The following is a 57,671-nucleotide window of genomic DNA, read 5'->3' as shown; positions in this document are numbered from 1 at the left end:
TCCGCCCACAATTGAAAACAGATTAAAGTAATCCGTAAAAGAGGCCTGCATATTGCCGTTAGCGTCAAGCGGCATTCCTTGAATCATACTGATAAACAGCAAACCAAAGAAAAACGGTACCATGAAGCTGCCGACAGACAACGTCCAGTTCCAAATTCTGCGTCTTTTTCCATCGGGCATCCGATGACGGAATTCAAAAGAAACACCACGAATAATCAAGCCGACTAAAATCACAAATAAAATCAAGTAAAAACCACTAAACAACGATGCATACCAATAAGGAAAAGACGCAAACATCGCGCCACCTGCTGTTAACAGCCAAACTTCATTGCCGTCCCAGACAGGCCCAATTGTTTGAATAATTTGATCCTTTTCTTCTTCATCATGCGCTAAGGTTTGAATAGACATCCCCACGCCAAAGTCAAAGCCTTCTAAAAAGAAAAAGCCTGAGAATAATACACCGATCAAGACAAACCAAAGTAATTGTAATGTACTCACTGGCCGAATACCTCCTTATCAAATGGATCGACGTCCTTCGAGTTGGCCTCTGCCAATTTCTTTTCTGCATAGTCAGGACCTTTTTTAAGCTCAACGGTGATTAAGTACACCATAACCGAACCCAATCCAGCAAACAAAATAAAGTAAATAATATTTGATGTTAGTAATGAAGCGACGGATACATTCGGTGATACACTATCTTCTACAGTAAATAAGCCATAAACCGTCCAAGGATAACGTCCTAGCTCTGTAATCAGCCAGCCTGTAGTATTGGCCAAAAACGGCGCAAACGTACACATTGCCATAATCCAAAGCAGCCAGCGCTTTTCATAAAGAGAAGGTTTCTTCTTCCGAGTAAAGAATAATCCGATAACTGCTACCAGTAGCATTAACACGCCAAAACCGGCCATTACTCTAAAACTCCAGAATAAGGTATTTACCGGTGGAAAATAATTTCTGTCTCCATATTTTTCAACTAGCTCTTTATTTGCCGTTTCCATCCCATCTACGGAACCGGAAAGCTTGTTATACGATAAAATACTTAACACATAAGGAATTTGTACGCCAAAAACTTGTTTATGCTCTTTTTCATTTGCCCAGGCAATTAAAGTCCATGCAGCCGGATCCCCAGAATCTTCATAAGCACCTTCCATCGCCGCAAATTTCATTGGCTGACCTTCGATCAACGCCTTCATTTGTAAATCCCCGGCAAATAACACGCCAAGTGAACCAAATAAAGTAATCCACAACCCAATACGCATCGAAACCTTGTGGAAAGTCATATCTCGTTTTTTCAAAATCTGGAACGCTGCTAAACCCGCAACGATCATGCCACCCATCGTAATCGCACCCGCAATCACGTGAGAAAATTCGTACCAAACCTTTGGATTGGCAATAACAGCACTAAAATCAATTAATTCTGCCCGGCCGTTATTCAAGGTGTAGCCAACCGGATGCTGCATAAAACTATTCGCTGCTAAGATCCAAAAGGCTGACATTAAAGAGCCAAAGAAAACCAGCCAAAAGAAGGCTATGTGCAGTTTAGGACTCACTCTATCCCAAGTGAAAATCCACAAACCTAAAAAGGTTGATTCTAAAAAGAATGCCAGTAAAGCTTCGATTGCAAGCGGAGCCCCAAAAATATCTCCGACAAAGCGTGAATAATCAGACCAGTTCATTCCAAACTGAAACTCTTGAATAATACCTGTTACTACGCCTACTGCAAAACTTAATAGAAAAATGTTTCCCCAAAATTTGGCCATTTTACGATAACGCTCATCTTTTTTCACTACATACATGGTTTCCATAACCGCCACAACAAGAGCTAAGCCAATGGAAAATGGTACGAAGAAAAAGTGAAAGACGGTCGTCATTGCAAATTGGAACCTTGCTAATGTGACAATATCAAACATCAATAATCCCCCTTGTTCTTTTCCAGTCATCACAAAAAGAAAGAAGCTGATTTTATTCAATCAGCCTCCATTCATTTAACCCACTAGTCGGTGCTTACAAACGAATTCGGCGCGCGAATAAAACAAACCCAAAAGCTTCAATCCTTGTGAAAACTCTTTTTAATAATTTTAGAATGATTCCAATTTAGAGTATACTCCTTTATTCCTAAAAAACCAATGTTTCTGCTTTGTTTTCCTAAAGGAATTTCGGTAAAATTTACTGCCTTTTTTAATTACTTAATTCTGCGCCAAATAAACAGAAAAATCCAGCCGGACAAAAGAACACAAAGACCAATAATTTTAATCCAAGAATCACTGCCGTCGATATACGGAATCGCGATGTTCATCCCAAAATAGCCGGTGATAATTGCCGGTACCGTTAAAATAATTGACCACAGTGTCAAAACCTTCATTGTATCATTCAAATTATTGTTCAATAAATTATTATACGTATCCGATAATTGCTTTAAAACGTCTGACGCTAATTGAATCATGGCTACTGCTTGATTGGCTTCAATAATGGCATCTTCAAACTGTTCTTTTTCCTCTGCAGTCAAATTGCGGTAAAACTTTAACGCTTTTAACGAAGCCAGCAGCACACTGTTTTGACGAATAGCTGTTGATAAATAGACCAGACCGACTGACAAATCAGATAAGGCTAATAACTTTTTATTCGACACTTTTTGCTTAATGTCTTTGTTTAAACGATTTCTTTCATCGTTGACTTCTTCAATTAACGGAATAAACCGATCGGAAATTGCAAAAATCGTTTCAAATAATAAGCTAAACTGACTTAGATCAGGATCATTGCTAATAATTTTTTCGATCATGGATTCCAGATAATTGGTTGTAGCCGAAGTAAAGGTAAAAAAATGATTCTTTTGAATCATAAAAGTGACGGGACTGGTCACAAAATAATTATCTTCTTTTTCTTGAAGCGGCAGGTTATACACTACTAACAGGGTTTCTGTTAAAGGATCATATTCCACACGCGCACGCTCATTTTTATCCAGTGCATATTTAATAAATTCTTCGTCTAATCGGTATTTTTCCTTTACTTCTAAAACAGAAGCCGGCCTCTCTAGATCCACACTGACCCACGTAATGTTCTGATCGCTAAAAACCGCTTTGATCGTTTCCATTGTTTACCTCCGTTATTTTTCAGTGTCTAAAGTATACCATGAATGGTTATAAAATTAAGGCGCCAGCTTAAAAGGAAAGGATATCAAACAAAAGCTAGTAACTTCTGCTTCATATCCTTTCACAATCTACTATGCTAGTTCCTACTCGTCTTGTTTCATGGCTGCTTTTAAGGCTTGTGCCAAAGCACTTTCCTGTGGTTCTTCTTTTTGCGCATATTTTTTTAATAGCTTGCGTTCTTCATGCTTGGTTAATTTTTTGCTGCGTTCTTTTTTGTCCTGTAGTTTTTCTGTAATCGAACAATATTTACATTTGAAATAAGCACCATTTTTGCCTTCAATAATTTCCATTTTCCGGTGACATTGCGAGCAGCGGTGATTAGAAACCTTAGGATCTTTTCTTCTACGATAGTTACAGTCTTGATTAGTACATACATATATTTTGCCGTCTTTGGTGTTTTTCTCACGTAAATTAGCCCCGCATTCCGGACATTTTTTCTGCGTGATGGAAAAGTCCTGATAATTGCTTTGGCTTTGCTTGATTTCATTTACGAGCTTACGAGTATCCTGCTCAATTTCTTTTAGAAAAACCGTACTATTTTGTTTCCCTTTAGCAATTGCCTCTAAGGTTTTTTCCCATTTTTCCGTCAGCTCAGGAGTGACCAGCGCAGGATTTACCAGCTCCAATAATTGTTTTCCTTTTGGTGAAACACTTAAGCCATTGCTCGTGCGTTCCATCAGCTCTGACTTGATTAATTTTTCAATAATCTCTGCTCTGGTTGCCGGTGTACCTAGACTGTGTTTTTCCATTAAACCCAACAGGCTGCCTTCTGTTAACGGCTTAGGCGGTGTGGTCAGCTCTTTATTGATGGTGAAATTGGGTGGAATAACCATCCCCACTTTCCAATCAACGGTCGGTTCTGCTGCTGCTTTTTCCTGCTTCCAGCCTGCTTCTTCAACCTTACTTTGACGGAAAATAAACTGTTCCTTGCCAAACATTACCGTAACCTTGGTTTGTTTCGTCCGATGGGGCTGAGCAAATAAACCTAAGAAGCGGGTCACGATCATCGTATAGATTTTTTGTTCATCGCTGCTTAATTTTTCATAACGCGGACGTTGCTCTGTCGGAATTAAAGCATGGTGATCAGTGACCTTTTCATTTTGGAAAACCTTGGTCAGCTGTACCTGTCCGCCATTTTTAATGTACGTTTTGACTTCCGGCGCAAAATCGCTGACTGCCTGCAAGCGTTCAGACATAGTTGCCTTCATATCCGTTGTTAAATATTTACTGTCGGTACGCGGATACGTGACAATTTTGTGAAATTCATACAAGCTTTGCACCAGTGACAAGGTTTTCTTCGCGGAAAACTGGTAGCGTTGGTTGGCTTCCCGCTGAATTTCAGTTAAATCGTAAGGTAGCGGTGCCTGCTCTGTCTTGGTCTTTTCTTCAACCGCCGTAACCTTGCCTTTGCCTTGGCTTAGCTGTTTGACAAATGCTTCGACCTCATTACGATCCTTCAGGGCATAGGGATTTTTTTGCACAAGCTTGGCTTTTTCCTTTTCAACCTGTAATTCCACAGAATAATAGGTTTGCGGACGGAAGCTTTCGATTTTTTTCTCCTGCTGACGAACTAATGACAGGGTTGGGGTTTGAACACGTCCGGCAGAAAGATTATCCTGATATTTTACCGTTAACGCTCTGGTTACATTTAAGCCAACCAGCCAATCCGCTTTAGCCCGCGCCAAAGCAGAATAGTACAAGTTATCATATTCCTTTGCAGGTCTTAGTTTTTTAAAGCCTTCTTTGATTGCCTTATCTGTTTGAGAGGAAATCCATAAGCGTTTGACTGGCTTATTAAAATGTACATATTCTAAAATCCAGCGAGCCACCAGCTCGCCCTCTCTTCCCGCATCCGTAGCTATAACTGCTTCTGTTACATCCTTGCGATTGGCCAGCTGCTTAATTGCTTTAAGCTGATGACCGGTTTTCGGTAAAGGCTTAATGCCTAAATTTTTAGGTACCATCGGTAAAGTTTCCATTTGCCAGGACTGCCACTCTTTGTTAAGATCTTCCGGCATTTTTAAACCTAAAAGGTGGCCCAAAGCCCAAGTGACAATCACATTTGTGCCTTCGTAATAGCTTTTATTTTTTTTATTTGCTCCCAGAACCTTGCTTAAGTCTTTCGCAACGCTAGGTTTTTCTGCGATAATTAATTGTTTTCCCATCGATTTCACTCGCTTTCTTCCACTTCTCTGTATCCAATTATTCATTTTACCATATTCTAGCTAGTGGTTGTGCAGCCTTTTTGCAAGAGCGATAAAGACTGGAACAAAAGTCCGCGATCGGCTTTTTTCCCAGTCTTTCTTTCAGCTCTTATTTAGTTCGCCTTGCAGCATCTTGGCTTACTACAGTCATTGCGCTTGGCAAAATCATCATGACTTTCAAAAGTCACTGCCTGATAATCCTTCAGTAGTGCCAAGCCTTTATACTGTTGTAAATCCTCGTCACATTCTTCACACCAGCGCTCATCGCCCTCATTCCAAAAAGCCGCCAGATAGTTCACTTTAGTGTTGATGGACTCATATGTAGAGGAAAGTTCCTGCCATTTTTTTATGTAATAACGTTCTGCGTCTTCTAAACAATCAAAGGTCTTTTCTTCTTCGATGTCAGCTTGCCAATCTTCAAAAAACCACCAGGGTTCATTGTCGCCATACATCGTAATTACTTGATACATATAAACGCCCCTTTTTATTATTTCTGTAGGTAATCATAGTCACTTTTACTCCAAGTTGCAAGCAATTAGTTTGTAAATTAAGGTTTACGCTATGCTTCCAGTGAATAAATAAAGTCCCGAATCATGCGTTGATAGCTTTCCTCCGGCTTCGCAATTTCTTCTTTTTGAAAATAGCCTAAAAAACGCAGGGAAATATACCCATGGATTAAGCTTCTTAATTCCCGGCTTTTATGTAGACGTTCTTCTTGTGTCAGCGGATATACAGCTAAAATTTGCAGGATAATTTGGTTGGTTTCTTGAATCCCTTTAATTAAACGCGAATTTTCGGTTTGTGGAATACTGATCAGCAGCTCATACACAGCTGCATTTTCAAACGCAAAGGTCTGGTAAATCTCTGCATAAGCTAAAATAGCCGAACGGCCACTTTGTCCTACCAGCGCTCGCCTTAAAAGATCATTCAATTCTTGAATCAATAAATACGTCAATGCTTCTTTCACTTCGCCAATATTTTTAAAATGATTATATAAGGAAGGATATTTCACATCCAAATCAACCGCTAAATTTTGAAAGGTCAGTTGCTGAACACCGATTTCTCCTGCAAGACGCCGTGCACTCTCTACAATTTTTTCCTGAGACAAATTTCTTTTCTTGGCCACTGTAAATCCTTCTTTCTGCACAAGTTCTTAACTATTTATTAGTTTATCATAACTTTACTCTCTTTATAAACTATAAATTATAGTTTATAATAATAAAATGTAAGTTCTCTTTCATTTCTATCATAAATTGAATCCGCAAAGAGACCTTTACTCTTGATAAACCACCTGCGAAAGGAAGAAAAGCCTGTGTTTGAATTAATAAAAAGTAAACTGTTTCGTCCGCGTCGTCCTTGGGAAAAAAATCTTTTAGTTTTATGGTTCGGTACTTTTATGGCAGGTATCGGCTTTAGCTTGGTTATGCCATTTATGTCGCTGTACATAGATACTTTGGGACACTTTACCAATCAACAATTGAATTTTTGGAGCGGCATTACCTTTTCTTCAACATTTTTAGTGACCACCATCGTTTCGCCTTGGTGGGGTCGTTTAGCTGACCGGAAGGGCCGCAAGCTCATGCTTTTACGCGCTTCTTTAGGAATGGCAGTCGTTATTAGTTTGATGGGGGCGATTACCAGTGTCTATCAGTTAATTGGTCTACGTTTACTGCAAGGAATCTTTTCCGGCTATATCAGTAATGCCACAGCATTGGTAGCCACAGGTACCCCTCGCGAAAAAAGCGGTCAGGTGTTAGGAACCTTAGCAACCGGCTCTGTTACTGGTACCTTGTTAGGTCCTTTATTGGGCGGAATAGCCGCTTCTGTCTTTGGTTATCGATATACCTTTTTTATCACCGGCTTTATTTTGTTGATCGTCTTCTTTTTAAGTCTCTTTTTTGTTCATGAAATCTTTGTACCGATTGAAAAAAAGGATATGGTTTCCGGCAAAGCAATTTTCAAAGAGCTGGCGCATCCTCAAGTCGTCATCGGTATGTTTATTACTACGTTAATTATCCAAGCCTCCAACAACTCCATCAGTCCAATTATCAGTTTATATATTCGGCAATTAGTCGGTCCTCACGGCAACGTAACCTTAATCAGCGGAATAATCGCTTCGATTCCCGGAATTGCTACATTAATTGCGGCTCCCCGTTTTGGACGCTTAGGTGATCGGATCGGCAGTGAAAGAATTCTGGCTGTCGGCTTAATTTTTGCCATGCTAGTTTATATTCCCATGGCCTTTGTGCAAAATGTTTGGCAGCTGGCCTTTCTTCGCTTTTTAATTGGGATTTCCGATGCTTGCTTGTTGCCTGCCGTGCAAACCTTGATTACCAAGTATTCACCAAGCAGCGCTGCAGGACGAATATTCAGCTACAATCAATCCTTTCAGGCAACCGGAAATGTAATTGGTCCTGTCATCGGTTCAACAGTTTCCTCTATTTTCGGTTATCGGGGCGTCTTTTTATCCACTTCACTTCTTGTACTTGGTAATTTTCTTTGGGTACGTAAAAGTACCAGCGGAATTCACCACACCTCGGAAGAAGCGAAGAAATAATAATTCATATAGGGGACGTATTCTGGTTGTTTTTCATATTCTGTGAATAAAGAAAAGAGTCATCTTTCTTTTAGTCATTGCGCCGAAAAAAAGCATTTGCTAAAATAGGAATACTAGAGAAAGGAATGGCTCGACCTATGAAAAAACCTATATTTTGGAATACATTAGCTATATATTTATTGTTGTATAATAATATTTTAATTGTCATTTCTTTAGTGCTGGCTTTAAAGGCTGTCGTTGCTGGAACAGCTGTTTTTGATGTAGCGGTTTGGTATCAAATTCTTATTTTTGGTGTTTATCTTGTGATGATTGCCGGATTGATTACGGGTGGTGCCAAAGGGTACATTTTAGGTATTCTTTTCGTCCCGTTTATCTTTTTGAATTATTTTTATCCACCGTTAATGGTGCAATTCTTTCCTAAGACCATCATGCTGGCCTTTCGGATCGTGGAATTAGGTGCATTCGGATATTTTCTTTTAGCGCCGGAGTCCAGAGCTTATTTTCGAGAATGCCGTAAAAAATAAACTAAGATTATAGAGGTCATTTAGCGCCGGATGGCATGCCTCTGTAATCTTAGTTTTTTTATGCTCATTTTGAGCTATTTTCAGTAAGGACTTGCATGATTCCTGTTTCAAAAGAAGTAACGTTAAAATCAGGAAATGCCTTTTTGAATTTATCTGATATAAAAATATTATCCACTTCGTATCTAGGTAGTAACTCATCCAATTCGCGGATTTCTTTACTGAAAAGCTTCGCTATTTTAAATTGCCACAAATGAATGACTCTATATTTCAATGATTTGTTGAGTATTTTTTCAGAAATATGCATCATCTCTTGAAAGGTATGAGGATCGTCGCACGGCAAATGCCAACTCTGACCATAGGCATTTGGAGTATTTCCGATGAGGGCCATTGCGCAACTAGCATCGGGCGTCCATATCAACGTACGCAACGTAGCTTTATTGACGGGGATAGTAGCAGTAGTATTACTTTTAATTTTATTTAAAACTAAAGTGTTTGTAATACTTTGTGTTTTATTTGGGCCATAAAATTCTGGTGCACGACAAATAACTGCTTCTAAATGACCGTCTTCCATTTCGCTTACCACTAATTCTGCCATTTTAGAACGTATGACAGATTTTCTTCCTACAGGGAAGAATTTAGTGTTTTCATCCTGTGGTGTATTATCTTTAGGATACATATACGTGTTATCAAAAAACACAAGTTTACTCTTTGCTTCTTTACAAGCCTGAATGACATTATTTGTGATTTTCAAGAAATTGCTTTCCCAAAGATCTGAGTCCATCGGTAAACCAACAGTGAAATAAACAATCTCACTCGTTTCGATTGCTTTTATGGTTTGTTCGAAGTCCAGCAAATCCGCTGAAACCAGTTGATCTGATGGATTTACTTTTTTAGGGTTACGACTGACTAATCGAATGTCGGTTGTGTAATTGTTGTATAATTCTTTTGCCAATTCATAGCCTATTTGCCCATTGCTTCCTAAAATTGTTTGCATGTCTTTCGCTCCTCAAGATATAGTTTTGCAACCGCACGTACTGAGAAAGGATTTTGCCCAGTAATTATCTGACCGTCTTTTAACGCAAATTCTTTATAGAATCGTTTTTTTTGAAACAACGCATTTCTTGCTTCAGCCGCTGGTTGATTAAAGAAAGGGACAAATTTCACTTTCCCGGCTAATATTTCCTCAGTTTTTGTAAACCCAGTAATCCTTTTTCCAGAAATCAAAAAGTGCCCTTCACTATCTTTGATATTAAGTAAGCCAGCTATTCCATGGCAAACCGATAAAAGATACCCATTGTTTTCATAAATGATGCGAGCAATTTCTTGTAGCTCCTTATTATCGGGAAAATCCCACATTACACCGTGTCCTCCCGTAAAATAAATCGCATGATAATCGTTGGGATCTATATCCTTAGGTTTTTTGGTATTTACCAGACCTTCCTGCACAAACTTTTCTTCTGTATAAATCCTCATGATATCTTTATCTATGTATTTCATACTTCTAGGGTCAAGAGGAACGAAGCCGCCTAGAGGACTTACGAAATCAACTTCAATATGATGCTTATAGAGTTCATCAACAAATTCAGCACTTTCGCCTAGCCAAAGGCCTGTTGCATCGTTTGTACCAGCGTATTTTTGAATGTTCGTTTCAACTACTAATACTTTTTTCATCAATGATCCCTCTCATTCATAATACTCACGACATTCTTTAGAAAGTTTTGAAGCTTTTTGATTTCAGTTTGCTCATGATCGAGATAATAAAAATTTTTTGTTCCTTCTTGTCTCACATTCACAATTTTTGCGTCTTTTAGAATTTTTAAATGATGTGAGATCGCAGGTCTTGATAAGTTGGTTGCTACTAATAATGAAGTAACTTGTAGACCATCACAATTTTTCTCTTCAAGCAGACGAATGATAATAGCCTGTCTTTTTTTATCACCAAGTGCAATTAAAAAATCACTTAAATCGTAGAATTCTTGTTTTAGCATGGAATAATCAGTCAAATTAATCTCTCCTTTTATCGTTTAAAGGTTTAAACAATTGAACCATATATAGAGAATTATTGCAATGAAATAGACTTGCACTCTTAAGTATGATCTCTATTACTATTTTTTCTGAATATAAAAGCAAGTCTGTCAAATGTACTTAAGCTATTAATGAGCCTGTCAAATCTCTTGCTATCAAAAAAACGAGTGAAACACTCATCAGAAGAAATTCTGATAAACTGTCTCACTCGCTTTTTCTTATATATATTGCAAAACTTTTTCTTCTTGATACGCTTGATCAATTAAACCGCCGCCCAGACATTCCATGCCATTGTAAAAAACGACTGCTTGTCCTGGTGTAATGGCACGTACAGGCTCTGCAAAAATTACTTTCGCTGTTGTGCCGTCGCCAGTTAAAATAACCTTGACCGGTACATCTTGTTGACGATAGCGGAATTTTGCTGTACATTCAAATTCTTTCGGCATTTCTGTATCCACAGTAAAGTGGATTTCACTGGCATCTAAATGTGTTGCGTATAGTTGTTCATGATGGAAACCTTGCCCCACATACAACGTATTCGTTGCCAAATCTTTGCCTACGACAAACCAAGGTTCTTGAGAGCCTTTGCTGCCGCCGATGCCCAAGCCTTGACGTTGACCGATCGTGTAATACATTAATCCGTCATGTTGTCCTTTGATTTCGCCATCTAAAGTAACCATATTGCCTTTTTTAGCAGGTAAATAGTTGCTTAGAAATTCTTTGAAATTCTTTTCGCCGATAAAGCAAACACCAGTGGAATCCTTTTTCTTAGCGGTCGCCAGTCCGGCTCTTTCAGCAATTGCCCGTACTTCCGACTTTTCCATTCCGCCTAAAGGAAACATTGTTTTCGCTAATTGCGCTTGAGAAAGTTGGCTTAAAAAGTAAGTTTGATCTTTATTATTATCTACACCGCGCAGCATCCGCACAGTGCCATCCGCTTTTCGTTCAATTTGAGCATAGTGGCCGGTAGCTACATAATCGGCGCCTAGTTGCATTGCATAGTCCAAAAAAGCTTTAAATTTGATTTCTTTATTGCACATTACATCTGGATTAGGTGTCCGTCCTCTGCGATATTCCGCTAGAAAGTATTCAAACACACGATCCCAATATTCCTTTTCAAAGTTTACTGAATAATAAGGAATACCAATTTGATCGGCGACTTTTGCTACATCCTTGTAGTCCTCCGTTGCCGTACAAACACCATTTTCATCAGTGTCATCCCAGTTTTTCATAAAGATGCCAATAACATCGTAGCCTTGTTCCTTTAAAAGCAAAGCTGTCACTGAGGAATCCACACCACCGCTCATGCCTACAACCACACGAGTGTTGCTGTTTGTCATTTAATCACCATCATTTCAATTTAGATTCTGAAATCATCCACGATTTGAAGGTCGTAACTTTTCAGTGATACTTATTATACTAGGAATTTGTGAGAAGTAAAGGCTTTGGAAAGAACCCACTTGCTCTATTAAAGGCAAAAATAAAAAATCGACCTCCAGATAATTAGATTTTTGGTCTAACTTTTTTAGGTCGATTCAATGATGACTGCCTTTTTATAAAAGTTTATGCTTTTTCTAAAACGCCGCGGCTAATCATGCCGTCCATTAGAAAATAGAATTTTTCGCGGCTCATTTCATGATTATCGCCTTTGAAAATATTCATTGATTTTAAGCCATTTGCTGTCGTGATAGACATTTTTAGCGTTTTTAAATCGCCGGCAATCGTGATTTTTAATTTGAAGCCTTCTTTACTTTGCGGCGTTGCATCCAACGGTCGAATTAATTGGAAGTTACCTGAATTTGTTTCCGTAAAGCCGTTGTCTCTCAATGTATATTTTTTAGCGTTCTCGTGGACTTTGTAAAATACAGGAGAACCTTCTACAGAAGCTGTTTCTTTAAATGCCATCTTTCCACCTCTTTATCATTTTCTCTTTTATTATAGTTGTTACAGCAGCGTTTTGCCAGTGGGTTTGCGCTTTTTCTTTGCTTTATGCGCGAAGTTTATGAATGATGTCAATGAGTTGCTCGGCAAAGTACCGAATTTGTTCTTCATCATTGCCTAAACCAAAGCTGATACGAATCGATTCTTTGATTGCAGGATGGTCTTTTCCATACAACGCTTCTAACACATGGGAGGGATCGACCGTACCGGCTGTGCAAGCCGACCCAGTAGATACAGCGATTCCCCGCAAGTCTAAATGCATCAGTAAAAGATCACTAGGAACTCCTTCGAACTGTAGATTTAAAATATGCGCTAGCTTATTGTCAGGATTTCCGTTGATTCGATAAGCAATTTGGGCATCATTCAGCTTTTTAATAATCAGCTGTTCATAGCGCTGATAGTGTTCACGCCGCTGCTGCTTTTCACTATCTGTCAGTAAGGACACCGCTGTAGCCATCCCTGTAATTCCGGCTAGGTTCTCTGTTCCAGCCCGCCGTTTTTCTTCTTGTTCGCCACCATGTAAAAAAGCCGGCAAAGATACTGCGTCACTTTTATATAAGAAGCCGACACCCTTTGGACCATTAATTTTATGTGCCGATGTGCTAAGTAAATCAATGCCAAGTTCGTGCGGAAAAATCTGCTCACTGCCAAACGCCTGTACGGCGTCTGTATGGAAAACAGCAGGATGCTCTTTCAACAATGCCCCGATTTCTTTAATCGGCATTAAATTACCGATTTCATTGTTGCCATACATAATAGAAACTAAGGTTGTGTCTTCACGTAAAGCCTGCGCCACTACTTCAACTGCCAGCGTTCCCTTTTCATCCACAGGCAGATAAGTGACCTCAAATCCCAATGTTTCTAAATACTGCATGGTTTTCAGAACCGCCGGATGCTCAATCGCTGTGGTAATCAGATGCTTGCCCTGTGCTTGTTTAGCCAAGGCCGTTTCAATAATTGCTGTATTGTCGCCTTCCGTACCGCCGCTGTTGAAAATAATTTCATGTGGATTAACCTTTAAACTAGCCGCAATAAGCTGACGAACATTTTCTAAATTCCGATGTGCCTTACGTCCAAAAGTATGAATACTGGAGGGATTTCCAAAGGTTTGGGCCATTTCATCCGTCATTGCTTCAATGACTTTAGGATGAAGCGGGGTAGTCGCTGCATGATCTAAATAAATAGCGTTCATAGCGCTCGTCCTTTCTTAATCATGTCAATTGTTCCTATTTTAACATAACTATTCAGCTTCCTCAAAAAATGCTTTCTAGGTCATTCGAGTAGCTGCTTTTCTTTGCGATACGTATAAAAATTACCATAAGTAAACACGGCAATCCCCAGCCAGATAAAAGCAAAAGCGATAAACTGTTCTGCTGAATACGGTTCGTGATATAAAAATAGAGCCGATAGCAGCATCAATGTCGGCCCTACATATTGAATAAAGCCTAAAATAATGTAAGAAATGCGCTTTGCCGCTTCTGCAAATAACAACAACGGAATCGCCGTGACAATTCCCGCGCCGACAACCAATAGATTCGTCGTTAGACCATATGTCATAAAACCTTGCTGAGAGAAAAAGAGTAAATACACAAGGGCGATCGGTAAGATCACAAAAGTTTCAATGGTCAGCCCTGTATACGAGCTGACAGCTACGCCTTTTTTAATCAGGCCGTAAAAACTAAAGGTCACTGCCATAATGATCGAAGCCAACGGGATTTCTCCAGTTTGAATCGTCAATAAAATAACGCCTGCTAACGCCAACAAACAAGCGATTAAGCCGGAACGACTGAGCTTTTCCTTTAAAATCAACGTTGCCAATAATACGTTTACTAACGGATTCATATAATAACCTAAGCTTGCCTGCGTAACATGACCTTGACTTACAGTATAAATGAAGGTAAACCAGTTGACCGAAATCAACAGCGCTGCACAAATAATGGCACTCAGCTTCTTTTTATCTCGCAGAACTGCTTTAGTTTCAGCTGAAAATAATGACCATTTTCCTGTTGCCAAAATATAAATCAGCATAAATAAAAATGACCAGAGAATTCGATAACATAAAATATCCAAAGGCGCGACTGACGGCATTAACTTCCAGTAAATAGGAATAATGCCCCAAAAAACATACGCAATAAATCCGAACGCAATTCCCTTTTTATCTTTCACACATTCAACCTCTTTCTTGATAATAGGATAAAAAGAAGTCCAGTTTATAAATACAGCTGAACTTCTTTTTTTTCTAACTTATTATTTTTCCTCTAAACGAAACAACGGACTCATTGGTGTATTTTCATGAATTCGTTTGACTGCCTCGCCCATCAGCTCTGCACAAGAAACCACGCTTAAGGTTTCCGGACGACATTCTTCCGGGATAAAGACAGAATCTGTTACACAAATATCTTTGATTGGAGAAGCTTCCAGCATTTGTTTAGCTCCTTTTGATAAAATACCGTGTGAAGCACACGCATAAATATCCCCAGCACCATTTTCTCTTAAAATTTCGGCGGCTGTTGCCATGGTTTCTCCAGTATTCAAAATATCATCTACCAAAATACAGGTCTTGCCTTTCACTTCACCGATAACATAACCGGAACGATTCCCTTCTATCTCCTCCTGATCGACAATCGCCAACGTCGCATCTAAATATTCCGACAAGCTTCTCGCACGTTGTACCCCGCTGTTTTTCGGTGAAACAACAACGATTTCCTCGCCCGTCAATTGCTTTTGCCGATAATTGTGGGCAAATAATGGCATCGTAAATAAATTATCCACAGGAATATCGAAGAAGCCCTGTACTTGAACAGTATGTAAATCCAGCGTTAAAACCCGTGTGGCACCCGCTTCTTCCAGTAAATTCGCTACTAGCTTTGCGGTAATCGGTTCTCTTGGCTTCGCTGTCCGATCCTGTCTGGCATAGCCATAATAAGGGAGCACAACATTAATCGTTTTGGCACTTGCTCGTTTTAAGGCATCGATCATAATCAACAGCTCCATCAAATGATCGTTCACCGGTAAATTAGTTGACTGAATAAGAAAAACATGGTCCCCACGAATACTCTCTTCAATGTTAATTTGAATCTCTCCATCACTAAACTGGCGCACCGTACTTTTTCCTAATTCAGTTCCGACAACTTCAGCAATTTTTTCAGCTAAAGGCCGATTAGCGTTTAAACTAAAGATTCGTAATGTTTTATCCTCGTATTTTTGGGTCATGATTTCCTCCGTGATCTTAGTTATTTTACTTTCACTCTTCAAAACGTCCTGTTTTATTTTACCATTGATTGGCTAAAAAATCATTGATCTTTTGTTTCGTTGTGATGAGAACTTGCGTTTTTTATGAATTTTTCCTGAAATAAAAGTAAACTTACAAAATTGTTCGTTAAATCCTATGAGAACAACTTGTTTTTCATTCCGGTGCAGCTAAAATGAAAATTATCGGGAGGTAGCATTATGCATCATAAACAAACACGTGTAAGCAAATTCAAACCAATTTTAGTTATTTTTATTTTGTTACTGCTAGTAGCGGCCGAAATTTATTTTCTATTTTTTCAAAAAGATCCATCCTCCACAAACTCTCCATCTGACGAAACAGCAAGCTCTGTCGCCAAAATACCAAAAGACGTGTCACAGGCAACGAATTTCAACCAAGAAATCCAACCGGACTCAGAGCTGGCTAAAACAATCGAAAAGAAAATAACCGATACTCACTTCGTCGGTACCGCCTTAATTATTCAGAAAGGACAGATTCTCCTGCAGAAAGGCTATGGTTATGCAGACGTTGCCAATAATCGTCCCAATACCTACCAGTCTATTTATCAAATTGGTTCCGTCCAGAAAGCCATGACTGCAGTTTTGATCTTGCAGCAGGTACAGGCCGGCCATTTATCGCTGGATGAAACCTTGGATCACTTCTATCCGAACATTCCTGATAGTCAAAAAATCACTATTCGTCAGTTGTTAGCGATGAGCTCAGGTTTGTATCAAGAAGGTAAGCCAACAATAGCTATGACTGAAGAAGAGTTCCTTCTTTTTTCAATTACTCATGCAAACATGGGCACCTATGGAAAATATAAATATGAAGCAGTCAATTACAGAATTTTAGCAGGAATCTTAGAAAAGTTGACGAACATTACTTATAGAGAGCTTTTCACTCAAACTTTTATTCATCACCTGCAATTATCTCGAACGTGCTTTTATGATGATTTTTTAACATCACTTAACCGAACCTATGCTTATAAAGACGCTGAAGAACAGATCTCAGCGCCGCTAATAGAAGACAATCCCTTGTTATTCGGTCAGGAAATCGGTACCGGCAACGTGGGAATGACTGTCAGCGACTTATACCACTTTTATGCTGATCTGTTGGGTGGAAAACTACTGGATCCTTCAATAACGAAGGATGCTTGGTCTGAAAAGACTTATGGAAAATATATGGGCGGTTTATATAATTTCTCCAATTATATCAAAGGACATGGCGTAGAAGATGGCTTTGAAGCAAATGTCATGCTTACTAAGGATTGCCAAACTGGTGTCATTCTCTTATCTAATCAATACCAGAAAAGCCATACTCATCTAGAGTTAACGGCAACAATTTTTGAAACAATTGCTCATTTAAAATAAAAACACTTCAACAAGGTTGAATCAAATGTCGCTTAGGCTCGAGCAATTGGAGGAAAAGAGGCGAATGCGCTTTTTGCATTAGCAGCTTTTTTGAAATTGCCGAAAAGCCTGACTTTTGATCACCGTTTATTCAAGGTTGAATCAAATGTCGCTTAGGCTCGAGCAATTGGAGAAAAAGAGGCGAATGCACTTTTCGCATTGGCAGCTTTTTTGAAATTGCCGAAGAGCCTGACTTTTGATCACCGTTTATTCAAGGTTGAATCAAATGTCGCTTAGGCTCGAGTAATTGGAGGAAAAGATGACAAATGCGCTTTTTGCATTGGCAGCTTTTTTGAAATTGCCGAAGAGCCTGACTTTTGATCACCGTTTATTCATACGTAGAGGACGGACAAAACCAAAAATGGTTTTGTCCGTCCTCTTTTTCGTTTCTCATCAGTTCATTCCCAAATAGATATTTTTTAGGCTAACCTAACTTTCTTCTTGCTTTCAATTCAACTATACCATATACTATTTTTAAGGTTAACCTAAAAAAGGAGGAGATATTTTGTCTTTAAACACAATCACTGTTCAACATTTAACCGTGAGCTATCAAGGTCAAAAAGCCCTACTTGATATCTCGCTGCCTATAGCTGCCGGGAAAATTACAGGCATTATCGGTCCTAACGGCGCAGGAAAATCGACGTTTTTAAAGGGATTGCTAGGATTAATTAAAACTGAGTCGCGAAACGTTCAAATCGCCGGCGATTCGATTGATCTGCACAAACAGCGCATTGCCTATGTTGAACAGCGCAGCGCACTGGATTTATCTTTCCCGATCAATGTTTTGGAAGTAGTACTTTTAGGTACTTACCCATCATTAGGCGTACTGCGGCGACCTAAGAAAAAAGAAAAAGAGCAAGCATTGGCCGCTCTGAAAACTGTCCAGTTGGAAAAATTTGCCAAACGTCAAATTGGTGAATTATCTGGCGGGCAATTACAGCGTGTGTTTATCGCTCGTGTTTTAGCTCAAAAAGCCGATATCATTATATTGGATGAACCATTTGTAGGTATTGATATGACGAGTGAAAAAGTCATTATGGACATTCTTAAGGAATTAAAGAAGGCGGGGAAAACCATTCTTATCGTTCATCATGATTTGCATAAGGTAGCTCATTATTTTGATGAGATTATCCTTTTGAAAAAGAAACTGATTGCTTGTGGCCCTGTCAGTACGACCTTTACCAATCGAAATATTCAAGCAGCTTACGGCGAAACTATGGGTGATATTGTGATTAAAGGAGTGGCAGATGCATGATTGCTAATTTTATTGACGGTTTAGTGCGTTATCAATTTTTACAAAATGCTTTGATGACGTCCATCATTGTGGGACTTGTATCCGGAATCATCGGTTCCTTCATTGTCCTTCGGGGAATGTCGTTGATGGGAGATGCCATTTCTCATGCGGTATTGCCCGGCGTGGCGGCTTCTTATATGCTGGGTGCTAATTATATTTTCGGTGCCACGATTTTCGGCGTAATTGCCGCTTTATTAATCGGATTTATCACGCAAAAAAGTCAGTTAAAAAATGATACTGCTATCGGCGTGGTTTTTAGCTCTTTCTTTGCTTTAGGTATTATCATGATTTCGTTTGCTAAAAGCTCGACGGATCTTTACCATATCCTTTTTGGAAATGTTTTGGCGGTTCGTGATTCTGATATTATCATCACGATACTGGTTGGTGCTGTTGTTTTACTTTTTGTAGGTCTGTTTTACAAGGAGCTGCAAATCACTTCCTTTGATCCAACAATGGCTAAAGCTTATGGCTTAAACGTTCAATTTTTCCACTATGCATTAATGTTTTTATTAACGCTAGTGGCGGTTTCTTCTTTACAAACGGTAGGAACCATCTTAGTGATTGCCATGCTGATTACACCGGCGGCAACGGCCTACCAGCTGACCAATCATTTACCGACAATGATCGGACTGGCTTCACTTTTTGGTATGTTAAGCTCGATTATCGGCTTATTTTTCAGCTATTCCTATAACTTGGCTTCCGGAGCTACGATCGTTTTAACGGCCGCTGCCTTTTTCATTTTAGCGTTTCTATTTTCACCTAAGAAAGGACTTTTCTTCATAAACAAACAACGATAGGAGGATATAAATTAATGAAAAAAACGTTTGCTTTACTTATTAGTTTCATGGCTGTCTTTCTTTTAGTAGGATGTCAGAGTAAATCTGCCACTTCCTCTGAAAAGAAACAGCTGGATGTTGTAGTAACTAATTCAATTTTAGGCGATATGGCTAAAAATGTCGGAAAAGAGCGAATTAATTTACACAGCATTGTTCCCGTTGGCACTGACCCTCATGAATACGAACCGTTGCCCGAAGATATCGCGAAAGCTTCAGAAGCAGATGTTCTCTTTTTTAACGGCTTAAATTTAGAAACAGGCGGTAATGGCTGGTTCAGCAAATTAATGGAAACAGCTGACAAAAAAGAGGATGAAGATTATTTTTCAGTAAGCAAAAAGGTGAACCCAATGTATTTAACCAGCGCCGGCAAGGAAAAGGAGCAAGATCCGCACGCGTGGCTGGACATTCAAAACGGCATTCTTTATGTGGAAGCGATTCGTGATGTTTTAAGCGAAAAAGATCCGCAAAACAAAGCAACATACGAAAAAAACGCCGCAGAATATATTGAAAAGCTTTCTACTTTAGACAAAGAAGCCAAGGAAAAATTTGCCGATATTCCTGAACAGCAAAAGCTTTTGGTAACTAGTGAAGGTGCTTTTAAATATTTCTCAAAAGCGTATGGTCTAACAGCGGCTTATATTTGGGAAATTAATACGGAGAGTCAGGGTACACCGGATCAAATGAAACAAATCATTGATAACATCCAACAAACCAAAGTACCGGTACTGTTTGTGGAAACCAGCGTGGATAAACGCAGTATGGAGCGAGTTGCTAAGGAAACCGGACTGCCCATTTACAGTACAATCTTTACCGATTCGATCGCTAAAAAAGGGGAAGACGGTGATAGCTACTACTCCATGATGAAATGGAATTTAGACAAAATCCATGAAGGACTGACACAATCAGCAGCAACAAAAAAATAACCAGCAATCAAAATAAACACTCGTGCAGACAATTGTCCTCGTGAGTGTTTATTTCGTTTCCGTTAGATAATACTTAAGGCATCAGCTCTTCAATATTAATAATCCGATCCACAATATCCATATAAAATTCTTCCTCATGAGAAACAATGACAATCGTTCCCGGATAAGCTTGAATCGCTTGGCGCAGACTTTCTTTGGCAGCTGCATCAATATGATTCGTCGGCTCATCCAAGAAAATTAAGTTGCTTTGAGGAATTGTTAAGGTACATAATTTTACTTTGGTTTGCTCACCGCCGCTCAACAAACGGATGGACTGGTTCACTAATTTATCCGGCAAGCCGCATTTGGCTAAATAGGTCCGTAGCTCTTTCACGGTTTTCTTAGGAAAACAATCACTTAAATAGCTCAATGGCGTCAAATAATCATTTTCCCATGTTAAATCCTGTGAAAAGTAGGCGATTTTCGTATTAGCCGGATAATGAAATTCACCGCTGATTGCCGGAATTTTTTCTATTAAGGTTTTGATTAAGGTTGATTTCCCGATCCCATTAAAGCCCTTAATCGCCACCTTTTCCCCGGTATGAATCGACAAATTCAGTGGTGCTAATAATGGCTGGTCGTAACCTATGACCAGCTGTTCTGTCATTAAAGCCAAGCTGGCCACTAGTGGTTGGTAAGGAAAAGTCAGCTGTGGCTTTAGTAAACTGCCAGGCGGCGTTAAACGTTCCATTCGATCCAGCTGTTTTTGTCGGCTTTTGGCCATTGTTGCCCGGTTGCCGGCTTTGTATTTACGAATATACGCCTCTGTTTTTTCAATTTTAGCCTGCTGGGCATGATATTGTTTTAAATAGGCCTCTTTGTTCAATTCCTTTTGGGCAAAGGACTTTTCAACATTGCCTGTATATTTCGTAAACTTGCCAAACTCAATATCACAGATGCAATTTGTAACGGCATTTAAAAAATGATAATCATGAGAAACTAAAATAAACGTTCCTTTAAAGCTGTTCAAGTACTGAATCAGCCATTGAATATGCGTATCATCTAAATAATTTGTTGGTTCATCCAATAATAAAACATCCGGTTCTTCTAAAAGCAACTTCGCCAAAATTACCTTGGAGCGTTGTCCGCCACTTAATTCCTTAAGCGGACGATTTAGACCTAGTGCTGTCAGCCCCAACCCATTTGCTAACTCATTAATGATCGGTTCGATTTGATAAAAGTCACTTTCATCCAACTGTGTTTGAAAAGTGCCGGCACGTTCTAATAGCTTTGCTTCGCCTGTTTGACCATATTCTTCATACAGCTCGCTGATTTTTTGCTCTAATTGATACAAATTCTGATAGGCCTGATGTAAGAATGCTGCAATCGTAAAATTGCCGACAATTTCTACATACTGATCCAAATAGCCAATTTTAAGATTATTTTGCCAAGTAATCGTTCCGTCATCCGCCAAGATTTCTCCTGTTAAAATTTTTATCAGTGTCGACTTCCCTACACCGTTTTGTCCGGTTACACCTAAATGATCGCCTTTGTTTACGCGAAGGGCTGCATCTTCATAAAGAATTTTTTCACCAAAGCGCTGGGTTAAATGTTCAATCGTTAATAAACTCATGTTTCTGCCTCTTTTCAATAAATAGTTGTAAATTGTCTTAAGTATGCGTTTTTCAGCCTTAAAATAGCTGCAGGCAACGCGTTCATGCGAAAAAATGTAAAAAAACAAGGCAGCAGATAGTCAACACTATCGTCTCCCTTGTCTCACAACAAAGGACAACGCATGAAACACGTTGTCCTGTCGTCTGTATTAAGAAAAATCCAACATCACTTAACGCCAACACGAAATAAGACTAGCAATAGTAGCCTAAAAAAATCGGTTGTTCATTAAATGATGAAGATTTTTTTATTAGGCTCCGCAACAATGCTTCATCACATTCAATTGTTGGGAGCTGATTCGTTGGACAAATTTATCTGAAAGAACAAACATTCTTAATCACCTTTCTTTACACAAGGTATTTTAACATATTTCTACTGAAAAGCAAGTTCGCTAGTTTAGGCTACTTGCTTTTCAGTCTTTCCAGCTTGTTCCAATAAATTCATTTAATTGTTTTGCTCTAAATAAGTTAATGCATATTGTACATGAAACTCAGTGGCTAGGGCTAAGCCTGCTTCATCGATATCAAATTTTTCATGATGATGACCATATTGCGTATCGAGATTTTCCAAATTGCGTGTTCCTACCCGACCATAAACACCCGGCGCTTTTAATAAGAAATCAGCAAAATCATCGGCACCCAGACTTTTTGGATTATCCGTTACTACATTTTCAAGACCAACAATATCAGCTGCTACTTTTTGCGCTAAATCGGTGGCAGTGTCATCATTGATTAAGGGTCCGGCTGCATCATGGATTTCAAAAGAAGCAATTTCCGTCCGATGCGCTGCAGCAACCTGCTTTGCAATTTCTTCCACTCGTTGTAAGACAAACGCTCTCGTTTCATGACTAAACGCTCGAACCGTTCCTTCAATTCTAGCTTGATTAGCCACAATGTTATATCTCGTTCCTGCATCCAGCACGCCGATTCCGACAACCACCGGATCAAGCGGACTAACTTCTCTAGCAGCAATTTTTTGTAGCTCTACAACGATGCTGGCACCAGCTAATACCGCATCTCGTCCCACATGTGGCTGAGCGACATGACTGCTTAACCCAGCTACTTCAATCTTGAAAATATCACAGGAAGCGTTCGTTGCTCCTTTTGTCGCTACCAGCTTGCCAACCGGGATACTCGAATCTAAGTGAATACCAAAAACTTGGTCTACCTCATCAACAAAACCGCCCTCAACAAACTGACAAGCGCCGGCACCAATTTCTTCTGCTGGCTGAAATGCTAATTGAATGGTTCCGTTGAAATCCTCCGTGTGATTTTTCAGGATTTTGGCGGCGCCTAATAAAGCTGCCGCATGACCGTCATGTCCACAGGCATGATTTAAGCCCGGATTTTTAGATTGATACTCTTTTCCCGTAGCATCTTCAAGCTCTAGCGCATCAATATCCGCTCTTAAAATAATTGTTTTTCCAGTACCTGCTCCTTCAATGGTTGCAAGTACACCTGTTTCTCCAACCGGCTCATAAGGTATTTCAAGCTTGTCTAATTCTTCCTTGATTTTTTTGATCGTTTCGAATTCTTTTAAACTAGCTTCCGGGTATTGATGAAAATGACGTCTTAACGCAATCACCTCGGCGGCATTTTGCTGAATTTCTTCTTTGATTGATACCTTTGTATTTGTAGTCATTTGACATTCCTCCTATTATTTACGGCCGAAAGTTTCCCACGCTGGAATACTTGATCCTTTTGACGTTTCTTCAATCACTTTTTTCGTTGCTTCCTGTTGGTACGTATCTACGACTTTGTTGTAGGTTTTATTGTCCTTGTCTTCTTTACGCGCCACGATGATATTCACATAAGGCCTCGATGTTTCATCAACCGGCTCCAAGAAAATAGCATCCTCAGTCGGTACAAAGCCTGCATCTACAGCCATTCCGCTATTAATCACAGAAGCATCAATATCTTGCAAAGCTCTGGCAGTTTGCGAAGCATCCAGTTCAGTGATTTTCAGCTCTTGCTTATTTTCTGTAATATCATTGACAGTCGGCGTTTGTTTTTTAGCCGGATCGACTTTAATTAAGCCTGCACTTTGTAGTAATAGCAATGCGCGCCCGCCATTCGTTGCATCATTTGGAATCGCAATTTCCGCCCCTTTTTTCAATTCCTTGACATCTTTAATTTTTGAAGAATAAATACCAAGCGGCGCACTCACGGTATTTCCGATAGAGACTAAATCTGTTTTATGCTCTTGATTATAATTATCCAAGAAAATTTGATGCTGAAAGGAGTTTAAATCGATTTCTTTTTCGGCCAACGCTGCATTTGGTTGTGTATAATCAGAAAATTCGATAATTTGCAGATCGATTCCTTCTTTTTTCAGGCGCTCCTTCACTGATTCAAAGACTTCATTGTTGGCGCCGACTACTCCTAATTTGACGACCTCATCCTTTGCTTTTTTGGCATTTCCTGTAGAACAGCCTGCTAAAATAAAACCAATCACTGCGACTAAACCTAAAACTTTCACTACTTTTTTCATAAATACGTTCCTCTTTTCCATTTTCTTTTCAACTGATTAATGAGATGTTTTTTTAATTAAGGTATTACTGATGAACTGACTGGCAAAAACCAGCACTAAAATGATTAACGTTGCTACCAGCGTAACATCCGTTTGAAAGCGATTATAGCCTCTCGTAATAGCTAAGTTGCCTAACCCGCCGGCGCCAATTGCTCCAGCCATAGCAGTTAATCCGATTAAATTAATAATCGTAACAGCGGAAACACGAATGATACTCGGTAGTCCTTCCACTAAATACACTCTAAAAATAATACCTAATGAACTAGTACCCATTGATTCAGCAGCTTCTACCACGCCCGGATCCACTTCTAGCAGCGCATTTTCAATTTGTCTTGCAAAAAAGGGTATTACGCCAATCACCAGCGGCACTAACGCAGCCGTTGTTCCAATCGTTGTTCCTGTTAAAAAACGAGTGAGCGGCTGAATTAACGCCAGCATGATGATAAACGGAATCGAACGGCAGACATTAATAATTTTTTCTAAAACATTGTAAACGACATTATTTTTCAAAATCCCGCTCGGTCCGGTGGCGACTAAAATGACTCCCAGCAATGTGCCTAAAATACCGGCTATAATTGCTGTCCAAAAAACCATATATAAGGTTTCGATGGTACTATCAATAAATTCCTGCTTTAACTGAATGACATTCGGAAAATAGGTTTCAAAAAAATTCGACATTGGCTGCACTCCTTTAAATGACATGTAATGGAACAACATTTTCCTGCTGTTCATGTGTTTTTAAAATTTTGACCTGAACCTTTTGCTTTTGTAAAAACTCCAGTGCTTTCGTCCGCTGTGACTCTTCCCCTGCAAGAATCACAATTAAATTTCCGATCGGCACCTGCTGTAAAATTTCAACATTTCCATATAAAATGTTTGTCACTACCTGATATTTGCTGTAAAGCTGAGCAATCAGTGGTTCGCTGGTTTGCTCCCCTACATAAGAAAATTCAACCAACACTTCATTTCCACCTAAGCGAGTCAAGGTCGGATGCTGCACAAGTGTTTCCAACGCTTGATCAATATGGGTTGCCGTACGGATAAAGTCCTTCGTCAAGGCTTCTTTCGGCTGACTAAATATAGAAACAATATCATTTTGTTCAATCACCCGGCCGTCTTCCATCACTGCTACCTTATTACAAATTTCTTTGACTACCTGCATTTCATGGGTGATTAACACAATTGTTAAGCCAAGCTCTTTGTTTAGTTTTTTCAACAGGTCTAAAATTTGAATTGTCGTTTTGGGATCCAAGGCACTTGTTGCTTCATCACATAATAAGATTTCCGGATCGTTCGCCAACGCTCTGGCGATAGCTACCCGCTGCTTTTGACCACCGGAAAGTTGACTAGGATAAGCTTCTTTTTTATCTGACAAGCCAACTAATTCCAACAACCTTTCAATCTTTATTCGTCGCTCCTCTTTACTTAACCCGGAGTATTTTAATGAAAAATCAATATTACTGAAAATCGTCCGCTCCTTCATTAGATTAAAATGCTGGAAAATCATCCCGATATTTTTTCGTTGACTACGCAGCTCTTTCGCTGAAAACTGCAGCAAATTTTTCCCTTGAATAATCACTTCGCCCCGCGTCGGTCGCTGCAGTAAATTAATCACTCGAACCAGCGTACTCTTACCGGCTCCTGAGTAACCGACAATACCGAAGACATCCCCTTTTTCAACCTTAATGCTTACATCCTTTACTGCGGCAATTTGTTTTTTCTTTTGCTGAAAGACGACATCAATATTTTTTAATTCGATCATCTCTATTCCTCCTGTAATTCTTTCGGTATAAACCAGTAATTATCTTGATTATGTTTACTCATATATTCTTTAAAGGCAGGCGAGCGATAGGCCTTCACAACAGCTTCAGCCCAGTCGCTGCTTTTATTTTTTTCGTCCACTACCGCAATCAGCTCATACTCTTTTAAGACATCCTCCGACAGTAAGCTGTCTTTTGGATTTAGCTCTGCGCTATAAACGATACTTCCCGGAATAACTGCAAAGTCTAAATCAGACAAGCTTCGCGGTATTTGTGCCGATTTCATTTGAATCAGCTCTAACTTTTTGGGATTTTCAACGATATCCGCAGCCGAAGCTTTGACCGGATCTATGTCAGCCTTTAATTTAATCCAGCCGGCCTTTTGTAATAAGTTAAACGCCCTTGCTGTATTGGACGCATCATCCGGAATGCCGATTTTATCCCCCGTTTTCACATCCGTCAGCTTTTGCTTTCTTCCCGGAAACAGCCCCGCTGGTACAGTCGGCACTGGGGTAAGTCCAATTAGTTTCGCTTGTTTATTTTCGTTAAAGTTATTGAGATATGCAGTATGCTGATCGACGTTTAAGTCAATGGCTCCTTCGGTTAAAGCTACATCTGCTTGCAGCAGCTCTGAAAATTCCGTTTCTTTTATCTGATAACCTTCTTTTTCTAAAATCGGCTTGACTGCGTCTAAAAACAATTCACTGTACGGACCCGGCGAGGTGCCTACACGAATTACTTTCGCTTCCTTCGTTGACTCTTGCCCACTGCTGTCCTGCTTACCGCATGCAGTGATAAGGAAAATACTTGTTAACACCAACAATCCCTTCAACACTTTTTTCTTCATCTAACTTCCTTCCCTCCATTTCCCTGTTTTAAAAAATAAAAAACGTCCTCAAATGCTGGTTGCATTTGAGGACGCGATCGCGTGTTACCACCTCTATTTAACATCTACTCACATAGATGTCCTTATTAAGTACGTCAAAAAAATTGATTATACTCTTGCACGTTAACGGGTGCTTTCGTCACTGTCTTATGAATTGCTTCACTCGAAGTGCTGCTCAATGGCCATTTTCCAACGTTCAATCATCGCTTGTTTTCAGCTGCCCAAGCTCTCTGTCTGATGATGTTCCTGCTGTACTCTCCATCTCATTGCTTTCATTTATTTTATTATTGTTCCAACTTCTAGACTACTTCCTTATAAAACTACAAAAAAAGCCCTTCACTAGTTTCACTAGCAAAGGGCGAATAATCGCGGTACCACCTTTGTTTTAGAAATGATTTTTTCAAATCTTTCTTCTCAGTTCAAGTCAATTAACTTGCGGCTATGATAACGGGTGCTTTCCCGAAGCTGCTTACCTATCAACAGCTTATCCTTAGAGGCCATCTTCAATCCTTTTGCACTTATCTCTTTTCACCTACCGAGACTCTCTTGTAAAGCACAGCCAAATCTACTCTTCTCTTCAATGGATGTTTTATTGTTAAGTCATATCTTACTTGATTTAGAAAAGTCTGTCAAATGTTTTTTTAACTTTTTCTACATTAAATTTTTAGTTGTTCTCATTTTTCTTTTTTGTAAAGAGGTGCTATTTTTGAAAAGCTATGCAAGATAATTCTCTCATTGGCGCCGTGCGTGGTCTTTTTCTAATTGTTTGTCTTTATCGTGTCTGTACCTACTTTGCTTTTGTTATTTTATTTTCGTTGCTGTCCATTTACCCGCTTTAATTTTTGAATCGTATTTTTGCACGAAAAGTTGTTGACAAATTTTCAGTTCTACGGTAATCTGTATTTTGTGCGATAGATCTATGCCGCTTTAGCTCAGTTGGTAGAGCGCAACCATGGTAAGGTTGAGGTCGACGGTTCAAGCCCGTCAAGTGGCTTCTGTTAAGGAGGTTGAGCCAAAAGTCGTTTAGATTCGAGCAATTGGAGTAAAATCCGACCAATATGTTTTTTATATTGATCGGATTTTATAAAATTGCCGAAGAACCTGACTTTGGGTCACCGTTTATTCGTAAATAGTGGGCGTGACAAAACTGTTTTTTAGTTTTGTCACGCCCACTATTTGTTGCTGTTGATTTCCTGCTTATTAAAATAAACTCGTCCAACAAACCATTTGTCAGACGAGTTTACGTTATTGATCGTAACGTTTGCGTTTAGAAGAGGATGGAATGCCTAAAGCTTCACGATATTTGGTCACCGTGCGCCGCGAAATAGTAATCTCTTTTTCCTGTAGTAGGTCTACAATTTTTTGATCAGACAACGGCTTGGCTTTGTTTTCATTATCGATTAAGGCTTGCAAGGCTTTTTTTACGCTGTCCGTAGAGGTCTCTTCGCCAGTATTATTAGTTAGTCCATGAGAAAAGAAGGTTCTTAACTCAAAAACACCAAAATCAGCAGCCAAATATTTACCATTTACTGCCCGGCTGACTGTGGATTCATGAATGTTCAGGGTATCAGCGATTTCCTTCAAGGTCATTGGCTTTAACGGACGATCTTCTTTAAGAAAAAAGTCCTGCTGTCTTTTTACAATTTCACTGCCAACTCTTAAAATCGTATCTCCTCTTTGGGCAATCGTTCTTTCCAGCCATTCAAATTCATTTTTCTTTTCTTGGATATACTTTTGAACTTCGGCATCCTCTGTCGCTTCCATTCGTTCAAAATAGTCCTGCTGAAACTGTATTTTTGGTGTCCCAGTTTTATTGGACGTGACAATCAACTGGTTATTCTTTACTTTGATAGTTAAATCAGGACGAATATATAAACCAGCGGTCGATTCAAAAATACTGCCTGGAGCCGGCGTCAAGGTTTGAATGTAATCAAAAATCACTTGAATTTCTGCTAGTTCCACGTTAAATTTTTTCGCTATCAGAGCCCATTTACGTTCGGCTAAATGCGTGAATTCTTCTTCAACGACAATATAAGCTAATTCAGGCGCCGCATCATCTCGCTCAATCTGCAAAAGCAGACATTCCCGCAAATCGCGTGCACCAACACCAGCCGGATCTAGTTGTTGAATTAAGGTCAAGGCGTCAAGCATTTCAATCGATTTGGCTCCTGTTTTAGCAGCGGCCTCCTGTAAATCAATCATCAAATAACCGTTTAAATCAATGTATTCCACTAAAAATAAAACCAATGTTCGAAGATACGTATCCCGATAATTTAAATGAATCTGATCAATTAAATATTCAAACAACGATGTATGATTATCAGGAATTTGATTGAGATAATTATTTTCTTCGCCGGTGTACGTTCTTGAACTTGCCGTTGAAAAATCATTACTGCTTTCCGTTTGAATGTCGATTAAAGGATTCTCCAGTGATTTTGTTTCTATATAAGAATAAAGCTCTTCTGTGTTATATTGTAAAATTTGAATAGACTGCTGCAGCTGTTGTGTCATGGCTAACTTTTGAACTTGCTTTTGCTGTTGAGATAAATGTTGTTCAAATTTCATTATTTTTACTCTTCCTCTTGTATTTTTTCGAATTATCAGCTAAACTAGTATTCGTGCTTGCGTCCTTAGTGTAGTGGATATCACGTAAGATTCCGGTTCTTGAGACGGGGGTTCGATTCCCTCAGGACGCGTTATTTATAAAATCACTGAAATCAATACTTGCAGACACTTTTACTTGGCGTAAAGGTGTTTTTTTGTTTTAACAATGCATTTTGAAACAAGGAATTCATTATTTAAAAAATCAAAATAAAAATTTGCAGCATAATCCTTTAACTTTTTAAACGCTTGATACCGACCAATCAGTCAGCCAACGAAAGCGAAGATCCGCTCCTGACAAAAGCTATTTTAATTTGCTGTTTAATACTGTCTTTATTGTATCCTATAAATAAAGCAATTTCTATATTAAATTAAGAAGCTGTTAGGAAGGTTTTCCCTCACTAACAACTTCTTGTTTAAACTACTTATTTTATTTTTTTATATCCGTTACATTTTGATTTCTCTCTCAGGATTTTTCACTAAATTTGCTCCCCATAAGCCGGCTAATGAAGTGATAATTAAACCGATAATCATCGCAACAAAGCCCCAGATAGAAGCCTTAGCAGTCGCATCAGCTGCATCATCAGCCGCTTTTCTAGCATCGTCAATAGTTTCTTTTAAATCATCTTTCGCTTGTTCCAAGTTCGTACGAGCTGTATCAATTTGTTTTTGAGCTTCATCAGTGGCTGTTTTTAAGCCATTATAAATATTATCCGTCGCTTGTTGAGCTTCTTCTTGAGACAAGTCGCTATTTTTAGCAACGGCGTTTGCAATCGCATCCCTATCAACAGAGTCTCCAATTTTTTTGGCTTGATCCTGTAAAGAGTTTGCAGTATCATCAAAAACTTTATCTGCATTATCAGGATCTTTAGCAATTTCTTTACCGGCTTCTTTAATTTTATCCGTAGCCTCATTCATTTGATCTTTTAAATAATCTGGCTGCAGCTCTGGTACATCCGTATCTTTTAAATACTTGTTTACATTTCCCTGCAATTCTTGGGTATTCACTGTCCCTATTTCATCTGTAACTTTATCAAAGCCTTTTGAAATAGCATCTCCAGTTGTCGAAGCAACCGCACCCACACCATTTCCCACGCCGGAAGCGATATTGCCTAAAAGTGAACCTACGGCTGAAAAAGTGCTGATAGCTGTATAACTAACCAACAGCATTACGACTAACATACTGGTAGCCCAAGTTAAGAAGCCGTGCAGCAAGCCAATTCTTCTAGCTGCCACACCAGCCACAAACCCAGCTGCCATAAGTGAAAGCACCACTGTAACAATTGTCCAAATAATCAAACCAGTTCCGACGCCTTCTAAAGGATTATTTGAAGTGGGTTCAAGTGTTCCGAAGCCAATTGCAGAACCTATAAGACCAAGTGTCATAAAAATAGCTAAAAACGTAATTACTCCTGCAAAAATAGAGCCCCAAGAAATATTAACACCTGCCTCGCCATCGGTAAAATAGGTTCTAAAACCTGTTTTTCTTTGTTCCATTTCATTCATCCTCCTAATCTTTGGTTACTTTTAGTATAGAAGCGGTTATTTTTTTATACAAATATTTTGATTTAAAAGGATTCTATGACTTACGTTTTATTATTTAATAAAAAAGCAACTGCAATTGTCTGAAGCAGCTCATTCATGAATCAATGAAAAAATAACGAGTTCTTATTGCATTTGCGTTAACTCTGCTGGCCGTTCAAAATATTTTTACATAAACCAAAACGTGGGCGAAACAAAACTAAAAAAACAGTCTTGTCCCGCCCACTACTTACGAATAAACGGTGGTCAAAAGTCAGGTTCTTCGGCAATTTCATAAAAGACGATCAATATAAAAAGCCTATTGGTCGGCTTTTACTCCAATTGCTCGAACCTAAACGACTTTTGGCTCAACCTCGCAGTTATTTACTTCCCCAGTTTTACATTTTTTATAGTTTAATTGGCGTTGCCGTTTCAGCTAATACATCATTTAGTTGCGCGACGTTTTCTTTTCCTTGCGCGCGCAGCCATTTAAGCGCAGCATCTTTTCCTTCTTTAATGTAGATGCCAACACCTTCAGCCCAGGTTGCTCGGCCGCAAAGAACACCATTAAAAGTCGAGCCGGCTTCTTTAGCGAAGCGCAGAGTATCGCGGAAAAGCTCTGCTGAAACCCCTGCACTTAGGAAAATAAAAGGCAGCGCGGTAGCTTGAGATTGTTCGACAAAGTATTGTGCCGCTTCTTCTTGAGAATAGACCGCTTGACCTTGAGCATAGCCGGCTACAAAATTCATATTCACGGGAACTTCTACTTTTAAAACATCCACATGGTACTTTTCATCAGAAAAAATTCTCATCATATCATTGACTTTATGGGGTTTGCGTTTGGCATATTCTGCACTGTTGGCAGCTAAACCCGCTGCATCGTAAGAAACCAACTCTAAAAAGAACGGCATTTCTTCTGCTAGACATTCAGCGCCTAATCGTTCAATAAAGGCATGTTTTTGCTCATTAATTGCCTCTTCTTCGTCAATATCATAATAAAGTAAGAATTTACAGGCATCTGCTCCGGCTGCTTTCAAGCGGTGAACAGACCATTCATTTAAAATATCAGGTAATCTTCCAGGAACAGTTGCATCATATCCCGTTTTCTCGTATGCTAGTAACAAGCCACTGGCTGGATCGTTCTGTTTGGCCGCAGGTAATCCGTATTCGGGGTCTAGTAATATGGAAGATGTGTAGGGTGTTAATTCCTTTGAAACTAAGGTTTTAAATTCTATTATATCTTCCGCAGTGGCTTTTTCTTTAAATTGCCCCATCATTTTTTCCATGGCGCCGCGCTGATCAATCGCTAACGCTGCGATGATACCAGCTTCATTCAACATTCGTTTTAAGCGTGCTTTGTGCATGTCGCTCACTGTTCTTCCCCTCCAATTTCATATAATACCTTCACTTCTTTTGAATTCTTTTCACGCATTTTTTCAAAGGGCAGAGCTTGATCTTCTAAAGAATAGATGCCAGTAATTAATGGTCGGGTATCAATTTCACCTTTTGCTAAATAATTTAACGCTGCATGCCATTCAAATCCCGGAAAAGGTGCAGAATAAGACATCCAGGAACCGGTCAATTCTAATTCCCGACGTAAAATCAACTCAAACTCCTCTGCTTCAAATTGTACAGGATGAGTAGAAGTACCGACAAAGACTACTTTTGCTTTGCGCGCCGCGTATTTTACCGCTTGTACCTGTGTTATGTGATTGCCTGCTGTTTCAAAAACAATGGTTCCCAGCCCATGTTCTTCGAAATACGTATCTAAATTAGTTTTCAAAGGATTGACCACCAAATCTGCACCAATTTTTTGAGCCAACTTTAATTTTTGCTCATTTAAGTCAACCACGATAATTTCACCTACGCCTCTAGCACGCAACGCAAGCACTGTCATTAAACCGATTGTTCCCGCTCCCAAAACAACTGCTTTATCTCCGGCTTTTGTACGGATGCGTTCAACACCATGAATAGCTACAGTCAAAGGCTCAATTGTCGCTGCAATTTTTAAATCTAACGTTTTTGGTACCACCAAACAATTTTCAGCCGGCGCAATCACATATTCCGCCATTGCTCCTTGCTGTCTTGAGCCAATAAAACTATAATGCAAACATAATTGTGGATGACCGCTTCGACATTGTTCACATTCATTACATGGAACGAGTGGAGCAACCGCTACTCTTGTCCCTTTTGCTAAATCCACTGCATCACCCGTTTCAACAACAATTCCTGAAAATTCATGACCCAGCACTTGAGGAAATTGATGAACACCACCGTCAAAATAACGAGGCAAATCCGACCCGCAAACACCTACGTATGCCACCTTGATTAATACTTCGCCTTTTTTAGGTGATGGTTTAGCAATCTCTTGCAATTCAAACGCTGCTACATCTGTTACCGTTAAAGCTTTCACTTGCTCTCACCTTCCTAAGCTTCTTTTGATTCAACATATAATTTTCCTTGTTTATATTTTGTATACGTGTAAGCAACACAAAAACCATAAAGTACGAGGATTACAAAAAAGCCAAGCCCCATTTCCAACGTAATTCCCTTAGACAATAGATAAGTAATCGGAGAACCTGCCTGGTCCATAGAAGAAATTTGTTCTCCTGCTTTTGTCAAGCCGACTTGTTGACCCAGCGCTTGTTGAATCGGCGCCATTTGATTTGAAATCCATAATGTCATCGTCATAATAGCGGTACCTGAAAATAATACGCGGAAAATATTGCCTTTGTGTACTCCTACGGCAATGGCTACGAAAAAGCCGATAGTTGCCAAATCACCGAACGGAAGAATATTATTACCCGGCAAAACTACTGCAATTAAGATGGTTAATGGAACAAATAGCATAGAAGAAGCTACCACTGCTGGATCTCCCAGCATTAACGCACAATCTAAACCAATCCGAAAATCACTTCCTGAAAAATGTTTATCCAACATTGTACGAGCCGCTTCGGAAATAGGAATGAGTCCTTCCATAATCAGCTTAACGACCATCGGCATTAAAACCATTACCCCAGCCATTTGTACCGCTAAAGTTGCCGCTTGGCCAATAGAATATTTTGCTAATAAACCAATGACAAACCCTAAGATAGCTCCAACGACAGTCGGCTGACCGAAAACACCTAAACGTTCTTCAATTCGATCCGGCGTTAAGGTTACTTTCTTTAAGCCGGGAATTTTTTCTATCAAATCATCAATCGGTTTTGCAATACCCCCCATATAGGCCGAAGTACCGTGAGGCATCGCAATTCCTTCTAACCCAAAGTATTCATCCGTAACGGGAGTAAAAATATCTCCCAGCTTATAAATAATTGCTGCGTGAATGACAATCCCTACGATTGCCCAAACATAGCTTCCTGTCGCTACTTGAATCATGGCTCCTGTAAAAGCAATGTGCCAAATATTCCAAATATCAACATTGACCACTTTTGTCAGTTTCGTCGCCAACATTAAAATATTCACTCCGATTGCAATTGGTATCGCAATCAAGCCCATGTTTGAGGCCCATGCCATAGGCGCGGTGCCCGGCCAGCCTAAGTCAATAACATTCAAGCCTAAATTGTAATTATCAGCCATTGATTTAGCCGCATCACCCAAATTTTCCGTCATTAAACTAATAACCAAATTAATTCCGACAAAACCAATTCCAACTGTCAAACCAGAACGAAGCGATTTTCCAATACCTTGTTTTAACAAAACACCGATAATAAAAATGATTAACGGCAACATGACTGTCGGACCTAAATCAACAATATATTGAATAACTCCCATTAAAAACCCCTCCTCCTATTTTAAGGCATCTAAAATTTGTTGCTCCAGCTTTTCAATACCAATCCCTGAAATAAAGGCTACACCGTGAAGGATTGGTACACCATAATCTTTTTTCACTTTGGCCGTTGTAACGATTAAATCTGCTCCATCCTTTTCTGTATCTAATTCGGTAATCCTAGTTTGCTTTACTTCTGCATCAATGCCATTGGTTTTTAACAGCTCTCTGATACGGTTAGCCGCTACAGTAGAAGTTGCTATAGCACCGCCACAAGCAACAATAATACGTTTTTTCATCATTATTCCTCCTCAACTATTTTTACAAATACAGATTTACAGCACGTTCAAATTCTTCTAAGTTTTTAGCACCTAAAGATTTCGCCACCAATTCGCCCCCTTGAATTTTTTCAATGAGGTTTTGCAATTGAGCCAGATGCGTCTCACCTTCACTAAGCACTAACATAAAAAATACTCTTGGCCGAACAATGTCCTCTTCGTCACCTCCCATCTCATTAAAAACAATTTCTTGCTGATTAACGATACATAAAATTGTATCTTTTTTTACAAACGTACCGTCTGTATGCGGTATTGCAACAGGTGGTACAGTTGGTAACCCGGTTGGAAAAGCTTTTTCTCTGGTGTTTAACGCCGTTTCAAACGCCTCTGACACATAGCCTTTACGAACTAAAAATTCAGTTGCACCTTGAAACAGCTCTTCCTTTGTATTAAAAGAAGTGTTAAATAAAAATTCCTTTTTAACCATTCTTTTCACTTCCTTGCGTTTTAATAACTTCAAAATCATATTTTGAGAATTCTTCTTCTACTTCCGCTTCTTTAATGTTAGTCGTAATAACGATATCTAAATCTTCCAAACTCGAGGTTTTATAAAGAGCTGACTTGCCGAACTTGGTTTCATCAGCCAACAAAATCACTGTTTTACTTTGATGAAGCATGACCTTGGAAATTTCGATTTCACCCATATGATAATTCGTTACGCCCGATTTAATATCGATACCGGCACAACCGAAAAAGCCTAAGTCAACGAATATTTCCTTGGCATTGTTCAAGCCGAACGTACCAAATAATGAATCTTCATTTTTCCGAATATTTCCTCCTAAAATAATCAGTTGAATTCCCGGAGAGTGGATTAACAAATTCACTATGGGAATACTGTTGGTAACGATTGTCAAGTTTTCAAAATCAACTAATTTTTTTGCCAAAGCATACGTACTTGTTCCGTAATCTAGATAAATAGTGTCTCCTGGTTCAATAAATTGATAGGCACGTTCTGCAATGCTTTCTTTCTGCTCTTTATTTTCCGCACGTCTTCGTTCGTAGTCAGTTTCGATATTGGCTTCGTCCAAAACCGCACCGCCGTATGTCTTTTTCAGCAGCCCTTCTTCCTCCATTTCCATAATATCTTTGCGGATGGTCTCTCTAGAAACCTTTAACTGCTTACTTAAGTCCAAAATACGAACGGACTTTTTTTCTTTTAAGATAGTTAATATATATTCTTTTCTGTTATCTATCATTATTCCACCACCCTTTGTAATCGTTATCATAATCATAGCACATTTCTTGCAACTTGCAACCCTAAAATTTGCATTTTGCAACTTTTTAAATATTTTTGCAAAATATATGCAAACAAAACATTTTTTATTGTATAATGAATTTGAGAAAATGAAGGAGGCTGATTTTATGATTCATCTGATATGTCCAAACCCTGCGGTTGATCGCACGTTATTGTTAGAAACGATTGAAAACGCTATTCCCAATCGTCCCATTGAAGTGAAAGAATTTCCGGGCGGTAAAAGTTTTAATGTCGCCTACGCTTTAACCTATGAAAAAATAAGCGAAACGGTAATGATTCATACAATGATCGGTGGTCTCTATGGCAAACAACTGGTTGAATTAGCTCAAGCCAAAGGGTATCTTTTACGGACGACAGCTGTTCAAAAAAATACGCGTTTGTGCAATATCTTAGTTGACGTACAAAAAAAAGAGATTGTTCCTGTTTATGAAAAAGGCTTTGAATTAGACGAAGCAACTTTGGCATTATTTACTCAAAATCTGATCCATGCGATCCATGAAAATGATATCGTGGTTTTTTCTGGTTCTTTGATGAAGGGAATGCCCGCTGATTATATTAGCCAGCTCGAAGCGGAATTAGCCAGACGTCAAGTAACCTTTAAGCTTTGCGTAGATACCAGTGGTGCTGCTTTAAAAGAAACTTACCAAAAAGCTGCACCTTATTTAATCAAAATTAACGATGAAGAAGTTCGTGAAATCTTTCCTAAAAAGCAGCTTAATACAGTGGAGGATTATTTGACCTTATTAGCTGATGGGATAAAAAAAGAAATTCCAAACTTTATTATTACCTTAGGAAAAGCGGGAATTGTCGCTCGCATGCACGGCGAATTTTATTTTGGCGCTGCGCAGCCTGTAAAAGCAAAAAATCCCATTGCCTGCGGCGATTTTTTTCTAGGCCGCTTAATCAAAGGGATCGCAGAAGAGGATTCAGTAGAAGCGATGTTAAAGAGTGCTTTAGTTTTTTCAACGTGCAATGTATTAAACTGGTACCCCGAAGTCACGGATACACAACTGGCTACGATATTACCAACGATTACACTTGAGAAAAAGACATTTAAATAACGTACAGGAAAGAATACAAATTATGCGAAAAAATGATCAGCTACAAGTCGTCATTGACTCTCCGAGCGCTGAAATGCATAGTATTCACGACGGTCAAAAGGAATACTTATGGCAGGCAAATGCTCAATAACTGCCTAACCTACAAGCAATTTCCTGACATACCAGAGATGACAGAAATAGCTTGTAGGTTGGTGTTTGGTGAGGACTACAGAACTCGTGGCTATTTGTCCCGGCCTCTTTCCTGAGATTAGTCAAGATGCATCACCTGAAAGCAGCAGGATATACTATGAACGTAAGTTTCTTTTTATTTTCATGAAATCACTAACAAAGATACTCTTAAAAATCTTATTCAAAAGTTGAATAACAAACTCACATACTATGCCGAGAAAGAAAATCCCAACTGTCAATAAAATTATGTATAAAACGCCTATTTTTAAGCCTCTTTCATGAAGTACTTGACTAATATTCATAAAATCTTTTAAGTCAATCCACATCTCCGGATTATTTAAGGGAACTGCGGTACCCTTATCAGGTCCTTCCGCTAAAATTTTAGTAGAAACAGTTTTTAATACCCCTAATCGATTCGGCAAAGGCAGCCCTTGAAAATGTAGTTTGCGAAAAAAAGAAGATTCGTGGAATAGATATACTGTAAACGTGGCTGCTGATAACGTATTAATCCATCTGATACTACCAATTTTTATCCTGTTGAAGACTTCAAAGATACACACACTGCACATTGTAAATAAAATACTTGGAGACCACAGTACGTTAGTAAATGGCGACGAAACAAACAAGCCTTCCGGTGCATTATAAAATTGCCGCAGGTTTGTTTGTAAATTCACTTTATATTGAACCACTTGGATTAATGTAAAGCCTAAAATAAAAAGAAGAAATATTCTTAACTTTACCTTCTTAAACGGCGAGTATAAACGAAGAAAACCGCCGATAGAATAAATTAAAATACCAATCACAAAATTTTGAATTTTCAAATTTGCAAGAACATTGAAAACCTCCATAAAGCTTAGCAAGATCGTCAAGCTTAAAATGAAATTCAAATATGCTTTTTTATCTAATCCATTAAGAAACCGATTAAGAACATACTTTGCAAATATAATAATAAAAAGATAATATCCAACAAACCACCAGCCGTTTAATGCCATATGGATATCGGAATTAGACGAAAACGGCAAGCGCAATCTAGCTAACAAATAAGAAATTCCCAACAATATAATCGCCAGAAAATACGAGCGATTTAGTAACTTAGTTCCTGATTTTACAACATTGATATGTTCCTTTCTTTCAATTAGAAAATATCCGGTAATAAGAATAAACAACGTATTGCCAATTTGTCCCAAGGTATAAAATAGTTGGATTATTTCTAAATGATAAAAGTTTGATCCTAATGTCTCATCAATTAAAGCAAACCGATTATAATCCAAATGATGCAAAACCAAATGATAGACAATAATGCCTAACATGGCTAAAATTCTTAACAACTCAAAATTCGACTTCCGATATTTTGCCCTTTTCTCTTTCATAAAACCCACCTTTATTTTTCCACTTTCTCATTTCCTTCTACTTCACTAACAAACTTTTTTAATCTCAATGTAATTTTAACTATTCAATTATATAGTATTTGAAGAAAGAAATATAATGTTTTTTTCAAAAATATCTTGATTGATAAAAAATAAGTTTTCATTATCAACAAAAAATCACTCAACCATTACTCGATAAAGAGTAATAGTTAAGTGATTAACGTTTACGATAGGAAGCTTTCGATATCCGTGCGTAGCTCCCCTTGTATTTTTTGAATTTCCTTGAGTTCCCGCCATTGATTATAGAGCTGATATTTATAGGCTGCAGCGGGTTTAGAGAAAATAATATAGCTAATTGCCCACAAGGTAGGATTTTTAATTACCTGATCAGCCATTGGATACAACAAGGCGAAATGCAAGCGCAGTTCCTCCAGTATCTCCACTAATAAAAATAAGTCTTCATTCAGTAGCTCCTTTTCTAAAAAGAGCCGAATTCTCTGATAGGCACCACAATCTAGAGGGTTCCCTATTGTCGCAGGAATGATCGTATATTTTTGCTGGTCCCACCAGAGATATTCCAACGTTTCTTGATAATGACAAGAACTAAATTCTTCTAATACCCATGAACGAACCAAATTATGTAACTCATTATTTAGTAAAATATGCTTCCCAATATCTATGAACTCTTCTTGCGGAAGTTGAACTACTTTTTTTACAATAGAAAATTGTTCACAATAATCGTACTCGCCTAAACGTAAAAGATCTGCTCGTACTTCTTTATTGTCCTTCGGTTCAAATTGTTGATGCATCAATTTAACATACCGAAATTTTTTTCTTAAAGAAGAGAGTTTATTTGTATTCTCTTCTTGTTCCGACAAAATTTGTTCATTGATAATGCTATGTGCTTGAGTAAACTTATTATTTTTAATTAAAATTTGTATATAAAGTTCCCTGTAATCCCAATGAGAATAATATTGCTCCTTCATTTCTGAGGCTACTTCTAAGGCTCGTTTATAATGCCCCAGTTCTAAATGGAGGGTGACAATGAAATAATTAAGGGAAAAATCCGGTATTATCGTATACGCTTTTTCAAAAAAGTTCAACGCTTCAAGTAAATTATTTTCTTGTACGGCTTTATGTCCTAATTCAATGAACCGTTCATAATTTCTTGGAAACGGAATTTTGTTCGTCAAAAGAAATATCACTCCTCTAATGATTCGTCTCCAACTATGATTCTTTCATCCAGACACAAGTCCCATCAAACAGATCACTGTTCAGCGAAACCTTTATTTTTGTTAATATAAATTTCTAATAATGACTGCTGTTTCTTTCGGTCCTTGTGCCTTTGTTTGTTCTGCTTTTTCAGTCAATGAATAACCAACATAAAATTCATTTGTTAGTTCATCTTTTACTTTAAATTCTACGACTTCTTCAACCTGAAAGGCATTTGGTTCAACTTCTTGGACACTATCCCAACCAGTATCGATAAAAATCTTTGTATCATCATTGACTGCTTCATTTGCTTCCAGTTCCTGCATCATTTGTTTTAATTTTGAAAATGTCATTACTTCTACGCGATTATCCATTCCTTACACTCACTTTCTATTTATACACTCTTGATAATGTTTATTGTTTTTTTTAATTACTTTCATCATAACCTAAAATTGCTTTTTATAATATAGAAAATCATGAAAGAACGCAAGAATTTCGCTGATCTGATTAATTTAAGAGGTAAAATAATGGCAGAATTGGACCAACCCGCGTAGAATAAATTTGTTATCACCTTCTTTTATTTATTAATTTTTTTAATACCATTTTCTATTTTATAATAAACCAAGCAAAAATGACAGTAATTAGTTACAAATAGTAACTTAATTCGTTTTAAGCTTTTGATTTTATTACATTTGCTTCTTATTTCGACACAAAAGTCAGTGTTTTGTAATGACCGAAATATATATTTAACGTCCCTTTTATGGACTATTCCCTCCAATCATGTTTAAATGTTTGTTGGTGCTAAAGAGAGTATAATTTTACATATATGAGGAGCGTTACTTTGAAAAAAAAGAAATTTATTTCCGCCTTATTTGTCATGTTTCTATCCCCAGTCTTATTTGCCGCTACTTCCGCTTATGCTGCTTCCCCTTCTCAAGAAAAAGTAATAAATGACACAACCAAAGCTTTACAACAAGTACAAGCGTCCAATAAAAAAGTAGCAAACAAGCAGGAGCAACAAAGGAAGCAACTAACCACCATAGAACAAAAAATCCAACAGTTGCAAATTGATTTACAACAAGTCAAAAATTTAACCGCCATTGAAATCCCTACTGGATCTTCGCTGAAAAAAAGCACTTCGCAAGCAATAGCTTCTTCAGCCATACAAACCCAGAATAATATGAGTTTTGAAGCAGAAAAACAAGCCGAGCTTCTACAATTGAAGCAGGAAAAAGCGGCTATTCAACAACTCTCTACTTCGACTGCAAAAAAGCAACGCTCATTAGAAAAACAACAAACTGAACTGACCAATAAATTAGCTCAAACGAAAAAACAAGAGGCTGAGCAAAAGAAAAAAGCAGATGATCGAGCTGCTGTCGTAGCAGCGGCAAAAAAACAATTAGGCAAACCTTATGTTTATGGTGCAGCAGGCCCCGATGCTTTTGACTGCTCTGGCTTGGTTCAAGTTTCTTTTGCAGCAATCGGTCGATCATTAGGCAGAACCACCGTAGATCAAGAAACTGCCGGCAGTGTTATTCCGGTAGAACAAGCCCAAGCAGGCGATCTCGTTTTTTGGGGAAGTCACGGCAGTACGCATCATGTAGGTATTTCAACAGGAGATGGTTCTTACATTCATGCGCCCGTTCCCGGAGATGTCGTTCAAATCACTACCGTTTCTTCGTATAAACCAGACTTTGCTTTACGAGTTTTATAAAACGATTTTATCTAACAACAAAGAGTGTGAAACAAAAGTAAAGAACACTTTTGCTTCACACTCTAAACACGAATAAACGGCGGGAACAGAAGCAGCCTCTTCGGAAATAAGCCGAAATTCACAAAAATTCGAAAAACAATTTTCGTGAATTCCTTCTTATTTCTCGAAGCTAAACGCTTCTGTCCCGACCTCTTTGTTTAATGACTATTCTATTATTCGACTGTTACACTTTTTGCCAGATTACGCGGCTTATCTACATCATAGCCTCTTTGTAATGTTGCAAAATAAGCAATTAGCTGTGTTGGTACAATGCTGACTAAGGGTGTCAGCAAAGGATGTACATCGGGAATAATCAGCTGATCAGTTTCTTTGGCTAAAGATTCTAAAGAAATCACAAAATTATGAGCCCCGCGGCTTTCGACTTCTTTTAAATTGCCGCGTGTATGCGCCGCAGTTTTTTGATCCGTAATGATACCAAATACAGGTGTTCCTTCTTCCACCAGAGCAATGGTACCATGCTTTAATTCTCCGGCGGCAAAGCCTTCCGCTTGAATATAAGAGATTTCCTTTAGTTTTAAGGAGGCTTCCATCGCTACAAAATAATCGACACCCCGACCAATGTAAAACGCATTTCTACTGTCAGTTAGGTATTGTTCCACCAGCTGACTAATCAGCATTTTTTCATCAATGATGGTTTCCATGATAGCTGCACCCACACTTAATTCATGGGCAATGTCGAAGTTCAAGGATTTTGGATTGGCTTTTTGATCGCCAATTGCTTTTGCCAGCACTGCCAACACTGCGATCTGAGCCGTATAGGCTTTGGTAGAAGCCACAGCGATTTCAGGGCCTGCATGCAGCAGTAAAGTATAATCAGCTTCTCTGGATAAGGTAGAACCGGCCACATTTGTTAGCGTTAAAGAAGGCAAGCCCATTTCGTTCAGCTGCACCAATACTTGACGACTATCCGCCGTTTCTCCGCTTTGACTTAAAAAGATAAAGAATGGTTTGGCAGAAAGCAAAGGCATGTTATAGCCGAATTCACTGGAAAGATGAACCTCAACTGGAATATTGGTCATCTGCTCAAGAATCGCTTTTCCTACCCAGCCCGCATTATAACTAGTGCCACAGGCAATAATATAAATTCGATCACTGGCAATGATTTGATTTAGGATTTCTTCATCAATTTGTGTATCGCCAGTTGCTGTCGTATAGGCTTGAATGATGCGGCGCATAACACTTGGCTGCTCATCAATTTCTTTTAGCATATAGTAAGGATAGGTTCCTTTTTCAATATCACTTAAATTCAACTGTGCTTCATAGGATTCGCGATAAACGGCATTGCCCTTTTCATCTTCAATCGCAATCTCATTGGCCTTTACAGTCACCATTTCGCCGTCAGCAATTTCCACAAAATGGTTGGTTTGCGAAAGCATCGCCATCGCGTCACTGCAAATGACGTTAAAGCCGTCGCCTAATCCAATTAATAGCGGACTTTTATTTTTTGCTACATAAATCGTTTCCGGATCATTTCTGTCAATTAGAGCAAATGCATAGGAGCCTTTAATGATGGTCAGCGCCTTTTTAAACGCTGCTTTTGTTGCAAGTCCATTATCTGAAAAATATTCCACTAAGTGAACGGCAATTTCTGTATCTGTTTCCCCTTCCAGCTGTTTGTTTTGAAGAAATTCCTGTTTTATTTCTTCAAAGTTTTCAATCACGCCATTATGAACTAAAGTAAAACGTTGATTGCTTGAGGTATGAGGATGCGCATTCCGTTCACTTGGTTTGCCGTGTGTCGCCCAACGAGTATGTCCAATACCGACAGTTCCATTCACCTCGGGAGTAATTCGAGCTTGTAAATCAGCAATTCTTCCTTGCGATTTAACCAAGTAATGCTGATCATTTGCTCCAGCTACAAAAATCCCCGCTGAGTCATAGCCACGATATTCTAATTTTTCCAGTCCCTGCACTAAGATGTCTGCTGCATTGTCTTTTCCAATAATTCCCACGATTCCGCACATATGTCTTTTTCCTACTTTCCTGTTTTTCTGGTTGAGAAAATGAATAGATGTTTTAAAAATCAGGACTGTGAGGGTTGAGTCAATTCACAGTGAATTTTTCCGCATCTAGACAATTTTCATGCTTAACGTCACGTTTCTATTCTGCGTAGCTGAAGCTTTGTTTTAATTTTACAATTAAGTTTTCCTTTCAGCTTGTAGAGTGCAGTCCCTAGAGCCATCCGCCGAATCTTTCGATAAGCTCTTTCCTCGTCACCTGTTTTTCAGGCCTGGCGCTATCCATCATTGGTCTACTTTCACCTCTTTATTTTTATTTCAATAGAAACTGCAATAATCATATACCAAACAAGGAACACTTGTCAACAAACTTATTAAAACATAAAAATTGGTATATATCAAAAAAGAGCCAACTCAACGAATTGACTCTTTCACTTATCCATTTTCCCTAATGAAACGGGTTATAAAAACGGCCGCCGTTAACTTTAAACAAGCCAAAGCTGAAAACCGTCAAGCAAACGGCTAAACCGATAACTATGAAATCACTTGACTGATACGGTCGTTCAGCATACCAGGTTCGTTTTTTCTTTTCTCCGAAACGACGTAGCTCCATGGCAGTACTAATTGTTTCAATCCGATCCAAGCTAGAGAAAATTAGCGGCAGTACAATTTGTGCTGTTCCTTTAATTCGCTGTACCAGCTTGCCTTTTTTAGACATTTCAAAGCCGCGCGCTTGCTGAGCAAGCGAAATATCAAAGAAATCTTCTTGAATATCGGGAATATAGCGAATCGCCAAAGCCACTGCATAGCTAATTTTGTAGCTGACACCAAGTCGATTCAAGCTTGAAGCAAATTCACTGGGATTGGTCGTCAGTAAAAAGATCAGTACTAACGGAATCGTGCAAAAATATTTCAAAACTAAATTAAACTCATAAAATAATTGTTCCTGCGTTAACGTAAAGCGACCGATTCCTTCCCAAAGAACTGTTCTAGAATGATAAATATCTACACCGTATTCTGGAGCAAACAGATACACAGCAATAATATTCAACAAGGAAAAAACAAAAATAAATTTCACTACAAAAGAAATCTGATGCCACTTAATATTAGACAGCTTGAACAAAAACAGTGAAAAAACGGTCATGCCGAGTAAAAAGCGCGTGTCGTAAGTCGTCATACAAGCAACCGACAGCAAAATTAAAAAAATCAGCTTCGCTGTTCCATTCAATTTATGAATGGCTGTATTATCCGGGATATATCCTAATGTCTGATGTTCGTTCATTTCAAGCGCACCTTCCGATCATAAGCCATAAAATTCTCTGTAAACTTAAACGGCTCCTTCATTCCTAGACGCTGGGCAAAGGTGAATAAACTGGTTTCCTTTAATGAAGCCTGTGCTACTAATTCAGCATCCGTCAATACTTTTACTGGCGTTGTATCGGCAATGATTTTCCCGTCATACACCACCAAAGCCCGTTCTGTATATTCCAGCATTAAATGCATATCATGAGTAATCATCGCAATCGTTACTCCCAGTGCATTCAGCTGCTCTAAAAAGGTCATCATTTCTGTATAATGCTTGAAATCCTGCCCCGCAGTCGGTTCGTCCAAAATAATCATCTCAGGCTCCAGCACTAAAATAGCCGCAATCGTCACACGTTTTTTCTGACCAAAGCTTAATGCCGCAATAGGCCACTTGCGAAACGCATACAAGCCGCAAATTTTTAATACCTTTTCCACGCGTTCCTTAATTTCTGCTTCTGGCACGCCTTTTAATTGTAAGCCCAAAGCCACCTCATCAAAGATTAGCTTTTTTGAAATCATCTGATTCGGATTTTGCATAACATAACCGATTTTGTCCGCTCGTTCTTTAATTGAAAAACGCATAAAATCCTGACCGTTCCAAGTCATTTGACCCTTTTGAGGTGTTACAAATCCGCAAATCGCTTTACTTAAGGTTGATTTGCCAGCGCCGTTTTTCCCAACGATGCTGATCATTTCTCCTTTGTTGAAAGTGACGGAAATAGCGTCAAGGACTTTACGGCCATTTTTTTGATACTGATACGTCAGGTTTTCTAAAGACAATAGTTTGGTTTTCTCCGTGGCTTTCACTGTTTGTGTGTGGTGTTCATGCCATTTTTCCATTTGTTCTTTCAGCTCTGGTGCCTGCACAGAGTGAATTTGCGCCAGATTTTCCACGGTTGCTAAATCAACGCCAGCATATTTCATTGCCGTTACATATAATGGCTCCCGAATGCCCTGCTCAGTCAGAATGTTCGTTCGCAACAGCTCATTTGCCGGTAAATCAGCGACAACACGCCCCTCATTAAAAACAATTACGCGATCAACAGAACGATATAAAACATCCTCCAAACGATGCTCAATAATTAGGACAGTGGTCTCCGTTTTTTGATGAATCTCGTCAATTAAGGCAATCGTTTCTTTGCCTGCTCTAGGATCAAGATTCGCTAAAGGCTCATCAAACAATAGAATCGGCGCTTCATCAATCAAGACACCGGCCATAGAAACCCGCTGCTTTTGACCGCCGGATAAATCTTGTGGTCGATGGGTTAAAAAATGCTCCAGCTCAACTGTTTTTGCCCAGCGTTGTACCTCTTGTTTCATTTTATCCTGTGCAACCTCATCATTCTCCAAGGCAAAAGCAATATCTTCACCTACTGTTAAGCCAATAAATTGTCCATCGGTATCCTGTAACACCGTACCAACGTCAAAGGATAAATCAAATAAACTTGTTTGTGACAGCTCTTTGTCGCGAATCTTTACACTGCCTGTGATTTCGCCTTCAAATGTATACGGAATCAAGCCATTAATGCACTGAGCAAAGGTTGATTTTCCACTTCCGCTCGGACCAACAATCAGCACCTTTTCACCTTCATAAATGGTTAAATGAATATCGTGCAGCGTTGGTTCTGCCTGACTGTGATATTGAAAAGAAAAATTAGTAAACGTAATGAGTGGTTTTTTCATGGAAACTGCTCCTTTATCTCTATGTAAAAAAGGGCAGAAAAAGGCTGCTGCTTAAATACAAGCTGGCTTTTTTCTGACCCTTGTCATGACCTTAATCTTTTGTCAAACTGCCTTTTTTGGTTCTGGTCGCTGCATAAGCCGCCATTAAGATTGTACCAATAACACCCACTGAAATCACATTCAAGACAACGGCAATCACGCCTTGTGTATAAACCTTATTTGCAGGTTCACTATAGATTAAAACATCCAATGTCGGTGCAATCAAACCCCAAACCACCGCATTTCCAAGCAGCTGATAAATATTAAAGCGAATCATATCTTTTTTACTGAATTCACCGTGCTGCAGATCCAGCTTGCTGGTCGCAAAGCCATAGATCACTCCTATAATACCAGAACAAATAATCCAACTCCACCAGGCACTGCCATAAGTCGTGAAGTCTTTTAAGGTATGGCCGATTAATCCAATCAAGCCGCCGGCAACTGGACCAAAAATAGCAGAAATCAACGCTAAAAACGGATAGGCCGTTTCTAAATTCGTATTTGGAAATCCTGTCGGAATGACCACAAAACGTCCTAAGATAACAAAGACAGCAGAACCAATTCCGATGGCTACGATTGTTTTTACAGAAAAATCTCTTTTCATATCCCCACTCCTACTCAAAAATAATTTTTGGTGCTTTTCGTAATTGAATTGTCCAATCCGTTCCAGTACCAATATGATACAACTTAGAAAACGAATCCTGATTCACCGCTACACCAATATTGACTAATGAATTAACATAAACTAGCGGTTCACCAATATTAACATCCGCAAATGATTTAGCGAATTTCATAATATTTTGGTACACTTTTTTTCCTTGATGAAAAATAGTTACCTGCAGTTGGTCATCATGCTGAATATCAGCTTGCTTCAAAAAGGCTAAAGGAATATTTGTCCATAAGGAACCAAAACGAATGTCCAGCACATCGATGCTACCTTCTAAGATCTGTTGCTTGATGGAAGCTTCAATAATCGGCAGTGTTTCAATCGTTTCAGCTGAAACTACAGGACCCAACTCTGCAAAGTCAATTTCTCCACTAGCCAAACGTGCTCCATTATACGCATAAATATCACGACCATGAAATGTATGGCTTTCTTCTGAATGAGGCAAACGGCTCTTGATTTCATCAATTGTTCGGATTTCGTCAATCCCTTGATAATGTAAAATATGTGTCAAAGAACCGTTGTCCGGCGTAATAATATAATGACCGGAGGAAGTTTTAGCGGCAATGCTTCTTCTCGTGCTACCCACTCCCGGATCAATTACCGATACAAAAACAGTTCCTTTGGGCCAATATTTCACTGTTTGATACAACCGATATGAAGCAGCCCAAATATCATACGGCGGAATTTCATGTGTTAAATCATCAATCGTAATGTCATCGCTTACCATATGAGCGACCCCATACATGGCGCTGACTGCACCATCCCCTAAACCAAAATCCGTCTGTAAAACCAAGTATTTCCCCATTATAACACTCCTTTTAAAACAAAATAATTAAAATTTTAATGGATTCTCAAATATCGTACCTTTTCCTAGGTCTTCTGTCAATCCTACAAACGAATAATAGCAACAATCATCCATTAAATATTCGTCAATTTAAAAAAAGAAAAAAGGCAACCAAAAGTTAGGAGCTTCAACAATTTCATAAAAGTCTAGTAAGACACTCAACAGCTTACTCCAGCTTTTATTTCAACTGCTTAAACCTGAATAACTTTTGGTTTACCTTTGATTTAATGTGCGCTGCAGTTTTTAGTCAACACCAATTTCAGCTTTTACAACTTCAGCAATTTTATCTACATAATAATCAACTTTTTCTTGGGTCGGAGCTTCAGCCATTACCCGCAATAAAGGTTCGGTACCGGAAGGTCGAACTAAAATTCGGCCGTCGCCGTTCATTTCCGCTTCCATCTCTTCTACAATAGCCTTGATTGCCGGAACTTCCATGGCACCATTTTTATCTGTTACGCGAATGTTTACTAATTTTTGCGGATAAACTGTTACTTCAGCCGCCAGCTCGGATAATTTTTTACCAGTTTGCTTCATAACGTTTAGCAACTGAATACCTGAAAGCATTCCATCACCGGTCGTATTGTAATCTAAGAAAATCATATGACCAGATTGTTCTCCACCGAAATTGTAATCATTTTTACGCATTTCTTCGACTACATAACGGTCGCCAACCTGTGTAATAACATCCTTTAAGCCAGCCGCTTCAACTGCTTTACGGAAGCCTAAATTGCTCATTACAGTGGTAACAATTGTGTCTTTTTTCAAGCGATTCTTCTCAGCTAAATATTTGGCACAAATAAACATAATTTTATCGCCGTCAATAATATTTCCCAGTTCATCAACTGCAATGACGCGATCGCCGTCACCGTCAAAGGCTAGACCAGCATCCGCTCCTTTTTCAACGACCATTTCTGCTAACGCTTCTGGATGCGTTGAACCCACACCATCATTAATATTCAAGCCATTTGGACTAGTGCCCATCGTATAAAAATCCGTTTCCAAGTCTGCAAACAAACGATTGACAGAAGTAGCTGTAGCGCCATTAGCCGCATCAACACAAACAGACAATCCAGATAAATCGCCTGGGATAGTTTGAACCAAGAATTGAGAGTATTTTAACAAACCTTCGGGAAATTCATCTAAGGTTCCCAAGCCTTCAGCAGAAGGACGCGGTAAATGATCTTCTTCTTGATCCAATAAGGCTTCAATTTCATATTCTTGGTCATCCACAAGCTTAAAGCCGTCTGAACCAAAAAACTTAATACCGTTGTCTTCTGCCGGATTATGAGAAGCAGAAATCATAACGCCTGCAGAAGCTTTTTGAAGTCTAGTTAAGTAAGCCACACCCGGTGTTGAGATCACACCCAGCTGAAAAACCTCAATACCGACTGATAAAAGTCCTGAAATCAGCGCTTGCTCTAGCATTTGTCCTGAGATACGTGTATCGCGACCCACTAACACTCTTGGACGACGTGATGAATCTTCATGCTGACTTAATACATAGCCGCCATAACGTCCTAGTTTGAACGCTAATTCAGGTGTTAGTTCCTTATTGGCAATGCCTCTAACACCATCTGTTCCGAAATATTTACCCATGTTAAATTCTCCTTTTACATATAGGTTCCATCATAAACACTATTCACTTTTTTATTCAAGTAAAGTCGAATCATTGATCCTTAGTTATTGCTTATAGAACGAGCATTTTTTCCGTTATTCATTTGCGGTATCGTCAACCTCTTGCTTTGTAGAACTGGAAGAGGTTGATTTACTCGTGGAACTGCTCGTTGATGTAGAACCATTTGTTTTTTTATCGGACGATCCAGAATTCGTTGGCTTTTGATTATTATTAGGAAGCGTTGATCCCTGACCGCCATTATCTGAATAGCTAGATCTGGTTGTCGTTAAGACTGGATTAATTGTAATAGTAACTTTTTCCGGCGTTACAATGTAATCACCGTTAACAGGAATTTCAACTGTCTTTTTGGTTGTTGTTCGTATATTACTTATATCTACTGGTACTTCAATCGTATCAATTGTATCCAAGACTGATTTTGAGCCTCTAATTTCAGCCTTTGCCTCAGAAAGACTAAATGTGTAATGATCAATGTCAGCAGGCGGTGAGCCTGTCGCACTAATCGTCAGCCCAACTTCTTTCGAAGGCAAAGCCAAATCAACCACCACTTTTACCTGCGGTGCAGGATTCTCAATACTCAAGGCCTGACCTTTGGCATCCAATGCCTGTACATTGACCGTCTGCTTAATTGTTTCAGCAGACTGCTTCACATTAGACAATGGCGCAATAACTTTAGTAATAGCTTTGGCTGTTTCTTCGCCTGTGGTAATTTCTACCGTTTTTGGACTAACATTTACTTTTTCTACCTTGTAGCCGTCAGCCTCAATTGAGCCGGGCAGCTGTGCTTGAACCTCAAAAGCTCTCGTGACTTTTTTCTCTACTGTAACGGTAATTGTTTTAGGCTCCAGCTCAGCAGTTACGGCTGAACTTAAGCCTTTCACTCTTAAAGGGACTTCAGTGGTTCCTAACCCCACCTGTGTTAAATCCGCGACCACCTGAAATGTTCTGGTATCTTCGTTAGATTGCGCATTCAGTTGAATACGGTTGGCACTGGATAAATGAACATTAACCGCTTCTTCATAACCAGAAACAAAATATTTATCTTGATCGTATTCCAATTGGACTGGAATATTATCTAGCACTTCGTCATATACTTGAAATGAAGTGGAGCTCGTTGTCGAATTATTGGAGGAATTAGCATTAAAAAATAACAATAACGCAAACAATAAGGCTAACAAACCTGAAAACCAGTTGCTTTGAGAGGGCATTTTCATTTTCGCTTCGCCCCCTTCGATACACCTTCAAGAAAGTGCTGCAAAAGGTTCTTCTTATCTTTCGTTTCTTCTTTTGGTACTAATTCAGCCCGCAGAATTTTTAAGTATTCTTCTTGGGTCAAACGTGGAATCAATTCGTTGTTCAACGTCAAACTGACATCACCGGTTTCTTCTGATACGATGATCGTGATCGCATCACTAACTTCACTGATTCCTACAGCGGCTCTGTGGCGTGTGCCAAATTCTTTTGGAATTAAATTACTTTCAGAAAGAGGCAAATAAGCACTGGCCACAGCAATTTTGCCGTTTTTCACAATTACAGCACCGTCGTGCAGCGGTGTATTCGGAATAAAGATATTTATCAGTAGCTCGCCGGTAATATCCGCATCTAGATCAATTCCTGTTTCAATATATTCATCCAGCCCGGTATTTCTTTCTACCGTTATCAAAGCACCGATTTTCCGCTTTGACATATACTGAATCGCCTTATCGAAGGCTAAAATCATCCGCTCGTCTTCTTGCTGTTCAGATCTCGTTGTCCGGAAAAAGGAGCTCCTGCCTAAATGCTCCAATCCTCGCCGCACCTCCGGCTGAAAAATCACCACAGCAGCAATCACACCATACATAATGACCTGATTCATCAACCAGGAGAGCGTATGTAGACCAATAATTTCACTCAAAATACGAATCACAATAAAAACTGCGACCCCTTTAAGTAATTGGACTGCTTTGGTTCCCTTGACCAGCATAATTAGTTTGTAGACTAAATACCAGACGACTAAAATATCTATTATATTGATTATGTAATTGCGGGACAAGAAATCCGATGAGATCAATTGCCGCCAATATTCTAAATCAAATAATTGACTAAGTTGAAAAGACATCATAAACCTCACTTCTCTCTGAAGATTTCTTTAGTTAGTATAACATACTCTTGACTCTGGTTACAGAAGGGCGAATAAAAGATCGAAAAAAATTAGGAAACATCGCGAATTCTTCATAAAATTAAAGAAAGCTGAGACAAAAGTCTGTTTCACTTTCGCCTCAGCCTCTCATTAAGACTCAAAGTAGTCTAAGCAATCTTTACTTATTCTTCCTTCGCCTGACGTCTAGCAGCTCGTTCTGCCCGTCTTTGCGCTCTTCTAGCTTCTGCTTCCGGATCTACTACTCGCTCTTTTTTTACTCGCGGCGCTTTTTCCATAACTGGTTCTTCCACCGTTTTTTCTAATTTAGCTTTGATTTTTTCTTCTTGTCCAGCTAAACGGGCATAGCTGTAAAAACGATTTTTTGCATCGTTCACTGTTTTTTCAAAGAGCTTGCCGGCATATTCCGGCTGTGTACTTTCCAATGAGGCAAAACGCACTTGCTTGCGCATGAAGTTTGGCATTTCTGCAAAATTAGGCTTTTTAAAATCCAAGGTCAACGGATTTTTGCCGCGTTCCTTTAATTCCGGATTATAGCGGTACAAGGACCAGTAGCCTGAATTGACCGCTTCTTTGGCTTCTTCTAATGTTTTACTCATGCCGCCAGCTAAGCCGTGTGTAATACAAGGTGTATAGGCGATAATAATTGACGGACCAGGGAAGCGTTCGGCTTCTTCAAAAGCTTTAATGGTTTGCATTTGGTTTGCACCAGAAGCAATTTGAGCAACGTATACATTGCCGTAAGTCATAGCCATCATGCCTAAATCTTTTTTGGACACATATTTACCGCTGGCAGAAAACTTGGCAATTGCAGAAGCCGGCGTTGCTTTAGAGGTTTGACCACCAGTATTGGAATAGACTTCATTGTCTAAAACCAGCATATTCACGTCTGCCCCACTCGCCAGAACATGATCGATACCGCCATAGCCAATATCATAGGCCCAGCCGTCACCGCCAATCATCCATTGACTGTTTTTCACGAACAAATCCCTGTCTTCGTAAATAGCTTCTAATAACGGTTGGCCGGCTTTTTCTGCCAACAGTGCAGCCTTTAATTTAGCGGCACGCTGCTGCGTTCCTTCACCAGTATGCATATGAGCGATCCAATCCTCAAGCAATAGCTGTAACTCTGATGAAGCAACAGACATCGCCTGCTTCATTTTAAGCGCTAGGGATTCACGACGTGTTTGATTCGCTAACAACATGCCATAGCCAAATTCTGCGTTATCCTCCAGCAATGAATTAGACCAGGCAGGTCCTTGCCCTTGCTCGTTTGTCGTATAAGGTGAAACGGGCGCTGCGCCGCCCCAAATAGAGGAACAGCCTGTTGCATTGGCGATCATCATGCGGTCACCGAACATTTGCGTCAATAATTTTACATAAGGCGTTTCACCACAACCGGCACAGGCACCGGAAAATTCTAATAACGGCTTGTTAAATTGAGTTCCTAAAACAGAATTAGCTTTTACCGGATTTTCCTTTTGTCTAAGGGTCATGGAAAAGGCCCAGTTCATTGCTTGTTCTTTTTGCTCTGCGTAAGGCTTCATCACCAACGCTTTGCCTTTAGCCGGACAAGCCTCGACACACAAACCACAGCCGGTACAGTCTTCGATTGAAACTTGAATGCGGTATTTTAAGCCATCCGCTCCCCGCATTTCTCTGACAATATAGCCTTCCGGCGCTTCCGTCATTTCCTCTTCATCTGCTAAAAACGGACGAATTGCAGCATGCGGACAAACAAAGGCACATTCGTTACACATCGTACAACGATCGCTGATCCATTCCGGCACCTCAACAGCTACTCCACGTTTTTCAACAGCCGTTGTTCCAAGCGGCATGCGGCCATCCGTCATGTTATTTTTGACAAATGCGCCTACTGGCAATTCATTTCCCTCTTGGCGGTTAATAGGCTCCACAATTTCATGAACGTAATCTGTGACGTCAGCTTTGCGGACTTTTGGTTTTACTTCAATCGTTTTCCAGGTTTCAGGAACCGTTACTTGATGAAGCAATTCGACTGTCCGTTCAATTGCCTGTACATTTTTTTCCACCACAGCCATTGATTTGCGGGCATAGCTTTTAAACGCCTCTTCTTTTAAAATCGGCAGCACGTCGTCAAACGGCATGATCTCAGCCAGCTTGAAAAAGGCTGTTTCCATTGCTGTATTAATCCGACCGCCTAGTCCAACTTCACTCGCTAATTTCACTGCGTTAATTGTATAAAACTGGATGTCGTTTTCAGCTAAATAGCGTTTTAGCTTATTTGGTAAAAAGCGTTCTAATTGCTCATCATTCCAAACGGTATTTAATAAGAAGGTTCCGCCTTTTTTCAGCCCTTTGACTAAATCATAGGTATTCAAATAAGCCGCAGTATGACAGGCAACAAAATCGGCATGTTCAATCAAATACGTTGAACGAATCGGCGTATCACCAAAGCGTAAGTGAGAGACCGTCAACCCGCCTGATTTTTTAGAATCATAGTAAAAGAAGCCTTGGGCATATTTATCCGTATGATCCCCAATAATTTTAATGGCCGATTTGTTGGCGCCCACGGTTCCGTCTGAACCGAAGCCCCAGAATTTTGCCTGATATGTTTGCGGATTGGTTAAATCAAGCGCAGGTCCACAATCAAGTGACGTATACGTAACGTCATCCACAATTCCGATCGTAAAGCGCGATTTCGCCGTAGCTTTGTCTTTTTTCAGCTCGTCGTAAATAGCTACAATCTGATTCGGCAAGACATCCTTCGAGCCTAAGCCATAGCGGCCGCCAATAATCATCGGGCGCAGCTCTGATTCATACATCGCACTTTGAACATCTAAAAGCAGCGGCTCGCCGCCAGCTCCGGGTTCTTTTGTACGATCCATAACGCCAATGGCTTTGACCGTTTGCGGTATTTTTTCTAAAAAACTTGCTACTGGGAATGGACGGTATAAATGAATATTTAAGAAGCCAACCTTACGACCCTGCTTCGTTAAATAATCAATCGTCTGCTCAATCGCTTGCGCCGCAGAACCCATGGAGACAATGACTTCTTCTGCATCGTCAGCACCATAATAAGTCACTAGATCATAGGCTGTGCCTCTTAGCTGATTGATTTCATTCATATATTTTTTCACAATCGCCGGAATTTCTTCGTAATAACGGTTCACTGTTTCGCGTTGTTGGAAATGAATATCAGGATTTTGATTGGTTCCGCTGACTGAAGGGTGATTTGGATTCATGCTTCTGCTGCGAAATTCCTTTAATTTTTCCTGATTTAACAGTGGACTTAATTCTTCATAGTCCAATACTTCAATTTTTTGAATTTCATGACTGGTTCGAAAGCCGTCAAAAAAGTTTAAAAACGGAACGCTTGATTCAATGGAAGCTAAATGAGCAACTGCTGATAAATCCATGACTTCCTGCACACTGCTTTCACTCAACATAGCAAAACCTGTTTGGCGAGCAGCCATCACATCTCCATGATCACCAAAAATATTCAGCGCATTGGTCGTAACTGCTCGGCTGGCAACGTGAAAGACAGACGGCAATAATTCGCCCGCAATCTTGTACATATTGGGAATCATCAGCAACAAGCCTTGTGAAGCAGTGTAGGTAGTAGTTAAGGCTCCTGTTTTTAATGAGCCATGGACAACTCCGGCTGCTCCGGCTTCTGACTGCATTTCAACGATCTTTACTGGCTGTCCGAAGATATTCTTTTTTCCTTCTGCAGACCATTGATCGACTAATTCTGCCATGGTTGAGCTGGGCGTAATTGGATAAATAGCGGCTAACTCTGTGAAAGCATAAGAGATATATGCCGCAGCAGTGTTGCCGTCCATTGTTTTCATTTTTCGCATCTGGTATTCATCATCCTTCTATATAAGAGTAGAATAGTTGCACGCATATTCTTCTATATTATAACGGATACAAATTGAATTTGGAACGTTTTGCGGAAATTTTTCACAAACTTACAAAAATATTCAACTGTTTTGCGAAATAATGATGAAAGCTTTCTGTTTTCCTAATAAAAAAACTTCACAAAGTTACCGTAACTTCGGAAGTTCAGATTATATTCTGTTGTTTTTCTTACGCTTAAAACGAATGCCATATTCTGCCAAACGCCGAATCAGCTGATAAAACCAATTATCTGTAGGAGCCACCCATTGTTTTTTAAGCGACAAACGTTTATCAGAATCAAAATAATGCGGCGGAACCCCGTCCAGTAGCTGATGAGAATTCGTGGGATCAAATCTAGGTCGTTTACCGTAATTAAAGGATTCCCCATTGGCGATCGGCATCACTTGATAAGCTTTTTCGTCAGTTGTGATCTGCCATTGACTAATTAGGGCGCCTGCTTCATCTACAATAAATTCACTATGATAGTCTCCGGATAAAATCTTTCGGTAAAAGCCGCGCTTGCTAATTTTCTTGAGCAGACCACGATTGGTTAAGCTACCGTGCATTTGATCCCGATCCTTCGCTGTAATATCCGTTCCTAAAAGCGCACGATTATGATAATGAGGATCTGCGTAAAACCAGTTATCCTTTAAAATAGCTTTAATGGCTACTTCATCGGTTGCCAGCTGATGACTTTGACGATAGTTTTTTACATACCAAATATTATGCTTATCCAATTGATGGCGAAACTGATGTAGCATAGTTTCTTGTGGATACTTCTTCTTCAGCGTAGCTTTAGATAATTTCTGATCAGCCGCAGCGATTTTTAACCCTTTTGGATAGGCACGCTGGACGGTTTCTGAAAATGTATGTAAAAAAGCAGCTCCAGGCGCCAGCTCCGGATCAAAAGTATACTGTGTTTCAGCTAACTCTAGATCATTCTGTTCATTAAGAAAACCGCCTAATTGTCGAATAACTAAAAAGATCTTGTCCTTGTCTGATAATTGGCTAGAACAAAAGAGTTTTTCATAAAGAGCTGAGCCAACCAAATAGGTCTGCTGATAAAACGCTGATAGAGAACCGGCAATATCAGGTTCAGCTATCTCTAAAGCTTGTTTGAGATAATTCGCATAGGTGGTAAGTGCCGCTGGATCCCAACCGTTTAGCTGCAGTTCGTTGATTTGTTTAGTGACTACGCAATTGTATAACGCCTGATCTTCAAGCGAAAGATTTGCTGGAGGTTCTATTAAATAGTATGATTTTTGTACTTTTTCATGGTGAGAAAGCTTTTCCATAAAATCACCGCCTCTTTGTCAGTATACCATTTACTGCGATAATTGTGCCTAATGCTGTTTTTACAAAAAAGCGAGGGCAAAACAAAACTTAAAAAACAGTTTTGTCTTGCCCTCTACTTACAAATAGACGGTGGTCAAATGTCAGACTCTTCGGCAATTTCATAAAATCCGCCAATGCATAAAACGCATTGCTCGTCTTTTACTACAATTGCTTGAGCCTGA

The 57,671-nt window shown here is 39.3% G+C and carries 49 protein-coding genes, 2 tRNA genes and 2 other annotated features (1 of these 53 running past the window's edge); of the genes, 10 read left to right on the top strand and 41 right to left on the bottom strand.

All coding sequences use genetic code 11. From position 1 onward, the window contains the following. The 6 genes from cydB to ABH902_RS13370 form a co-directional block, all read right to left on the bottom strand. Positions 1-498, bottom strand: the 5' portion of a protein-coding gene (gene cydB / locus ABH902_RS13395) for a cytochrome d ubiquinol oxidase subunit II (protein ID WP_404591512.1). The gene continues 531 nt to the left of window position 1, outside the view; 498 of the gene's 1,029 nt are visible here — the first part of the coding sequence; its start codon is at positions 496-498; its stop codon lies beyond the left edge, outside the window. Then, the gene (locus ABH902_RS13390) at positions 495-1,910 is read right to left on the bottom strand and encodes a cytochrome ubiquinol oxidase subunit I (protein WP_404591535.1); all 1,416 of its coding nucleotides are present in this window, start codon (positions 1,908-1,910) and stop codon (positions 495-497) included. The genes cydB and ABH902_RS13390 overlap by 4 nt, the downstream gene beginning before the upstream one ends. 272 nt (positions 1,911-2,182) lie before the next feature. After that, positions 2,183-3,091 (bottom strand): magnesium transporter CorA family protein, encoded by a 909-nt coding sequence (locus tag ABH902_RS13385; RefSeq protein ID WP_404591510.1) that lies wholly within the window; start codon positions 3,089-3,091, stop codon positions 2,183-2,185. Positions 3,092-3,232: 141 nt separating this feature from the next. Continuing rightward, positions 3,233-5,314 (bottom strand): DNA topoisomerase III, encoded by a 2,082-nt coding sequence (locus ABH902_RS13380; protein ID WP_404591534.1) that lies wholly within the window; start codon positions 5,312-5,314, stop codon positions 3,233-3,235. Positions 5,315-5,466: 152 nt separating this feature from the next. Then, positions 5,467-5,823: a DUF1033 family protein gene (locus ABH902_RS13375; protein ID WP_404591508.1), complete on the bottom strand. Its 357-nt coding sequence runs from the start codon at positions 5,821-5,823 to the stop codon at positions 5,467-5,469. Between the two features lie 89 nt (positions 5,824-5,912). Then, positions 5,913-6,479, bottom strand: coding sequence for a TetR/AcrR family transcriptional regulator (locus ABH902_RS13370; protein ID WP_404591506.1), 567 nt, complete (start codon positions 6,477-6,479; stop codon positions 5,913-5,915). A 186-nt stretch (positions 6,480-6,665) separates the two neighbouring features. Here ABH902_RS13370 and ABH902_RS13365 point away from each other — a divergent pair, with 186 nt between their 5' ends. Beyond that, complete coding sequence (locus ABH902_RS13365; RefSeq protein ID WP_404591504.1) at positions 6,666-7,910, top strand: multidrug efflux MFS transporter; 1,245 nt, start codon at positions 6,666-6,668, stop codon at positions 7,908-7,910. Positions 7,911-8,047: 137 nt separating this feature from the next. Continuing rightward, positions 8,048-8,434, top strand: a complete 387-nt coding sequence (locus tag ABH902_RS13360; RefSeq protein ID WP_404591502.1) for a hypothetical protein — start codon at positions 8,048-8,050, stop codon at positions 8,432-8,434. Between the two features lie 64 nt (positions 8,435-8,498). On the opposite strand, the gene ABH902_RS13355 is transcribed toward ABH902_RS13360, so the two are convergent. From ABH902_RS13355 to ABH902_RS13320, 8 genes are all read right to left on the bottom strand, one after another. Continuing rightward, positions 8,499-9,428 carry an NAD-dependent epimerase/dehydratase family protein gene (locus ABH902_RS13355; RefSeq protein ID WP_404591500.1) on the bottom strand — a complete coding sequence of 310 codons (930 nt, stop codon included), beginning with the start codon at positions 9,426-9,428 and terminating at the stop codon, positions 8,499-8,501. Then, complete coding sequence (locus tag ABH902_RS13350; RefSeq protein WP_404591498.1) at positions 9,413-10,105, bottom strand: type 1 glutamine amidotransferase domain-containing protein; 693 nt, start codon at positions 10,103-10,105, stop codon at positions 9,413-9,415. The genes ABH902_RS13355 and ABH902_RS13350 overlap by 16 nt, the downstream gene beginning before the upstream one ends. Beyond that, a complete protein-coding gene (locus tag ABH902_RS13345; RefSeq protein WP_404591497.1) occupies positions 10,105-10,437 on the bottom strand; it encodes an ArsR/SmtB family transcription factor in 333 nt (110 codons plus the stop codon). The genes ABH902_RS13350 and ABH902_RS13345 overlap by 1 nt, the downstream gene beginning before the upstream one ends. Before the next feature lie 240 nt (positions 10,438-10,677). Next, positions 10,678-11,799, bottom strand: coding sequence for a tRNA 2-thiouridine(34) synthase MnmA (gene mnmA / locus ABH902_RS13340; protein WP_404591495.1), 1,122 nt, complete (start codon positions 11,797-11,799; stop codon positions 10,678-10,680). Between the two features lie 223 nt (positions 11,800-12,022). After that, positions 12,023-12,364, bottom strand: coding sequence for a DUF1831 domain-containing protein (locus ABH902_RS13335; protein ID WP_404591493.1), 342 nt, complete (start codon positions 12,362-12,364; stop codon positions 12,023-12,025). Positions 12,365-12,446: 82 nt separating this feature from the next. Further along, positions 12,447-13,592 carry a cysteine desulfurase family protein gene (locus ABH902_RS13330; protein ID WP_404591491.1) on the bottom strand — a complete coding sequence of 382 codons (1,146 nt, stop codon included), beginning with the start codon at positions 13,590-13,592 and terminating at the stop codon, positions 12,447-12,449. Positions 13,593-13,672: 80 nt separating this feature from the next. Then, positions 13,673-14,566: an EamA family transporter RarD gene (gene rarD / locus ABH902_RS13325; protein WP_404591489.1), complete on the bottom strand. Its 894-nt coding sequence runs from the start codon at positions 14,564-14,566 to the stop codon at positions 13,673-13,675. 81 nt (positions 14,567-14,647) lie between these two features. Next, positions 14,648-15,613 (bottom strand): ribose-phosphate diphosphokinase, encoded by a 966-nt coding sequence (locus ABH902_RS13320; protein ID WP_404591487.1) that lies wholly within the window; start codon positions 15,611-15,613, stop codon positions 14,648-14,650. A gap of 237 nt (positions 15,614-15,850) precedes the next feature. Between ABH902_RS13320 and ABH902_RS13315 the strand changes: the two genes are divergently transcribed. From ABH902_RS13315 to ABH902_RS13300, 4 genes are all read left to right on the top strand, one after another. Continuing rightward, positions 15,851-17,020 (top strand): serine hydrolase domain-containing protein, encoded by a 1,170-nt coding sequence (locus ABH902_RS13315; protein ID WP_404591486.1) that lies wholly within the window; start codon positions 15,851-15,853, stop codon positions 17,018-17,020. A 544-nt stretch (positions 17,021-17,564) separates the two neighbouring features. Continuing rightward, positions 17,565-18,314, top strand: coding sequence for a metal ABC transporter ATP-binding protein (locus ABH902_RS13310; RefSeq protein ID WP_404591484.1), 750 nt, complete (start codon positions 17,565-17,567; stop codon positions 18,312-18,314). Then, the gene (locus ABH902_RS13305) at positions 18,311-19,150 is read left to right on the top strand and encodes a metal ABC transporter permease (protein WP_404591482.1); all 840 of its coding nucleotides are present in this window, start codon (positions 18,311-18,313) and stop codon (positions 19,148-19,150) included. Before ABH902_RS13310 ends, ABH902_RS13305 begins: the two co-directional genes overlap by 4 nt. Before the next feature lie 14 nt (positions 19,151-19,164). Next, positions 19,165-20,112 (top strand): metal ABC transporter substrate-binding protein, encoded by a 948-nt coding sequence (locus ABH902_RS13300; protein ID WP_404591480.1) that lies wholly within the window; start codon positions 19,165-19,167, stop codon positions 20,110-20,112. Positions 20,113-20,185: 73 nt separating this feature from the next. On the opposite strand, the gene ABH902_RS13295 is transcribed toward ABH902_RS13300, so the two are convergent. The 6 genes from ABH902_RS13295 to ABH902_RS13270 form a co-directional block, all read right to left on the bottom strand. Beyond that, a complete protein-coding gene (locus tag ABH902_RS13295; protein WP_404591478.1) occupies positions 20,186-21,724 on the bottom strand; it encodes an ABC-F family ATP-binding cassette domain-containing protein in 1,539 nt (512 codons plus the stop codon). 482 nt (positions 21,725-22,206) lie between these two features. Further along, positions 22,207-23,403: an amidohydrolase gene (locus ABH902_RS13290; protein ID WP_404591476.1), complete on the bottom strand. Its 1,197-nt coding sequence runs from the start codon at positions 23,401-23,403 to the stop codon at positions 22,207-22,209. A gap of 15 nt (positions 23,404-23,418) precedes the next feature. After that, positions 23,419-24,252: a MetQ/NlpA family ABC transporter substrate-binding protein gene (locus ABH902_RS13285; RefSeq protein ID WP_404591474.1), complete on the bottom strand. Its 834-nt coding sequence runs from the start codon at positions 24,250-24,252 to the stop codon at positions 23,419-23,421. A 36-nt stretch (positions 24,253-24,288) separates the two neighbouring features. After that, entirely contained in the window at positions 24,289-24,969 is a 681-nt protein-coding gene (locus tag ABH902_RS13280; RefSeq protein ID WP_404591472.1) for a methionine ABC transporter permease, read from the bottom strand. Between the two features lie 13 nt (positions 24,970-24,982). Further along, the gene (locus tag ABH902_RS13275) at positions 24,983-26,053 is read right to left on the bottom strand and encodes a methionine ABC transporter ATP-binding protein (RefSeq protein WP_404591470.1); all 1,071 of its coding nucleotides are present in this window, start codon (positions 26,051-26,053) and stop codon (positions 24,983-24,985) included. A gap of 2 nt (positions 26,054-26,055) precedes the next feature. After that, positions 26,056-26,898 (bottom strand): MetQ/NlpA family ABC transporter substrate-binding protein, encoded by an 843-nt coding sequence (locus tag ABH902_RS13270; protein WP_404591468.1) that lies wholly within the window; start codon positions 26,896-26,898, stop codon positions 26,056-26,058. Positions 26,899-26,962: 64 nt separating this feature from the next. Next, positions 26,963-27,213 (bottom strand) — a binding site (T-box leader). A 75-nt stretch (positions 27,214-27,288) separates the two neighbouring features. Next, positions 27,289-27,527, bottom strand: a binding site (T-box leader). Positions 27,528-27,858: 331 nt separating this feature from the next. Between ABH902_RS13270 and ABH902_RS13265 the strand changes: the two genes are divergently transcribed. Further along, positions 27,859-27,931: transfer RNA gene (locus ABH902_RS13265), tRNA-Thr, on the top strand. Between the two features lie 251 nt (positions 27,932-28,182). Here the strand turns inward: ABH902_RS13265 and rpoN are convergent. After that, on the bottom strand, positions 28,183-29,502 hold the full coding sequence (gene rpoN / locus ABH902_RS13260; protein ID WP_404591466.1) for an RNA polymerase factor sigma-54: 1,320 nt from the start codon (positions 29,500-29,502) through the stop codon (positions 28,183-28,185). Between the two features lie 59 nt (positions 29,503-29,561). Here rpoN and ABH902_RS13255 point away from each other — a divergent pair. Further along, positions 29,562-29,633: transfer RNA gene (locus ABH902_RS13255), tRNA-Arg, on the top strand. Between the two features lie 352 nt (positions 29,634-29,985). Here the strand turns inward: ABH902_RS13255 and ABH902_RS13250 are convergent. From ABH902_RS13250 to ABH902_RS13220, 7 genes are all read right to left on the bottom strand, one after another. Continuing rightward, positions 29,986-31,035, bottom strand: coding sequence for a hypothetical protein (locus tag ABH902_RS13250; protein WP_404591464.1), 1,050 nt, complete (start codon positions 31,033-31,035; stop codon positions 29,986-29,988). 431 nt (positions 31,036-31,466) lie between these two features. Further along, the gene (gene lacD, locus ABH902_RS13245; protein ID WP_404591532.1) at positions 31,467-32,423 is read right to left on the bottom strand and encodes a tagatose-bisphosphate aldolase; all 957 of its coding nucleotides are present in this window, start codon (positions 32,421-32,423) and stop codon (positions 31,467-31,469) included. Between the two features lie 5 nt (positions 32,424-32,428). After that, entirely contained in the window at positions 32,429-33,472 is a 1,044-nt protein-coding gene (locus tag ABH902_RS13240) for a galactitol-1-phosphate 5-dehydrogenase (RefSeq protein WP_404591463.1), read from the bottom strand. Positions 33,473-33,486: 14 nt separating this feature from the next. Next, entirely contained in the window at positions 33,487-34,833 is a 1,347-nt protein-coding gene (locus ABH902_RS13235) for a PTS galactitol transporter subunit IIC (protein ID WP_404591462.1), read from the bottom strand. Positions 34,834-34,848: 15 nt separating this feature from the next. Continuing rightward, on the bottom strand, positions 34,849-35,127 hold the full coding sequence (gene gatB, locus ABH902_RS13230) for a PTS galactitol transporter subunit IIB (RefSeq protein ID WP_404591461.1): 279 nt from the start codon (positions 35,125-35,127) through the stop codon (positions 34,849-34,851). Between the two features lie 22 nt (positions 35,128-35,149). Beyond that, a complete protein-coding gene (locus tag ABH902_RS13225) occupies positions 35,150-35,593 on the bottom strand; it encodes a PTS sugar transporter subunit IIA (protein ID WP_404591460.1) in 444 nt (147 codons plus the stop codon). Continuing rightward, positions 35,586-36,362, bottom strand: coding sequence for a DeoR/GlpR family DNA-binding transcription regulator (locus ABH902_RS13220; protein WP_404591459.1), 777 nt, complete (start codon positions 36,360-36,362; stop codon positions 35,586-35,588). The genes ABH902_RS13225 and ABH902_RS13220 overlap by 8 nt, the downstream gene beginning before the upstream one ends. Positions 36,363-36,528: 166 nt before the next feature. Between ABH902_RS13220 and ABH902_RS13215 the strand changes: the two genes are divergently transcribed. Then, complete coding sequence (locus ABH902_RS13215; protein ID WP_404591458.1) at positions 36,529-37,482, top strand: 1-phosphofructokinase family hexose kinase; 954 nt, start codon at positions 36,529-36,531, stop codon at positions 37,480-37,482. 284 nt (positions 37,483-37,766) lie between these two features. Here ABH902_RS13215 and ABH902_RS13210 read toward each other — a convergent pair whose 3' ends face one another. From ABH902_RS13210 to ABH902_RS13200, 3 genes are all read right to left on the bottom strand, one after another. After that, positions 37,767-39,020, bottom strand: coding sequence for an acyltransferase family protein (locus ABH902_RS13210; protein ID WP_404591457.1), 1,254 nt, complete (start codon positions 39,018-39,020; stop codon positions 37,767-37,769). Positions 39,021-39,241: 221 nt separating this feature from the next. Continuing rightward, positions 39,242-40,210 (bottom strand): tetratricopeptide repeat protein, encoded by a 969-nt coding sequence (locus tag ABH902_RS13205; RefSeq protein WP_404591456.1) that lies wholly within the window; start codon positions 40,208-40,210, stop codon positions 39,242-39,244. 102 nt (positions 40,211-40,312) lie between these two features. Continuing rightward, on the bottom strand, positions 40,313-40,603 hold the full coding sequence (locus ABH902_RS13200) for a hypothetical protein (protein ID WP_404591455.1): 291 nt from the start codon (positions 40,601-40,603) through the stop codon (positions 40,313-40,315). Between the two features lie 467 nt (positions 40,604-41,070). Between ABH902_RS13200 and ABH902_RS13195 the strand changes: the two genes are divergently transcribed. Next, a complete protein-coding gene (locus ABH902_RS13195) occupies positions 41,071-41,943 on the top strand; it encodes a C40 family peptidase (RefSeq protein ID WP_404591453.1) in 873 nt (290 codons plus the stop codon). Positions 41,944-42,155: 212 nt separating this feature from the next. Here ABH902_RS13195 and glmS read toward each other — a convergent pair whose 3' ends face one another. The 10 genes from glmS to ABH902_RS13145 form a co-directional block, all read right to left on the bottom strand. After that, complete coding sequence (gene glmS, locus ABH902_RS13190) at positions 42,156-43,967, bottom strand: glutamine--fructose-6-phosphate transaminase (isomerizing) (RefSeq protein ID WP_404591451.1); 1,812 nt, start codon at positions 43,965-43,967, stop codon at positions 42,156-42,158. Between the two features lie 442 nt (positions 43,968-44,409). Further along, positions 44,410-45,243 carry an energy-coupling factor transporter transmembrane component T family protein gene (locus tag ABH902_RS13185; protein ID WP_404591449.1) on the bottom strand — a complete coding sequence of 278 codons (834 nt, stop codon included), beginning with the start codon at positions 45,241-45,243 and terminating at the stop codon, positions 44,410-44,412. Beyond that, positions 45,240-46,949, bottom strand: coding sequence for an ABC transporter ATP-binding protein (locus ABH902_RS13180; protein WP_404591447.1), 1,710 nt, complete (start codon positions 46,947-46,949; stop codon positions 45,240-45,242). Before ABH902_RS13180 ends, ABH902_RS13185 begins: the two co-directional genes overlap by 4 nt. A gap of 91 nt (positions 46,950-47,040) precedes the next feature. After that, entirely contained in the window at positions 47,041-47,592 is a 552-nt protein-coding gene (locus ABH902_RS13175) for an ECF-type riboflavin transporter substrate-binding protein (protein ID WP_404591445.1), read from the bottom strand. Between the two features lie 10 nt (positions 47,593-47,602). Next, positions 47,603-48,460 (bottom strand): S-adenosyl-l-methionine hydroxide adenosyltransferase family protein, encoded by an 858-nt coding sequence (locus ABH902_RS13170; protein WP_404591443.1) that lies wholly within the window; start codon positions 48,458-48,460, stop codon positions 47,603-47,605. A gap of 282 nt (positions 48,461-48,742) precedes the next feature. Further along, positions 48,743-50,098, bottom strand: coding sequence for a phosphoglucosamine mutase (gene glmM / locus ABH902_RS13165; RefSeq protein ID WP_404591441.1), 1,356 nt, complete (start codon positions 50,096-50,098; stop codon positions 48,743-48,745). A 114-nt stretch (positions 50,099-50,212) separates the two neighbouring features. Further along, positions 50,213-51,349, bottom strand: a complete 1,137-nt coding sequence (locus ABH902_RS13160; RefSeq protein ID WP_404591439.1) for a YbbR-like domain-containing protein — start codon at positions 51,347-51,349, stop codon at positions 50,213-50,215. Then, positions 51,346-52,233 carry a diadenylate cyclase CdaA gene (gene cdaA / locus ABH902_RS13155; RefSeq protein WP_404591530.1) on the bottom strand — a complete coding sequence of 296 codons (888 nt, stop codon included), beginning with the start codon at positions 52,231-52,233 and terminating at the stop codon, positions 51,346-51,348. Before cdaA ends, ABH902_RS13160 begins: the two co-directional genes overlap by 4 nt. A 203-nt stretch (positions 52,234-52,436) precedes the next feature. Then, complete coding sequence (gene nifJ / locus ABH902_RS13150) at positions 52,437-56,114, bottom strand: pyruvate:ferredoxin (flavodoxin) oxidoreductase (protein ID WP_404591437.1); 3,678 nt, start codon at positions 56,112-56,114, stop codon at positions 52,437-52,439. 210 nt (positions 56,115-56,324) lie between these two features. Further along, the gene (locus ABH902_RS13145) at positions 56,325-57,449 is read right to left on the bottom strand and encodes a DUF3114 domain-containing protein (RefSeq protein WP_404591435.1); all 1,125 of its coding nucleotides are present in this window, start codon (positions 57,447-57,449) and stop codon (positions 56,325-56,327) included. Positions 57,450-57,671 lie beyond the last annotated feature (222 nt).

This window comes from Enterococcus sp. UD-01 (assembly GCF_044909655.1).
Taxonomy (GTDB): Bacteria; Bacillota; Bacilli; order Lactobacillales; family Enterococcaceae; genus Enterococcus_L.
Note: the sequence above shows the minus strand (reverse complement) of the source record. Positions and strands in the feature narration are given on the sequence as shown.

Coding starts and splice junctions, on each gene's coding strand:
- gatB (WP_404591461.1), bottom strand. CDS start 35,127: ATGAAAAAACGTATTATTGTTGCTTGTGGCGGTGCTATAGCAACTTCT.
- nifJ (WP_404591437.1), bottom strand. CDS start 56,114: ATGCGAAAAATGAAAACAATGGACGGCAACACTGCTGCGGCATATATC.
- ABH902_RS13220 (WP_404591459.1), bottom strand. CDS start 36,362: ATGATAGATAACAGAAAAGAATATATATTAACTATCTTAAAAGAAAAA.
- ABH902_RS13285 (WP_404591474.1), bottom strand. CDS start 24,252: ATGAAAAAAGTAGTGAAAGTTTTAGGTTTAGTCGCAGTGATTGGTTTT.
- ABH902_RS13180 (WP_404591447.1), bottom strand. CDS start 46,949: ATGAAAAAACCACTCATTACGTTTACTAATTTTTCTTTTCAATATCAC.
- ABH902_RS13315 (WP_404591486.1), top strand. CDS start 15,851: ATGCATCATAAACAAACACGTGTAAGCAAATTCAAACCAATTTTAGTT.
- mnmA (WP_404591495.1), bottom strand. CDS start 11,799: ATGACAAACAGCAACACTCGTGTGGTTGTAGGCATGAGCGGTGGTGTG.
- ABH902_RS13300 (WP_404591480.1), top strand. CDS start 19,165: ATGAAAAAAACGTTTGCTTTACTTATTAGTTTCATGGCTGTCTTTCTT.
- cdaA (WP_404591530.1), bottom strand. CDS start 52,233: ATGTCTTTTCAACTTAGTCAATTATTTGATTTAGAATATTGGCGGCAA.
- glmS (WP_404591451.1), bottom strand. CDS start 43,967: ATGTGCGGAATCGTGGGAATTATTGGAAAAGACAATGCAGCAGACATC.
- ABH902_RS13350 (WP_404591498.1), bottom strand. CDS start 10,105: ATGAAAAAAGTATTAGTAGTTGAAACGAACATTCAAAAATACGCTGGT.
- ABH902_RS13380 (WP_404591534.1), bottom strand. CDS start 5,314: ATGGGAAAACAATTAATTATCGCAGAAAAACCTAGCGTTGCGAAAGAC.
- ABH902_RS13390 (WP_404591535.1), bottom strand. CDS start 1,910: ATGTTTGATATTGTCACATTAGCAAGGTTCCAATTTGCAATGACGACC.
- ABH902_RS13375 (WP_404591508.1), bottom strand. CDS start 5,823: ATGTATCAAGTAATTACGATGTATGGCGACAATGAACCCTGGTGGTTT.
- glmM (WP_404591441.1), bottom strand. CDS start 50,098: ATGGGTAAATATTTCGGAACAGATGGTGTTAGAGGCATTGCCAATAAG.
- lacD (WP_404591532.1), bottom strand. CDS start 32,423: ATGCACAAAGCACGCTTAAAACGAATGTTGAATGAAGCTGGTATCATC.
- ABH902_RS13270 (WP_404591468.1), bottom strand. CDS start 26,898: ATGAAGAAAAAAGTGTTGAAGGGATTGTTGGTGTTAACAAGTATTTTC.
- ABH902_RS13215 (WP_404591458.1), top strand. CDS start 36,529: ATGATTCATCTGATATGTCCAAACCCTGCGGTTGATCGCACGTTATTG.
- ABH902_RS13225 (WP_404591460.1), bottom strand. CDS start 35,593: ATGGTTAAAAAGGAATTTTTATTTAACACTTCTTTTAATACAAAGGAA.
- ABH902_RS13280 (WP_404591472.1), bottom strand. CDS start 24,969: ATGTCGAATTTTTTTGAAACCTATTTTCCGAATGTCATTCAGTTAAAG.
- ABH902_RS13320 (WP_404591487.1), bottom strand. CDS start 15,613: ATGACCCAAAAATACGAGGATAAAACATTACGAATCTTTAGTTTAAAC.
- ABH902_RS13145 (WP_404591435.1), bottom strand. CDS start 57,449: ATGGAAAAGCTTTCTCACCATGAAAAAGTACAAAAATCATACTATTTA.
- ABH902_RS13275 (WP_404591470.1), bottom strand. CDS start 26,053: ATGATCGAATTAAAAAATATTGATGTCGTCTTTCAGCAAAAGAAAAAA.
- ABH902_RS13385 (WP_404591510.1), bottom strand. CDS start 3,091: ATGGAAACGATCAAAGCGGTTTTTAGCGATCAGAACATTACGTGGGTC.
- ABH902_RS13335 (WP_404591493.1), bottom strand. CDS start 12,364: ATGGCATTTAAAGAAACAGCTTCTGTAGAAGGTTCTCCTGTATTTTAC.
- ABH902_RS13330 (WP_404591491.1), bottom strand. CDS start 13,592: ATGAACGCTATTTATTTAGATCATGCAGCGACTACCCCGCTTCATCCT.
- ABH902_RS13175 (WP_404591445.1), bottom strand. CDS start 47,592: ATGAAAAGAGATTTTTCTGTAAAAACAATCGTAGCCATCGGAATTGGT.
- ABH902_RS13200 (WP_404591455.1), bottom strand. CDS start 40,603: ATGGATAATCGCGTAGAAGTAATGACATTTTCAAAATTAAAACAAATG.
- ABH902_RS13305 (WP_404591482.1), top strand. CDS start 18,311: ATGATTGCTAATTTTATTGACGGTTTAGTGCGTTATCAATTTTTACAA.
- rpoN (WP_404591466.1), bottom strand. CDS start 29,502: ATGAAATTTGAACAACATTTATCTCAACAGCAAAAGCAAGTTCAAAAG.
- ABH902_RS13360 (WP_404591502.1), top strand. CDS start 8,048: ATGAAAAAACCTATATTTTGGAATACATTAGCTATATATTTATTGTTG.
- ABH902_RS13185 (WP_404591449.1), bottom strand. CDS start 45,243: ATGAACGAACATCAGACATTAGGATATATCCCGGATAATACAGCCATT.
- ABH902_RS13235 (WP_404591462.1), bottom strand. CDS start 34,833: ATGGGAGTTATTCAATATATTGTTGATTTAGGTCCGACAGTCATGTTG.
- ABH902_RS13295 (WP_404591478.1), bottom strand. CDS start 21,724: ATGAGTTTATTAACGATTGAACATTTAACCCAGCGCTTTGGTGAAAAA.
- ABH902_RS13290 (WP_404591476.1), bottom strand. CDS start 23,403: ATGACTACAAATACAAAGGTATCAATCAAAGAAGAAATTCAGCAAAAT.
- ABH902_RS13170 (WP_404591443.1), bottom strand. CDS start 48,460: ATGGGGAAATACTTGGTTTTACAGACGGATTTTGGTTTAGGGGATGGT.
- ABH902_RS13355 (WP_404591500.1), bottom strand. CDS start 9,428: ATGCAAACAATTTTAGGAAGCAATGGGCAAATAGGCTATGAATTGGCA.
- ABH902_RS13210 (WP_404591457.1), bottom strand. CDS start 39,020: ATGAAAGAGAAAAGGGCAAAATATCGGAAGTCGAATTTTGAGTTGTTA.
- ABH902_RS13160 (WP_404591439.1), bottom strand. CDS start 51,349: ATGAAAATGCCCTCTCAAAGCAACTGGTTTTCAGGTTTGTTAGCCTTA.
- ABH902_RS13250 (WP_404591464.1), bottom strand. CDS start 31,035: ATGGAACAAAGAAAAACAGGTTTTAGAACCTATTTTACCGATGGCGAG.